Genomic DNA, 56,741 nt, shown 5'->3' on the forward strand with positions numbered 1-56,741 from the left:
TCCACTTCTACAACCACGAGCGCCTCCAGACAAAGACTGGCCTGGCTCCGCTCTCGCTTCGCCAGGCCAGTCTTTGATTCGCTTGTTCTACCCCTTGCAGGCCTCTTTTTTGTACTGTCCGCACAATATGGGGCGGTTCAGCAAGCGGAGGCGTTTTATTTCAGGTTGAAATTCGCTTACAGCAGGGGAATACCCGCCTTGGCGCAGGCTTCGCGGGTGGCCTCGTCCCAGACGCTGGCTTGGACTTCGCCGATGTGGGCGCTGCCCAGCAGCAGCATGCACAGCCGGCTCTGGCCGATGCCGCCGCCGATGGTGTAGGGCAGCTCGCCCGCCAGCAGCGCTTTGTGGAAGGGCAGGCTCCGCCGGTCGTCGCAGCCCGCCAGGGTCAGCTGACGGTCCAGGCTCTCGGGGCTGACCCGGATGCCCATGCTGCTCAGCTCATAGCTGCACTGGAGCGGATCGTTCCAGAACAACAGATCGCCGTTCAGCTCCCAGTCGTCGTAGTCGGGGGCCCGGCCGTCGTGGGGCTTGCCGCTGCGCAGTTTGCCGCCGATCTTCATCAGGAAGGTGGTGCCGTGCTCTTTGACAAAGGCGTTCTCCCGCTCCTTCGGAGTCAGGGCCGGGTAGAGGTCCTCCAGCTCCTGGGTGGTGATAAAGGTCACGTTGGGGGTGTGGAGGGGCAGACGCTCCAGCTGGGGGAACATGGCGTGGAGGTTCATCTCGGTGGCACAGACCGCCGCCACAATGCCCCGCACCACGCTCTTGAGATAGTCCAGGTTCCGGTCTTCCTCCCGGATGATCTTCTCCCAGTCCCACTGGTCCACATAGATGGAGTGGAGGTTGTCCAGCTCTTCGTCCCGGCGGATGGCGTTCATGTCGCAGTACAGGCCCTTGCCCGCCCGGAAGTCGTAGTCCTTGAGGGCCTTGCGCTTCCATTTGGCCAGGGACTGAACCACCTGGGCCTCGGTGCCGGTGTCCCGGATGTCAAAGCTGACCTTCCGTTCCACGCCGTTCAAATCGTCGTTCAGGCCGGTGGATGCCTCCAGAAACAGGGGCGCCGAAACGCGGTAGAGGTTCAGGGTAGCGCACAGCGTATCCGCGAACAACCGCTTGACGGTACCGATGGCGCGCTGGGTGTCATAGAGATTCAGCGCGGGCTTATAGCCTTCGGGCAGATAGATCTTGCTCATAATACTTTCCCCTTTATGCGTGATTGCCTCCCCCGGCGGGCGGCCCAAACCGTCCGCCCCGTCCCGCGGGAAGTCTTGCTGAAATTATGGCACAACCCGGCGGGAATGTAAAGAAAAACCAGAAAACTCGGCCCCAAAAACCGCTTTGGAAGGCCTATTCTGGGCCCTTGCCCTTGCAACACGCCGGGCTTGGCGGTATAATCAAACTATCTATACAGGACTGCGGGACCACCCGCAACCACAATAAGGAGAGATCCTCTATGCAGATTTTTAATACCCTCACCCGACAGAAAGAAGAGTTTATCCCCCAGATCCCCGGGGAGTACCGCATCTACGTCTGCGGCCCCACTGTTTACAACTACATCCACATCGGCAACGCCCGCCCCCTCATTGTCTTTGACACCCTGCGCCGCTACCTGGAGTACCGGGGCAACAAGGTGATCTATGTCTCCAATATCACCGATATCGACGATAAGCTGATCACCAAGGCCAAGGAGGAGGGCACCTCCATGAAAGAGGTGGCCCAGCGATTCGAGGCCGAGTACCTCAAGGATGCCGAGGGCCTGAACTGCCGCAAACCCACTGTCCAGCCCCGGGCCACCGAGCACATCGAGCAGATCCTCTCGATTGTCAAGGACCTGATCGACAGCGGCCACGCCTATGTGGCCAAGAACGGCGACGTCTACTTCCGGGTCAAGAGCGACGACGGCTACGGCAAATTGAGCCACCTGAAGCTGGATGATCTGGAGAGCGGCAACCGGGAGCTCCGCAGCCAGATGGACGACGACCTGAAAGAGGACCCCGCCGATTTCGCCGTCTGGAAGGCCGCCAAGCCCGGCGAGCCCGCCTGGGAGAGCCCCTACGGCATGGGCCGTCCCGGCTGGCACATTGAGTGCAGCGCCATGAGCCGCACCCACCTGGGCAAGACCATCGACCTCCACTGCGGCGGCCAGGACCTGATTTTCCCCCACCATGAGAACGAGATCGCCCAGAGCGAGTGCGCCAACGGCTGCACCTTCGCCCGGTACTGGATGCACAACGGCTTTATCAATGTGGACAACCAGAAGATGTCCAAGAGCCTGCACAACTTCTTCACCGTCCGGGATGTGGCCAACGTCTACGGCTACGAGCCCATCCGCTACTTTATGCTGACGGCGGGCTACCGGATGCCCCTGAATTACACCGTGGACCTGATCGAGAGCTGCAAGAACAGCCTGGAGCGGCTCTACACCTGCCGTGAGAATCTGGACTTCGCCCTGGGCAAAGCCGAGTTCGGCACCGATGAGACCCTGAAAGAGAAGGCCGCCGCCGCCAAGCAGAAGTTCTGCACCGCCATGGACGACGACCTGAACACCCCCGACGCCCTGGCCGCGGTCTTTGACCTGGTGAAGGAGATCAACACCCTGTCGGCTTCTTCCAGCAAGGAGGCGCTGGAGTGCGCCGCCGCGGCCTTCGACGAGATCACCGGGGTGCTGGGCCTGCTCTACAACCGCAAGAAGGACGAAGTGCCCGCTGAGGTCACTGCCCTCGTGGAGAAGCGGGCCGCTGCCAAAAAGGCCAAAGACTGGGCCACTGCCGACGCCATCCGGGCCGAGCTGGCCGGGATGGGCTGGGCTGTGAAGGACACCGCCCAGGGTCCCCAGCTCTCCAAACTGTAATATTTTTCCACCGGGACGGCGGTGCCGGGCGGGAATACTGAGATTGCAGGCTGCGCGCCTGGAACGCTGCCTTAAAATAACCGTCTGACGGGGTTTTTGCCCCGCGCGGTTGAATCACGTTATTGACCCTGCCTGTCTTTTGCGGTAAAATAATACTGGTATGAGCGGCGGGCTCCCATGAGCCTCGGCTGCCCCTGGAATACCGAAAACCCAGACCCTGATTACAGGAGGTAACTATGCAGAGCAAAAGAATTATTTCGCTGGTGCTTGCGGTCGTCCTGGCCTGCACGGCGGCCAGTCCGGCTTTTGCAGCGGCATCGAAAACGGTGACCTTCCCGATCCTTTGGAACCAGCAGCAGCTGGGGGAAGAGAACGTTGTGGCTACCATCAAAATCACCGCAGCAAAGAATGCAGTATACGGCTCGCCCCTTGATCTGACCATCACCGCGGACCCTGCCGACACCCAGTATATTGCCGTCGTGATCGGCACCGGCGGCGAAGCCAAGGGCTTTGTCACCCTGATTCTGCCCGAGAAGGTGCGGATCCTGCTGGAGCTGATCCCTCTGCCGGCCAGTATGTCGGCCAGCGTGGAGCGCGCCGCAAACTTTAACCTTTATCAGTACCTCAAGCAGCTGATTGACGGCAGCGACGCCGACGTTCTGCTGCGGGTGGCAGAAGAGCTGACCTCCGTTATGGATGTGCTCCAGTACTATATGCCGTCCCTGGGCGACTTTGTAACCAGCATGAAGCAGGTACTGAAGCTGATCCGCTGGGTTCTGCCCGACAACATGGCCACCCGGATCTATCTGGACGAGCAGCCCACCGACTCGGGTACCTATATGGCCGGCGCGGTGACCCTGGGCGATGACCAGCTCAATACCGCCGGTCTGGCCAGCATCAAAGTGGCTCGCAAGAGCGAGGGCGTGCGGATGTACTGGACCGAGCAGACCCCCGAGGTTATGACGGTGGAGCAGGCCAAAGCGTTCAATTTCAGCGCGGTGACCGAGGACAACGGCACCATCGTGGAGAACAGCAAGGTCAGCTACGTCTACAAGAACAAACCGGGTACGCCCAAGTACAATTCCAGCGTGCCCCCCACGGAGCCTGGCGAGTACAGCCAGACGGCCGAGCTGGGCGGCAACTACAAGGCGGACAACATCGCCCGCAGCTTTAAGATCGTCGCCTGATCTCACAAAAGAATAAAACACCGGCCCTGCGGGAGCGTTCCCGCAGGGCCGGTGTTTTTTATTGTTAGAAGAAAGGTTACCACCAGAACCGGGGCCCGAAGTAGAACCCGCGCCCGCATCCACTGCCGCAGCAGTTGCACAGCAGGTTGAGCAGGATCATGCTCCAGCACCAGCGCATCAGTCCGCCGGGCTGAGAGTAGGTGGTCTGGGTGCGGTAGGTCTGGCCGGGGTTTTGCAGCCGGCTCAGGTGCATCCGGTATTCGGTGTTGTTAGGGTCCATCTGAACCGCCCGGCGGGCGTCCTGCAAGGCGTCGATGCTCTTGCCCAGACCCTGGTAGGCCAGGGAGGACAGATAATACCACCGGGCGTTCCGGTTCTGGATGCTGTCCAGCACCCGGCGTGCCTCCACATACCGCCGGTTGGCGATGAAGTTGCGGGCGGCCTGCATCTCGGGGGTATCGGTGCCCGAATAGCTGGCGCCGGAGGCCTGTTGATAGCCGCCGAACCCGAACCCAAAGCCAAAGGGATCGAATCCGTCAAAGCCGTCGAAACCGCTCTGCTGGCCGTAGTACTGCTGCTGGCTGTATCCGCCGTAGCTGCCATAACTGCCCTGGGCCTGCTGGGGCCCGGTCTCGCCCTTGGTGATGGCGTCGTAGGCAGCCTGGACTTCTTTAAAATGTTCCTCGGCGGTGGGGTCATTGGGGTTCAAATCGGGGTGCCAGCGTTTGCACTGGGCCCGGTATGCTTTCTTGATTTCTTCGTCGCTGGCACCCCGCTGGATGCCGAGCACTTGGTAGGGGTCTTTCATCTGCTTCCTCACGTCTCTATAAAGTCGGCGCACCGGTGGGTGCGCCTGTGTGCGCGGCCGCATTGCCGCAGGTCCTGTTCCCAGCTATCCAGTGTACCGGATCTGGGCCAAAAAATCAAGACAGACCGCGGTCTTTTTGGTCTGGGGGCGCCATTTTGTCCGGGTCTGGGGGATTTTTGCAGTTGTATTTCAGCCACACGCCGGAATACAGGATGTTGCGCAGAAGATCTGCGTCCTCCACGCAGGGCAGCCGCTCAAACCCCCGGGCACAGGCAGAGAGCAAAAGCTCGAAGATCTCCCGCATCTCTTCCTCGTAGCCGGGGGTCTCGCTCAGGGCTTTCAGGGGGTTGTAAGCGCCCCTGCGCTTATCCCGGGGCAGATCGTCGTAGGCGTCCAGAAGATAGATGTATTTGCCCAGATGATAGCCGATGCTCCGCAGCTCAGGGGCCCAGCGATCCTGCTTGTAGTCAAATAGTTCCGCCATCAGCTGCCCGAAGCAGCCCGACACGGCGTCCAGGTCCTCGCTGCCGGCGGCCTCATATTGGGCCAGCTCATCGAGACAGCTGCGGATGGCCTGGCACTGCCGGGGCCAGCGGGCCTCCACGGTTTTCCGCTTTTGCTCCAAAAGTTTCATATAGCCCAGGCCCGCCGGGTTGTGGTCGTCCACCCATTTGTCCTTGGCGTTGTAGTAGTGGAGGGCCAGCCCGATGTCGGCACAATAATCGGTGGGTCCGCTGTACCGCCAGCTTTGTTTCCGGATGGGGTGGACCGGGCAGTGCCCGCACTCCTGGACACAGTCGGTCTCCCCCTCGTACAGGCTGCACAAAAGCAGGTTCAAAAAGGTCAGGTCATAGCTCAACGTCAGCCGCCCGCCAAAACCGTGGAGCGCGCCGATCCGGCGGCAGAGCCCGCAATAGGCGGTGCGGTAACGGGCCTTGGCCTCGTCACTCAGCAGCTGATGGTCGGGGATAATATAGCCGAACATGCCGCGCCCTCAGCTCTTTTTGATGAACTGGGTACCGCACCGGGGGCAGGTGATCTGGATCCGGCCTCGGCCCTTGGGGACCCGCAGCTGCTGGCGGCACTGGGGGCAGCGGTAATAGCGGTGGGTTTTGCGGTCGGCCCACATCTTCTGGTAGCCCCCCAGCCGGCCGGTGAGACGGTCCTTGAGGGTGTAGAATTTATAGTTTTCCTCGGTGCGCTTGGAGATATTCCGGCTGAAGGTGCGGTAGTTGCACCAGACCAAAAGGCCAAAGGCCACCCAGGTGAACAGACCCAGCCGGGTGACCAGGGAAAAGAGCAGCAGAACGATGGAGGAGATGCTCAAAAACTGGTTCAGGGCATCGGTGCCGTAGCGGCCGGCCATAAAACGGCGGAGTTTTTCTTTCATAGCAGTCATAGTTCCTCTTTATCTCGAAATTTCATAATAGTGCGGGGCAGCATCGCCGCCCCGCAAATACCTTCTATGGAATAGTATGCCAGCTGTCCATAAAGAAATTTTGAACAGACTGCAAAACTATCGTTAAAGGACCAAATTTAATCGTCGCTCCGCAGCCGGACGGTGACCGAGACCTGGGCCTCCAGCGCCCCCTCCATCTGACAGTAGAGGGTGGCCCGCCCGGGCCGGCCGGTGGTGGCCAGATAGGTGCCCGCCATGCCGCCCCGCAGGGGAACAACCTCGGGGCCCAAAATCTGGACCGGACCCTCCACCCGCAGGCGGACGGCCTCGCCGCAATAGGGCAGCAGGTTGCCGTTTTGGTCGATGGCCCGCAGGCTGACGGCAGCACAGTCCCAGGTGGGACCGTCGGTCAGGATGGGGTTGAGCACGGTACATTCCAGCCGGACCCGCTGCACCGGCTCCCGGATGACGTAACGGGCCACCCGTCCCCGCCAGACTGCCTCAAAGCGGTAGGTGGCAGCGGGGCTGCCCAGCACCCCGATGTATTTGTAGTAGAGCCGGATCAAATCGTCCCAGTTCATCTTCAGGGTGAAGAGCAGCTGGGTGATCCGGGCCCGCACCAGGGCCGAGGGCTCCATCTGGTCCCGGCGGAGCTGATTGAGGAAGCCTCCCAGCTGGACTGCGTCGGCGTGGGACAGACCCTCGTATTTTTCCAGCAGGGCGCCCACAAAGTCCTGGATCTCAATGGGCGGATGGGCCAGCGCGGCGAACCGTCCCCGGCGCTCGGGGAAGAACTCCGACACCAGGTCGTCCCCCCGGTAGAGCCGGACGCTGTCGGCGTTGGTGAACACCCAGCAGGCCCCCGGGAACCCCGCCGGATGATCGCCGGGGCTCATGGTGGAGGAGACTACCAGAACCACGTCCGAGGGCACCCGGGGCGTTTTCTGGCTGGCAAAGACGGCGGCGGTGAGCTTCTGATTCCGGAACATATCCATGACGCCGTGATAGCAGACCCGGTCCCCGCTGCCGAATTCCTGGTGGGTGTTGTAATCGGCCATGCACCAGCCGAAGCTGCCCGCCACCCCGGGCTGGGCAGCGGCGTCGTTGAGGACCGCCGCATACCGTAGAGCGTGGGCCAGCCGGTGGGGCTCGTCGTCAAAAGGCTTGGCGGGGAACATATGCCCGCCGTATTCGCTGATGAGATAACCTTTCCGGATGTCGGGGGTCACCGCCGACCGGGGCAGACAGGCCGCGCCGTGCCCCGCGTAGGAAAAGTCGTTGAAGGCGTAGACATCCTCCAGCAGCTGGCTCTTTTTGGAGCAGCGCACCCCGCTGGTGGGGCGGGTGGGGTCCAGCCGGTGGGCGGCCTCGTTGGTCTTTTTGTAAAAGGCCTCATCGTCCCGGCTCTCGTTGATCCGCACCCCCCAAAGGAAGATGCTGGGGTGGTTGCGGTACTGGCGGACCATCTCCCGGCAGTTCTGGAGGGCCTGGGCTTTCCAGGTGGCGTCCCCGATGTGCTGCCAGCCCGGGATCTCGGTAAAGACCAGCAGGCCCAGCTCGTCGCAGGCGTCCAGGAAGGCCGGGCTTTGGGGGTAGTGGCTGGTGCGGACGGCGTTGCAGCCCAGCTCCTTTTTCAGGTGGAGGGCGTCCAGCCGCTGGATGCTGTCGGGCATGGCGTACCCCTGGTAGGGGTAGCTCTGGTGCCGGTTGAGACCCCGCAGGGCGATCCGCTCCCCGTTCAGATAGAAGCCCCCCGCCACAAACTGGAGGCTCCGGAACCCGAACCGCACACTTTTTTCGTCCAGTACCCGGTCGGGCAGGCCGCTGGCCGCGGGCCGGATCAGCCGGAGGGTCAGGGTGTAGAGGGTGGGGTGGTCGGGGCTCCAGGGATGGGCCTCGTTCAACGTGCCGGTGATGGGCAGGGCCAGCTCCCCGGGCCAGACCGCCCGGCGGCCGGCGGGGCTGGTGATCTCAGCCTGCAAGGTGCAGCCCACCGTTTCCCCCTCGGCGGCGGAATAGATCCGGAAACTGCCGTCCGCCTCGGCCTGGATAAAGACGTCCCGGAGATAGGCGTTTTCCTTCACGTCCAGCCAGACAGAACGATAGATGCCCCCGTAGGTCAGATAGTCGATCTGGCCGCCGAAGGGCGGGATGTTCAGGTTTTCCCGGCTGTCGCACCGGACGGTGACCACGTTCTGTTCCCCCAGCCGGAGGGCGTTGGTCAGGTTGGCGGTGAACGCCGTGTAGCCGCAGCTGTGGTGGGCCACCCGAAGCCCGTTGCAGAAAACGGTGGCGTCGTGGGCCACCGCCCCAAAGGTGAGCAGGACGGTCCGGCCCTCCCACTCCCGGGGGGCGAAGAATTCCCGCCGGTAACCGCTGACCATCTGATAGTCGTTCTCGTTGCAATAGTTGAAGGGCAGGGTCTTGACGGTGTGAGGGATGCGAACCGGCGTCAATTCCAGCTCCGGGCAGCTGGGGCGGAGCAGTGCCGGGTCGAAAACCGGCGTAAACTGCCAACCGTTGTTCCAGTTGTAATGTTCCATTGACAAATCCCCCCTGTGCACAGCGTGGCGTAAAGTATATCCTTACTTATGCTACCACAAAGTTATGAACGAAAAAAGCGCCCAGGCAGATTTTTTGTGGGAATTTTCGACAAAAAGCCCCGGCCGGAGCCAGCTCCGCCGAGGCTTTGGGAAAGTTATGGACGATGGTTGTGAATCAGGGCCGCCCGATCACCGGATAAAGCTGGTGACAGGCCGGGCGGGGTTGGCCGGATGCTCGATGCCGGCAGCCCGGCCCGCCTCGATGCAGCGGAGCAGCCAGGCCATGTTCCGGCCCAGCTCCCGCATGACGGCGCAGCCCTCCTGGTCCTGGAGCACCTGGTCGGGGTTCGAGCCGTGGACCATGGGCCAGTAGGAGCCGTTCACCAGGGGCATATGGAAGAACTCGGGGTACTTGGCCAGCTGGTCCAGGGTGGCGGTGGTGCCGGCCCGGCGGGCCGAGCAGCAGATGGCGGCGGGCTTGTAGGCCAGGTACCGGCCGCCTGCAAAGGCCAGCCGGTCCATGAAGCTGGTCATGTTGCCGGAGGCCGAGGCATAGTGGACCGGGCTGCCGAAGACAAAGGCGTCGGCGGTCTTGGCCTTCTCGATGGCCTCGTTGACCACCCCGCCAAAGACACAGCCCTCGCCCTTGGCGCAGCCGCGGCAGCCGATGCAGCCGCCCACCGGCTGGCCGCCCACGTGGAGAATCTCGGTGTCGATCCCGGCGGCGTTCAGCTCGGACGCCACCAGGGACAGGGCGGTATAGGTGCAGCCCTCCTTGTGGGGGCTGCCATTGATCAGCAGAACCTTCATCGCATTTTCTCCTTTTCTCCAAAAACCGCGGCAGACCGCGGCGAAATAAAAATGCAGACACAGTACAGTATAGCACACCGCCGTCCGCCGTGCAACGAACCCGCCCTTGACAAGGGGGCGGATTCCTGCGATAATGAATTGATAAAACGTAAGGAAATGGAGGCTGCAATATGCGAGTCGTTGCGGGAGAAGCCCGGGGCAGACGGCTGGAAGCTCTGCCCGGAACGGACGTTACCCGGCCCACCCTCTCACAGGTGAAGGAGGCGATGTTCAGCATCGTGCAGTTCGACCTGCCGGGGGCCCGGGTGCTGGATCTTTATGCGGGCAGCGGCCAGCTGGGCATCGAGGCGCTGTCCCGGGGGGCAGCCCGGTGCGTCTTTCTGGACGCCAGCCGGGAGGCGGTCCGGATCGTGATGGATAACTGCAAGGCCTGCGGCGTGTTCGACCGCAGCCGGGTCAATCTGGGCGAAGCCGCCCGGTATCTCTCGGCCTGCCGCGAACAGTTCGACCTGGCCCTTTTGGACCCGCCTTTCCGCCAGGGGATGCTGGAGCAGATCCTCCCGGCGGTGGACAAGGTCATGGCGCCGGGCGGCATCGTCCTGTGCGAAAGTGAAGTCGGGCTGGTGCTGCCTGCCCAGGCGGGCGGCCTGACCCTGCAAAAGCAATACAAATACGGCAAAGTCCTGCTGTGGAAGTACCTAAAACCCCGGCAGGAGGAACAAAGGGGAGAAGAAGAATGAACGTCAACGAGCTTTTGGACACCATCGAGGACGCGCTGGAAGAGAGCGCAGGGATGCCTTTGTCCGGCGGCAAGCGGATTGTGGACGTGGATCAGATCCGGGATTACCTGGATGAGATCCGGGCCAACCTCCCCGCGGAGCTGCGCCAGGCCCAGGCCATCGTCAACGACCGGGCCCAGATTGTGGACCTGGCCAACGCTCAGGCCAACGCCATCCTCAAGAAGGCGGAGGAGCGGGCACGGATCCTGGTCAGCGAGTCGGAGATCGTCAAAACGGCCCAGCAGCGGGCGGCTGAAATCGTCTCTCAGGCCCAGTCGGAGGCCCGCACCGTCCGCCAGACGGTGACCGATTATTGCGAGACCATGCTCAAGAATACCGAGGAGGTTATGGCGGCCAATGCGGCCCAGGTCAAGAACGTCCGGGCCAACCTCCGCCAGACCGCCAAGAAGTCCGGTCAGTAATTCAAAAAAGTACGTCTGTACAAAAGGCTCTCATCGCGGCGAAGGCTGCGGCGGGGGCCTTTTGTTTTGTCGGAGCGGGTCGATTTTTTATGTGAAAAGAGGGCCAAAAACTATTGAAATCATATGAACCTTTTGTTACAATAAACACATATCAGTGGGGTAAAGCGGTGTAAAGTGGGGTGTAAACCCACTGCCGCGGCCAAAGGAGGGGGCGCCGGTGTTCTTTGGGCGATACGATTGCACCATCGATGCCAAGGGCCGCCTCAATTTTCCGGCCAAATTCCGGGATGCCATGGGCGAGAGCTTTGTGGTGATGGAGTGGCTGGACCGGTGCCTCTTCGCCCTGCCTATGGCTGAGGTGGAAAAGCTGAGCGAGCGACTGGGAGCGGATGAGCTGATGGACAGCTGGGAGATTACCGGCGATCTGTTCAGCACCGCCTGCGAAGTCACCCCGGACAAGCAGGGGCGGATTCTTCTGCCCGCCGAACTGCGCCGCTACGCCGGGCTGGAAAAGTCGGTGACCATCATCGGCAACCGAAGCCACGCCGAACTCTGGGACACCGCCGTCTGGGAGGCCCGCCGCGCTGCGGTGAGCAACGAAGAGCGGGCCCAGCGCCTGCGGCAGCTCCATATCTGATTGAGACGTTGAAAGAAAGGAGGCGGGGCCCATGGCCGACGAAGAACAAATCTCTGGCTTTGACCCGGCCTCGTTTGAGCACGTTCCGGTGCTCTTGCAGGAATGTCTGGAGGGTCTTGCCATCCGTCCGGACGGGATTTATCTGGACGGCACAGCCGGCGGCGCGGGCCACTCCCGCGAGATTGCCCGCCGTCTGGATGCTGCTGCGGGGGGGCGGCTGATCTCCCTGGATCAGGACCCCGACGCGGTCCAAACCGCCACGGCCCGGCTGGCAGGGCTGCCCGCCACCGTGGTGCAGATCAATTTCCGCTATGCGGACCAGGCCCTGGATGCGCTGGGTATTCCCCAGATCAACGGCGCGCTGCTGGACCTGGGGGTCTCGAGCCACCAGCTGGACGATGCCGAGCGGGGTTTTTCCTACCGGGCGGACGCGCCGCTGGATATGCGGATGAGCCAGAGCGGCGAGAGCGCGGCGGATCTGGTCAACACCCTCCCCCGGGAGGAGCTGGCCCGGATCCTGCGGGATTACGGCGAGGAGCCCTACGCCTGGCAGATCGCCGGCAAGATCACCGAGGCCCGGGAACAAGCCCCCATCCAAACCACCCTGGAACTGGCCGAGATTGTGGCCTCGGCTATGCCGCCCGCGGAGCGGCGAAAAAACAAAAACCCTTCCCGGCGTACCTTTCAGGCGCTGCGCATCGCAGTCAACCACGAACTGGACGCGCTGGAGGAAGGTCTGGACACCCTTTTTGAGCGCCTTGCCCCCGGCGGCCGGCTGTGCGTGATCACCTTCCACTCTTTGGAGGACAGGCTGGTCAAGAACAAGTTCCGCCGCTGGTCCACCGCCTGCACCTGCCCGCCGGAGTTTCCGGTCTGTGTGTGCGGCGGAGTGGCCAAAGCAAGGCTGGTCAACCGCAAGCCCATCGAGGCCGGGCGGGACGAACTGGAGCAGAACCGGCGCAGCCGGTCGGCACATCTGCGTGTGCTGGAAAAACTCTGACGCAGACACCATAAAAAAGGAGAGGAACGAACATGGGCCAGGCAGCATATAACTACAATGAGGTACGTCGGCGCAAACCCCGCCCCCAGCCCGCGCGGAAGGCAAATCTGCGGGTAGAAAAAGGCGGAAAACGTCGGCTGACCCCGCTGCAGGCGGCGATGCAGCACGTGATGCACATCCTTTCGCTCGGGCTTCTGGTGGGCTTCGCAGTAGGCCTGCTTTGGAGCGAGGCCCAGATTGTGGAACTGAGCTCGGAGATCCGTTCGGCAAAGGCGACTTTGCTGTCGGAGCAGAGCCAGAACGACTATTACACCAACACCCTGGACAGCCAGACCAACATCACCAACGTCGAGGAGGCCGCCGGCCGCCTGGGCCTGATGAAGCTGGACGAGAGCCAGGTGACCTACATCCGCCTGAACAGCGAGAGCGTTCTGGTGCGCAAGGAGTCCGCCGTACAGAAATGGACGGATTTCCTCCATGCAGGGGCACTGACCCTGGTGGGCACGCTGAACGGCGCGGACTAACGAAAACGGATCGGAAAGCGTGCGGCAGCGCACGCTTTTTCGGTTTTTGCAGGAGAGTACAATGGATTCCAGATCACCCCACAACACCCCCCGCCGCCCGGGCTATCGCCTGCGGCGGCCTTCTCAGCAGGCCCGTCTGCCCTCGAAAAACCGGCGGCTCGGGTATTTTGTCTCGATTGGGGCTGTGCTGCTGGCCACCGTCATTGTGGTGCGCAGCCTGTATATCATCCAGATCCGGGACGGCGAAATGTACAGCCGGTATGCCAGCAGCCAGCAGCTGCTGGATTTGACCATCGAGGCCAACCGGGGCGAGATCTACGACGCCACCGGCAAAACCCTGGTTTCGACCAACGTGGTGTGGAACATCTGGTGCGACCCCAGTTACAGCACGGCCCTTTATACCAGCCAGACCCTTGAGAGCGTGGACGAGGCTACCGGCGAGATCGTGAGCAGCACCGTCCGCACCCTCAACGAAGCGGCCTGCGCCGAGATCAGCCGGGAGCTGACGCTGCGGCTGCTCTCGGGGGATGGCGTCAGCCTGGACAAGGTGGACACCACCAGCGAGGCCTACCTCAGCCAGTACGAGAGCATCTACAACATGCTCTCCAAGATCGACAGCCAGTACCAGACCCTGGCCGTCAAGGTCAACAACGCCGTCAAGGACTCCATCGTCCAGTTTGCCGAGGAGTACAGCGAGAAAAACCGCCGCCTCTCCCTGGACGCCAGCCGCACCTGGCAGCGCAGTTACCCCTACGGGGCCTTTGCGGCCTCGGTGCTGGGCTTCTGCAACGCCGACGGCGAGGGCTTTTACGGCCTGGAGAAATCCTACGAGTCGGTGCTGGCCGGTGTGGACGGCCGGACGGTGACCATCCGCAACGCCTGGGGCAACGCCATCGCCGACAGCAGTGCTACCACCTTTGAGGCCAAGGACGGCGACAACCTGATCCTCTCCCTGGACGCCACCGTTCAGGAGATCGTAGAACGGTACCTCAACGAGGCCATCGCCGCCAACGACGTGGAAAACCGGGGCTGCGCCATCGTCATGGACGTCAACACCGGCGCCATTCTGGCCATGGCCAGCAAACCGGATTTCGATCCCAATGACCCCAACAGCTACGAGGCCAATCTGGCCTACCTCCAGGAACTGCTGTGCGCCGAGCCGGAGCTGTATGAGCAGTACGGCATCTTCCTCCAGAATGAGGATGGGACTTACGTCCTGGACGAGAACGGCGACCGGGTTCTGGACCCGGAGGCCGACTGTTCGGGCTATTTCCGGGACATTCAGTGGAAGAATAAGAACATCACCGAGCTGTACTACCCCGGAAGCGTCTTCAAAGTGATTACCGCGGCCATGGGGGTGGACTCGGGCAATGCCAACTATAACACCACCCTCAACTGCTCGGGCGCCTACGCGGTTGCCAAGGAGACCTACCGCTGCGCGGGCCGCAAGTCCCACGGGGACCAGAACCTGGCCGAGGCTCTGCGCAACAGCTGCAATATCTACTTCATCCAGCTGGGCCAGCGGCTGGGCAGTTCCTTGTTCTACGATTACTTCAAGTCCTTCGGTTTCACCGAGCGCACCGGCGTAGACCTGCCCAACGAAACCGGCTATATGCAGTACTACACCGACCAGAATATGGGCGAGGTGGAGCTGGCCTCCTCGGCCTTCGGTCAGGCTATGGCCATCACCCCGCTCCAGACCTGTACCGCCATCGCGGCCTGCGTTAACGGCGGATATCTGGTCACCCCCCATGTGGTGGACCGGATCGTAGACAACAACGGCAACGTGGTCCAGGAGATCGGCGCCAACGTCCGCCGCCAGGTCATCAGCGAGAGCGCCAGTGAGACCATGCGCCAGATCATGGAGTATGAGGTGGGCGGCGGCACCATCACCGCCGGCGGCTACCGGGCCTATGTGGCGGGCTACCGCATCGGCGGCAAGTCCGGCACCTCGGAGCTTCTGAACATGGAGCGCCGCGCCGACGGTGACTACAAGAAGGCCGCCTCCTTTGTGGCAGTTCTGCCCGCCGACGACCCCGAGATCCTGGTCTATGTGATGCTGGACGACCCCAACAACGCCCGGACCGACTACTCCTCCATGCTGGCCGCCCCTGTGGTGGGCAACATCATCAGTGAAGTTGCCCCCTATCTGGGCCTGCCCACCGACGGAACGGACCGGAGCCAGACCGAGTATAAAGTGCCCAACCTCATCGGCAAGGAGTGGAGCAACGCCCAGGTGGATCTGAACATCCTGGGCCTCAAGCACCGGCTGATGGAGAGCACCACCGACAACACCGGCGCCCTGGTGACCTACCAGTACCCGACGGCGGGCACCAAGGTACTGGGCGGCACCTCGATTTACCTCTACACCGAGGGCACGTCGGGCAGCCTGACCCAGGTGCCGGATCTGACCGGCAAGAGCGCCGACTTTGCCCGGCAGATGCTGACCGCGGCGGACCTGAACTGTGTGGTTCAGGGAACGGGCCTGGTCCAGAGCCAGAGCGTCGAGCCGGGGTCCAGCGTCCAGCGGGGCACCATTGTCACCCTGATCTGCGGCGATACAGCCGCCGCAGAACCTCAGCCCGCCGGCTGAGCCGAACAACGACAACCACCCAAAAGAAGATAGAACGAAACAACCGGAGAGGAAAGGAGAACCACGCAATGGAACAGATTTTGGCAAAAACGCTCTTGGCCGGCTTTGAAGCTGCCCCCGCCATCCCGGAGGGGCAGATGATCCGTTTTGTGACCACCGACAGCCGCCAGGTGGGCCCCGACTGCGTGTTCGTGGCCTTCCCGGGGGAGAAATTCGACGGCCATGATTTCGCCGCAGCCGCCTTGGAAGCGGGGGCCGCCTATGTGGTGCTCAACCACCCGGTGGAGGGGGTCCCGGCGGAGAAAACCATCCTCTGCCCGGACAGCTACCAGGCCATGATGCGGATGGGCGCCAACTACCGGGCCCAGTTCTCCCCCAAGGTGATCGGCGTCACCGGCAGCGTGGGCAAGACCACCACCAAGGAGTTCTGCGCCGCGGTGTTCAGCGGCTTCGGCAACACCATCAAGACCGAGGGCAACCAGAACAACGAGCTGGGCCTGCCCCGGACCCTCTTCCAGATCGGCCCCGACACCGAGTACGCCGTGGTGGAGATGGGGATGAGCCACGCCGGCGAGATCGACCGGCTGGCCCGCTGCGCCAAACCCGACGCGGGGATTATCACCTGCATCGGCGTATCCCATATCGAGAACCTGGGCAGCCGGGAAAATATCTGCAAAGCAAAGCTGGAGATCTGCGCCGGTCTGCCCGAGGGCGCGCCCCTGGTGCTCAACTACGACGATGAGTATCTGCGGAAAGCCCAGCTGCCTGCCCACGTCCAGCCGGTCTGGTACAGCCTGACCAGCGGCGAGGCGGATGTCTCCGCCTCCGCCATCCGGCAGGAAGAGGACGGCATGAGCTTTTTGGTGGACGACCAGGACAACGGCTGCTTTATGATCCACATTCCCGCCCTGGGCCGGCACAACGTGGCCAACGCCTTGGCGGCCTACTGCGTGGCCACCCGGCTGGGCCTGCCCGCCCGGCAGGTGATCCAGGAGCTGAAAAACTTCCGGCAGACCGGCATGCGTCAGCGGGTGGTGGACAGCCATGGGGTCAAGGTGATCGAGGACTGCTACAACGCTAACCCGGATAGTATGCGGGCGGCACTGGAAATGTTCCGGGACTTCCCCTGCCAGCGGCGGTTCGCCCTGCTGGGGGATATGCTGGAACTGGGTGAGATCAGCCGGGCCGAGCACGAGGAGCTGGGCCGGCTGGCGGCTGTCAGCAACTTAGAAGCCCTGGTCACCTACGGCGAGCAGGCCCAGCGCACCGCCGTGACCGCGGCGGCCAAGGGGCTGCGCACCGTCTACGCCCATAACTATGAAGAAGCCGCCGAGGCCCTGCTGCGGCAGGTGCACCCGGGGGATGCGGTGCTGGTCAAGGCCAGCCGGGGCATGGCCCTGGAAAAAGTCCTGGAGATCTTCTATATGGAGCGGGACGCCGCTGCCCTGGGCAACTAATACCAAGATTCGGAGAGAGATCCTATGATTCGTTTTGCCTTGGTCGTCGCCTCGACCCTGGGGTTTTTCCTCACGGCGGCGATCGGGAATTTAATGGTCCCCCTGCTCCGGGCGCTGAGCCGCCCCCACCAGGAAGGACAGAAAGAGCCGGTTCAGCCCAGCCCGGGCTGGAGCCCCCAAGAGCACGGCGTGCCCACGTTGGGCGGGCTGTGCTTCATGACCGGGACCTTGGCCGCGGTGGGCATGGGCTGGACGGTGGTCTGCCTGTTGCAGCCCGAGCTTTTGGGCGACGGCAGCCAGATGACCACCCGGCTGCTGCTGATGCTGGGCGGGGCCTTCGCCTTTGGGGCGGTGGGCCTGGCGGACGATCTGGCCCGCCTGCGCCCGCCTCAGATTCTGGGTCTGCGCACCGGGACCCGGTTGGCCCTGGAACTGGCTGCCGCTGTGGGAGTAGTGCTGGCCCTCTACACCAGCGAATGTCTGCCCACCGGCTGGGCTTGGCCGGGGCTGGGCTATCTTGAGCTGGGCGCCGGGGCCGGGCCGGTATGGGCGGCGCTGCTGGTGGCTCTGGCCGAGTCGGCCCGCTGCCTCAACGGCCCCGACGGGGTGTGCAGCGGGGCGGCCTTTGTGGCCATGCTGGGCCTTATGAGCACCATGACCTTGCTGGGGTATTTCCCCCTGGCGGTGCTTCCGGCGGCTCTGGCTGGGGCATTGATGGCTTTCCTGCTCTGGAATTTCCCCCCCGCGCGGCTTCTGCCCGGGATGACCGGGTGTTTGTTCCTGGCCGGCGGGGTGGGCTGTGTTCCCCTGGCCATCGGGCGGCCGGCCCTGATCCTGGCGCTGGGGCTGCCCTTCTTCGCGGCGGGGGCCCTGGAGCTGGCCCAGACCCTCTGGCGCAGGCTGGCCCACAAGGCGCTGTTCCCGGTCTGGCCGCTGGAACGCTGGCTGGAGCGCCGGGGTCTAAGGCCCGAAACGGTATTTTGTCTCTTCTGCGGGCTGGCGGTCTGCGGGCTGGTGCTGGCAATGCAGCTGGCCCGGCTGGGCTGAGCCCCGCGATTCTACCCTGAAAGCGAAAGGCAGGAAAAAGATCCATGGCGGTTGCAAAACGAAAACAACAGGCTCCCGGACCAATCTTTCAGCGGGACCCCGGCCCCTGGAACGGGCTGATCCTCAGCTGGCTGGCCACCCTGGCGTTGATTTTGGTGTTTGGTCTGGTGATGCTCTTCAGCGCCAGCTACACCACCGGTTATCTGCGGATGGGGGATGCCTATCACTATATCAAGTCCCAGGTCTTCTGCGCCTTGATCGGCGTGGGGGCCATGTGGGTGTTTTCCCACCTGAACCTCCGGTTTGTCCGCAGCCTGGTCTGGGTGGGGTATCTGCTCAGTCTGGTGCTGCTGGTGGTGGTGCTCTTCTGCCCGCCCCTCAACGGCTGCCGGCGGTGGATCAACCTCAAGGGTCTGCCCACCTTCCAGGTTTCGGAGATGGTCAAATTTGAGATGATCTTGCTCACGGCCCACATCGCCTGCAACACCCCCCAGCTGGAGCGGCAGGGCCTGGGCAAAACCAGCGGCAATTTCGGCCAGTGGCTCTACCAAAAGGTGGTGCGGGAGCTGATGATTCCGCTGCTGCCCCTGGTCCCGGTGGTCCTGCTGCTGGCTCTCGAGCCCCATATGTCCGGCATTGTGCTGATGTGTGCCATTGTGGGCACCATCCTGCTGCTCAACGGCAGCGGCGGCATCGTCACTTACATCGGCGCAGGCAGCGCCATTCTGCTGCTGGAGACGGTGCTCCAGCACATTGATTCCATCCCTTACCTGCAAACCCGTCTGGACGGCTGGACCCAGGATCTGACCAAGATGACCGACCAGACCCTCCAGAGCCTCTACGCCATCGGCTCGGGGGGCCTCACCGGCCTGGGCCTCGGCAACAGCGTGGAAAAACAGCTCTGGCTGCCCGAGTGCACCAACGACTTTATCTTCAGCGTGGTCTGCGAGGAGCTGGGCTTTATCGGGGCCCTGGCGGTGATCGTCCTGTTTGTGCTCTTTTTGGTGCAGGGGCTGATCATCTCCTTTGAGGCGTCGGACCGGTTCAGCACCCTGGTGGGGGTGGGCATTATGGCCCAGGTGGGCTGGCAGGTGTTCTGCAACGTGGCGGTTGTCACCAACACCCTGCCCAACACCGGCATCAGCCTGCCCTTCTTCTCCTCGGGCGGCACCAGTTTGGTGCTGCTGATGGCGGAGATGGGCCTGATCGTCAACATTGGACGCAACGGGGTGCGGGCGGCCGAAAAACGGGCCCAGGCCCGGGCAGAGTGGGAGGCCAAACACGCCCCCATTGTGCTGGATACCGCCCGCCGCGCCCGCACCGACCCGTAACATCTGCGGGAGGATAGAGGAGGAACCATCATGCGTGTATTGATTGCTGCCGGCGGCACAGCCGGCCACATTAACCCGGCGCTGGCCATTGCCGGCGCCCTCAAAGAGGCCGACCCCACCGCCGAGATCCATTTTGCGGGGCGGCAGGAGGGGATGGAGTACCGTCTGGTGACCCAGGCGGGCTACCCCTTCCACCACATCGAGATCACCGGCTTTCAGCGGCGGCTCTCTTTGGAGAACGTCCGCCGCAACCTCATCACCCTGTGGAACCTGGCCCTCTCGGGGCCCAAGACCCGGGCGATCCTGCGGGAGGTGGAGCCGGACCTGGTGATCGGCTGCGGCGGTTACGTCTCCGGCCCGGTGGTGCGGGGCGCCGCCCGGAAGGGGATCAAGACCGCTATCCACGAACAGAACGCCTTCCCCGGTGTGACCAACAAGCTGCTGGCCAAGGACGTGGACGTGGCGTTCGCGGCGGTGCCTGCGGCGGTGGAGCGGCTGGGCGCGCCGGATAAAACCCTGGTGGTGGGCAACCCCGTCCGCCCCGAGGTCTTTGCATGGGCCGCCCGCCGGGCCGAGGCCCGGGCCAAACTGGGGGCAGGGGACCGGACGGTGATTCTCTCCTTTGGCGGCAGCCTGGGAGCCCGGCGGATCAACGAGGTGGTGGCCGACCTCTGCGCCTGGGAACAGAAAAATAAGAAGAACGTCCTCCACCTCCACGCCACCGGCCAGTACGGCGTGGAGCTGTTCCAGCAGCTGGAAAAAGAAAAAGGCTTCTCCCGTGGGGAAAACCTGAGCGTTCAGGAGTACATCAACAATATGCCCGAGCTGCTGGCGGCGGCAGACCTGGTCATCAGCCGGGCCGGAGCCCTGACCCTGGCCGAGCTGGAGGCCGCAGGCCGGGCGGCGGTGTTGATCCCCAGCCCCAACGTGGCCGAGAACCACCAGTATTACAACGCCCTGGAACTGGAAAAACAGGACGCCGCAGTAGTCATCGAGGAAAAACATCTGACCGGCGAAAAGCTGGTGGAGACCGTCTCGGAGCTGCTGGCCGAGCCCGGCAAGCTGAACCGGATGGGCCAGAATGCCCGCAGCCTCTCGGTGGACGACAGCCTTAAACGGATCACCACCCGGCTGCTGGGCCTGGTGCGTCAGCCGTAAAACCCTTAAATCGACAAAGGAACAGGAGGTGGGAAGATGGCGGAGAGACCCCGCGGAAAACAGCCCATCCGTTTTGACAGCGGCCGGGGCCGCGATGATTCCGTGCGCCGTGCGCCGCCGCCCCGGCCCCCCATCCAATATACCCAGAGCGGCAATATGAAGGGCTACGAGGAGGAGATTATGCCCCCCCGGCCGGTGCATACCCCGGTGGACAACGGCATCGAGTTTCCCACCCAGCCCCGGCAGACCCCGCCCGCTGGCCGGCGCAGGCCGACCCAGCGGAAAGGCCAGCCCCAGAGGAATGGCCGCCCCCGTCGCCCTGCCCGCAAAAACCAGGCGGCCCGCCCCCCGCAGAGCGCCGCCCGGCGGGAGGGCACCAAAAAGCGGAAGATCACCCGGGCCATGCTCCGCCGCCGCCGGCTCTACCGGCGTCTGACGGCGCTATTGCTGCTGGTGGCCGTGGTGGCGGCGGGCATCTACCTGACTATGACCATGCTGTTCAAGATCAGCGCCATCGAGGTGCGCAATGCCGAGGGCGAGTTCTTGCAGCAGGCGGGGGCCTATTCCAGCGAGGAGGTTCTGCAAGTATTGGGCCTCCAGCTGGAAGAAAATATCTTTAGTTTCAGCGCCGAGGAAAAAGAGGCGATCCTCGAGCAGCAGCTGCCCCTTTTGGAGCAGATCGATGTGATCCGCCGCTACCCCGGCACGGTGGAGGTTCGGGTCACCCCGGCGGTGCCCACCTACGCCATCCAGACCTCGGCCGGCTGGCTGACCATCTCGGCCAACCTCAAGGTCATCTCTTCCGGGGCCGAGCAGCCTGACCTGCCGGTCCTCTACGGCGGCGAGCCCGCCTCCACCCAGCCCGGCGTCCAGCTGAGCTACCTCACCCCTGCGGCAGAGGGGGAGGCCGCCTCCGGTTCGGCAGCTGCCTCCCAGACCGAGGGAGAACAGACCGACACCCGGCTGGAAGTGCTCCAAACCATCTTGGGAGTTCTTTCGGAGCGGGGACTGCTGGCCGGGGTGACCCGGATCGAGTTTGAGGACCCCGAACAGATCGCCTTCCTCTATGAGGACCGGATCAGCGTCCTTTTGGGTACCCTCAACGGGCTGGATTACAAGATGGACTACACCCAGTATCTGCTGCTCAACACCGACGGAAAGGGCTGTGCCCCCACCGACACCGGCGCGCTGGATTGCAGCCACCTGAAGACCGACGGTACCTTGCAGGCCATCTTTGCCCAGGGCGAGCCGGAGCTGCCCTCGGGCTATGTGGTGCCGGAGCCCGTGCCCGAACCCGAACCCCCGGTGGAAACCGCCGATCCGGCCGCCCAGCCGGAAACCACAGCGGACCCTGCGGCACCGGAGACTTCCGGTGCCGAGACTACGCCCGAGACCGCCCAGCCGGAGGCTGGGCAGACGCAGCAAACCGAAACAAATCAGTGAGGAGCGTTTTTGAGTATGAAGCTTTCACAGTTGACCGAAGGGGTCGAGTTTACGCTGGTCCAGGGCAGCCTGGATACCGAAATCACCGATATCATCTATGACAGCCGCAAGGCCGGGCCCGGGCTGCTCTTTTTCTGCATTGTAGGCACCCAGCGGGACAGCCACGACTTCGCGGCCGACTGCGCAGCCAAGGGGATCAGCGCCCTGGTGATCCAGCACGACATCGACCTGGCCCCGCTGGCCGGGGTGACGGTGCTGAAGGTGGAGAACAGCCGGTACGCCATGGCGCTGATGAGCGCCAATCTCTTCGGCAACCCCTCCCGCAGTCTGACCATGATCGGCGTCACCGGCACCAAGGGCAAGACCACCACCACCCATATGATCAAGAGCGTGCTGGAAGCCGCCGGGCGGAAAGTGGGCCTCATCGGCACCAACGGCGTCTCCTGCCCGGCCTTCCATCGGGATACTGCCAACACCACCCCCGAGAGCTACGAGCTCCAAAAGATTTTCCGGGAGTTTCTGGACGCGGGATGCGACACCGCTTTGATGGAGGTGTCCAGCCAGGGCCTGATGATGGACCGGGTGGCCGGGATTCACTACAACATCGGCGTCTTTACCAACCTTTCCCCCGACCACATCGGCCCCGGCGAGCACGCCAGCTTTGAGGAGTACCGCAGCTGGAAAGGCCAGCTGTTCAAGCGGTGCGACGTGGGCATCGTGAACATTGATGACCCCAACACCGAGGCCCTGCTGGAGGGTCACACCTGCCGTCTGGTGACCTACGGCCACAGCGAGGGGGCCGACTACCGGGCAGGGGACTATGAGCTGCTCCGCACCCAGGATTTCCTGGGGGTGAAATTCCCCGTCACCGGCAAGGACAAGATGGAGGTCCAGGTCAATATGCCGGGGGCCTTCAGCGTCCACAATGCCCTGGCCGCCCTCTGCGTGGGCAAAGAGCTGGGTCTGCCGGACGAGGCCATCCACGCGGGTCTGGCCTCCTGTGTGGTCAAGGGCCGGGTAGAGCTGGTGCCCATCAGCAAAAAGTTCACCATCCTGCTGGACTACGCCCACAACGAGGTCTCCACCGAGAGCCTGCTCACCACCCTGCGGGCCTACAAGCCCAACCGGCTGGTGGTGGTCTTCGGCTGCGGCGGCAATCGCTCCAAGCTCCGCCGCTACGGAATGGGAGAGATCTGCGCCAAGATGGCTGACTTCTCCATTCTCACCGAAGACAACAACCGCTTCGAGAAGATCGAGGACATTCTGGCCGACATCCGGGAGGGGATGAACCGGGGCAACCCGGACGCCCCCTTTGTGGAGATTCCCGACCGTCTGGATGCGCTCCACTACGCCGTGGACCACGCCCAGCCCGGGGATATCATCGCCGTGATTGGCAAGGGCCACGAGACCTACCGGGATCGGATGGGAGAGAAAACCCCCTTCCTGGAGCGGGAACTGCTGGAAGAATACGCCGCCCAGATCGGCCTGGAATAATAAAACAACAAAAAGCGGGCCTGCCCTCCGATGGAGGGGCAGGCCCGCTTTCTCTATGGGGTTTTAGGGAGGCAAAAGAATGATTAGAGCACCCGCACCCGGATCACTGCCGGGACAGCGGCCAGCCGGTCTTTCAGGCCCTGATCCACCGCACCGGTGACGTCCAGCATGGTGTAGGCCATCTCTTTTTTGCTCTTATTGACCATGTTCTCGATGTTCAGCCCCGCCTCGGTGGTCAGGGTGGTGATCTGGCTGATCATGCCCGGCTCGTTCCGGTGGATGATGCAGATCCGCTTGCCGCCGGCCCGGGGCTGGTTGACCTCCGGCAGGTTGACCGAGTGGGTGATGTTGCCGTTTTTCAGGTAGTCGCTCAGCTCCTGGGCGGCCATGACGGCGCAGTTGTCCTCGGCCTCGGGGGTAGAGGCGCCCAGGTGAGGGGTGCAGAGGACGCCCGGTTTGCCCAGCAGCTCCTCGCAGGGGAAATCGGTCATATAGGCGGCTACCTTGCCGGTTTCCAGGGCTTCCAGAATGGCCTCGTTGTTCACCAGCTCGCCCCGGGCGTAGTTCAGCACCTTGACGCCGTCCTTGCACAGGGCCAGGGTCTGGGCGTTGATGGTGCCCCGGGTGGTGGGCAGGTAGGGAACATGGATGGTCAGGTAATCGCACAGGGGGAGCATATCGTTCAGGTTGACACAGTGGTGAACCTGGCTGCTCAGGTTCCAGGCAGCGTCAATGGAGATGTAGGGATCGTAGCCGTAGACCTCCATCCCCATGGCGATGGCCCGGTTGGCCACCCGGGAGCCGATGGCGCCCAGGCCGATGACGCCCAGGGTCTTGCCCTGAATCTCGTTGCCCACGAACTGCTTTTTGCCCTTCTCCACGCTCTTGGAAAGGGCCGGGTCCCCCGCCAGGGTCTGGGCCCACTGGGCGGCGGCGGGGACGTTCCGGCTGCCGGCGATCAGCATGCCCATCACCAGCTCGGCCACCGCATTGGCGTTGGCGCCGGGGGTGTTAAAGACGACGATGCCCTGCTCGCTGCACCGGTCCAGAGGGATGTTGTTGACGCCGGCCCCGGCCCGGGCGATGGCCAGCAGATTCTCGGGGAAGGTGGTGTTCAACAGATCCGCGCTGCGGACCAGGATGCCGTCCGGGGTGTCGGTGTCGGCGTCCACCTCAAACAGGTTCTTGGGCAGTTTGGCCAGGCCCACCGGGCTGATGGCGTTCATGGTCTTGATGGTAAACATAGCGGTAAATCCCCCTCTGGCTTATGCGTTCTTTTTGCGGAAATCGTCCATGAACTGGACCAGCTTGTCGATGCCCTCCGGCGGCATGGCGTTGTAGATGGAGGCCCGCATGCCGCCCACCAGGCGGTGGCCCTTCAGGTTGACAAAGCCTGCCTCGGCGGCCTCGGCGCAGAACTTTTTGTCCATGTCGGCGTTCGGGCTGGTGAAGGTGACGTTCATGGTGCTGCGGTACTTGTGCTCCACGGGGTTATGGAAGAAGTCCTGGCTGTCCAGGTAATCGTAGAGCACCTTGGCCTTGGCCTCGTTGATGGCCTGCATCTTGGCCAGGCCGCCGATCTCGTTCTCCAGATAGTGGAGCACCAGGCCGGTCATGTAGATGCACCAGCAGGGCGGGGTGTTGTACATGCTGTCCTTTTCCAGCAGGGTGGTGTAGTTCATCATGGTGGGGACGGTGTCGGCGGCGTGGCCCAGCAGGTCCTCCCGTACAATGGCGATGGCCATACCGGCGGGGGCCACGTTCTTCTGAACGCCGAAATAGATGCAGCCGTACTGGCTCACATCCACCGGCCGGGAGAGGATCATGGAGCTCATGTCCGCCACCAGGGGGATACCCTCCACCTGGGGGATCTCCACAAACTGGGTGCCGAAGATGGTGTTGTTCTGGCAGATGTGGATGTAGCTGGCGTCTTTGTCGTAGTCGATGGCCTTCACGTCGGGGATGTAGGTGAAGTTCTTGTCCTTGCTGGAGGCCACGATCTTCGCCTCGCCGAACTTGGCGGCCTCTTTGGCAGCCAGATTCGAGAAATTGCCGGTGACGATGTAGTCGGCCTTGCCGGTGGTCATAAAGTTCAGGGGCACCATGGCGAACTGCTGGGTGGCGCCGCCCTGGAAAAAGCCCACTTTGTAGTTGTCGGGGATGTTCATCAGCCGCCGGAGAGAAGCTTCGGTGTCGGCGATGATCTGCTCGAACCACTTGCTGCGGTGGCTCATCTCCATGACGCTCTGGCCGCTGTTGCCATACTCGAGAAGCTCGGCCTGGGCCTGTTTCAGGACCTTTTCGGGCAGCATGCTGGGGCCTGCGCTGAAATTGTATACTCGTGCCATAATCGAACGCTCCTTTTCTCTATTTCAGGGGCCCGGCGGTTTCCCTCAATAGCGTCGCCGGGCGGTTTCAACGGTGGGTTGTGAGGATAGTATACCGGGTTTGGGATGGACAAAACAAGAGCCCATTTGCACAAAAAATGCAGAGCTTGTCAGCGGTGAAAGCACAGAACATACAAATGTCCTTGATGGAAATACATAAATAAAGACAAATGTAAAAATAACAAGAGCTGCGGGCCGTAATACCCTGAAAAAACTCTTGCTCGCGACAGTAAAATCGTGTAAAATAAAAATATCAAAGACACTTGTAAAAGAAAAAAGAAGGGAGGCGGAGCTGTTGTACGGGATTCCCGACCAACTCAAAGCTCTTTCGTCGTCGGAGGAACAGGTCCTGCTGGCGCTCTGGGCCGCCGGCCCCCGGGCGGCCCGCCGGGAGATCGGGGAGCAGCTGCCGGGCAAACACTGGGCGGATGCTACGATCTTAAACTTCCTTTACCGCTTGGAGGCCAAGGGCTGGGTTAAAAGCGAGAAGGAAGGCAACCGCAATCTCTATACCCCCACCATCACCCGCCGGGCCTACGGGGTCTACTGCATGAAGGAACGGCTGGAGACCTTGTTCGGCGGGGACCTGCCCGCGGCGGTGCGGGCCCTGGTCAGCGAGAGCAGCTGCACCCAGGGCCAGCTGGAACAGGCGGTCCGGGTGCTGGAAGAAAAATACGCCGAAGCCGGGGAATACGACTTCTACGATTAAAGGAGGAAATACCATGGATTGTAAATTGCATGCCAAAGGCTGCGGCGGCTGCCCCCTGCTGGGGGTAGAGTATTCCGCTCAGCTGAAACAGAAGGAAGATAAAATCCGGGCCCTGCTGGGCAAATACGGCCCGGTGCGGCCCATTCGGGGGATGGAACACCCCTGGCACTACCGGAACAAGGTGATCTCCACCTTTGCTCCCGGCCCGGGCGGGCGGCTGGTATCCGGCATCTATGCGGCGGGTACCCATAAGGTTCTGCCGGTGGAGGAGTGCCTCTTGCAGGATGAACAGCTGGACAAGACCATGCAGGCGGTGCGGGCGGCGGCCAACGCCTGCCATTATACCCCCTACCAGGAGGACAAAGGCACCGGCCTTCTCCGCCATTGCCTGCTCCGCCGGGGCTTTGCCACCGGTCAGATCATGGTGGTGCTGGTCACCGGTCAGCCGGTGCTGCCGGGGGCGAAAAACTTTGTCCGGGCTCTGCTGGCCGAGGCAGAGCAGCGGGGAGTTACCGTCAATACGGTGGTCCAGAACTATAACCCCCGCCACACCAGCGCCGTTTTGGGGGACACCGAAAAAGTCCTCTACGGCAAAGGATTCATTTTGGATGAGCTGTGCGGCAAACGATACGCCATCAGCCCCCGGAGCTTCTACCAGGTCAACCCGGTTCAGACCGAGGTTCTGTACAACCTGGCGGTGAAGGCCGCCGGTTTGACCGGGGCCGAAACGGTGTTGGATGCCTACTGCGGCATCGGCACCATCGGTCTGACCGCCAGCGGCCAGGCCCGCCGGGTGGTGGGCGTAGATGTCAACGCCGACGCCATTCGGGATGCCATCGGCAACGCCCGGCACAACCAGGTGCAGAACGCCCGATTCTTTGCGGCGGACGCCACCCGCTGGATCGCCGAAGCCGCCGACGGGGGACAGTGGGCGGATGTGGTTCTAATGGACCCGCCCCGTGAGGGTTCCACCCCGGCTTTTTTGGAGAGCGTGGCCAAGATGGGCCCCCGGCGGGTGGTCTATGTGAGCTGCAACCCTGAGACCATGGCCCGAGATCTGGCCCTTTTGACCCGGCGGGGCTACCGGGCCGAGTATTTCATCCCGGTGGATATGTTCCCCCACACCGAACACATTGAGACGGTGGCCCGGCTGGTCAAGACCGGAGAGGGACAGAAAAGACGGTGATAAACCAAAAATAGAAGCTGTTTAGGAAGAGTTCTTATTTAATATGGCGGGCAGTTATGTTATAATGAGACCAAAGCTCGATGAAATGACCCGTACAAGCGGACAGGAGGCGATATCATGCATGTGCAATGCAATACCCCCGCGGGTCAGGAAGCCGCGGCCCTGACCAGCTTTATGGCCCACAAACATTATTGCGAAAACGATGTCGAAGCGCTGATCGGCCTGATGGACGAGGAAATCGTCTGGCTGGGCACCGGCGAGGAGGAGTATGCCGTCGGCCGGGAAAACGTGATCGAGATTTTCCGCCAGTTTGAGGGGCAGGTCCCCCGCTGTATTATCTGGAACGAGGAATACAACGTACTGGAACTTGCGCCGGAGATCTTTTTGTGCGGCGGCCGGCTGTGGATCAAAACCGATGCAGCCACTGGAATCAGTCTGCGGGTTCACCAGCGGATCACGACGGTGTTCTGCCGTCGGGGCGGGCGGCTTTGCTGCGGTCACATCCATATTTCCAATCCCTAGGAGGATACGGCCCCCGAGGATACGGGGTTCCCCATCAAGATGGCGCTGGAATCCTACCAATACCTTCAGGAACAGGTGGAAGAACAGAAACGGCAGATTGCAACCCAGACGGCCATCCTCGAGCGGATGAGCTACGAGGATACCCTGACCGGGGTGTACAATCGCAACAAATTCAACGAGACACTGGATGCCGTCTTTGAAGAGGACGTCCCCATGGGGGTGGCCTGCTTTGACCTGAACGGCCTGTGAAAGAAGTGAATGACCAATGGGGCCACAGCGCCGGGGACCGGCTGATCTGCCGGGCGGCCGAACAGCTGCGGGCGGTGTTCCCGGGGCGGGTCTACCGCACCGGCGGCGACGAATTCGTGGTGGTGGACCGTCAGTGCGGAGAGGAAGAATTTTATGCGGCCATCCGTGCCCTGGAGCGAGAGCTGACGGCCCATGAGGTCAGCTGTTCAGTGGGGGCGGTATGGAGCTCGGTTTGCCGCAGCGTCAAGGAACAGTACGACGAGGCCGACCACCGGATGTACGAGGAAAAACGCCGCTTTTACAGCCAAGGCCAGCACGACCGCCGGCGCAAAAAGGACTGATTGCCTCGGGCGGCAGGGATAAATCCCGGCTTGTGCCAAACAATACCCTTGTTGTTTGCTGCAAGGAGGTACAAAATTATGTGCACAGCGTTTACGTTCCAGAAAGGCAGCCTGTATTTTGGGCGGAATATGGATCTGGAATGCCATTTCGGGGAGGCGGTGGTCATTACCCCCCGCAATTATCCCCTCTCCACCAAACAGGCTGGGGTTCTGCCCTCCCATTACGCTATGATCGGGATGGCCAACACCACCGGCAACTACCCTCTCTATGCCGAGGCCGCCAACGAGAAGGGCCTGTGTATGGCGGGGCTGAACTTCCCCGGCAACGCCTGGTATCGGCCCGAGGGCCGGCCGGGGCGGCGGGCGCTGGCCCCCTATGAGCTGATCCCTTATCTGCTGGGCAGCTGCGCCACCCTGGCCCAGGCCCGGCAGATGCTGGAAACCGTGGATCTGATCGCTGTTCCCTTCGGGCCCGGGCTGCCCCTGGCCCCGCTGCACTGGATTCTGTCCGATGCCTCGGGCAGCCTGGTGGTGGAGCAGACAGAAGAGGGGATGCAGATCTATGATAACCCCTTCGGAGTGCTGACCAATAACCCGCCTTTTCCCTTCCATCGGGAGAACGTCCGCCAGTATCTGCCCTTGTCGGCCTGTCCGCCCCGGAACAATTTCTGCCCGCCGGTGGAGCTGACCCCCTTCGGGCAGGGGGCCGGGGCCTGGGGCCTGCCGGGAGATTTTTCCTCGGCGTCCCGGTTTATCAAGACCCTGTTCTGCAAGACCCACAGCGTCTGCGGGGAAGACGAGGCTTCCTGCGTGTCCCAGGTGCTCCACGTGCTGGATGCGGTGGCCATGGTGCGGGGGGCGGTGGTGACGCCGGAGGGGGCCCCTGACCAGACCAACTATTCCTGCTGCATCAATGCCACGGAGGGCGTGTACTATTACAAAACCTACGACAACAGCCGGGTGACCCGGATCGCCCTCACCCCCGAGCGGGGCCAGGGGCTGGAGCTGATGGTCTTTCCGCTGCGGAAGGACGCCGATTTTTTGGAAGAGTGACAACAAATCACTGGCAGATCTTGTCTTGATCTGCCGAAAGAATATTGAAAAACAACGGAAGACAGATGAAAATCTACCACAATCCTGGCAAAAATTAACTTTTTGTGAACGTTAGCACTCTATGCTTGACAGTGCTAAAAAACGTGCTATAATAAAGCCGTACCCAGAGGAAAGGCACCGAGGAACAAAACCCCGGGGCCCTGGGTCACAAAAAAGATTATGACCGACGCAATGCCGGGATTGGAGGAAGATTTTATGTTGATGCCTGCACTTTTCCATGAAAATTTGTTCGACGATTTCTTCGATCCGTTCTGGAGCGACCGCAGCCTCGAGCGTGCGATGGACCGTGAAACCCGCAGTGTTTTCGGCAAGCGCGGTGAGAATATGATGAAGACCGACGTCAAGCAGACCGATACCACCTATGAGGTGGCGGTGGATCTGCCCGGCTGCAAGAAGGAAGACGTCCAGATGGAGCTGAACAACGGTTATCTGACCATCCAGGCGGTCCGCAGCCACAACAACGACCAGACCGATGAGAACGGCCGGTATATCCGCCGGGAGTGCTTCACCGGCAGCTGTGCCCGCAGCTTCTATGTGGGCGACGCCGTCCGCAAGGAGGACATCCGCGCCAAGTTCGAGGATGGTATCCTGCACATCACTCTGCCCCGCAACGAGCAGCCCAAGCAGCTGCCCGCCAACCCCAATCTGATCGAGATTGAGTAATCCCCGCCCCCCAGAGGGGCCCAAAAACAGATAAAACCGCCCCCGGAGAGGCTGCCTCTCCGGGGGCGGTTTGTTGTTTGTGTGGGGGAAACGGCGGCTTACAGCTTCTCGCCGGTCAGCAGCTCATAGGCCTCCAGATACTTGTCGATGGTCTTGTCGATGACCTCCTGGGGCAGGTTGTAGTCGCTGTCGGGGTTGGCCTTGAGCCAGTCGCGGACAAACTGCTTGTCGAACGAGGGCTGGCCGTGGCCCGGCTCGTAGCCCTCCAGGGGCCAGAAGCGGGAGGAATCGGGGGTCAGCATCTCGTCGCCCAGGACAACGTTGCCCTCCTCGTCCAGACCGAACTCAAACTTGGTGTCGGCGATGATGATGCCGCGGCTCAGGGCATAGTCGGCGCACTTCTTGTACAGAGCCAGGGTGTAGTCCCGCAGCTTGGTGGCGTATTCCTTGCCCTTGCCGGGGAAGACCTTCTCCAGCACGTCGATGCTCTGCTCGTAGGAGATGTTCTCGTCGTGGTCGCCCAGGTCGGCCTTGGTGCTGGGGGTGTAGATGGGCTCGGGGAGCTTGTCGGACTCGCGCAGGCCCTCGGGCAGGGTGATGCCGCAGACCTTGCCGGTCTTCTGGTAGCTGGCCCAGCCGCTGCCGGTGATGTAGCCCCGGACGATGCACTCGATGGGCAGCATCTTGAGCTTGCGGCAGAGCATGCTGTTGCCGGTGAACTGGGGCTGACGGAAATACTCGGGCATATCGGCGGGGTCCACCGAGATCATGTGGTTGGGCAGCAGGTCGCGGGTGTAGTCGAACCAGAACTTGCTCATCTGGGTCAGAACGGTGCCCTTTTTGGTGATCTTGTTTTTCAGGATGACATCGAACGCGGAGATCCGGTCGGTGGCGACCATAATCAGGCTGTCACCGTTGTCGTAAATTTCGCGGACCTTACCTTCCTTGACGGGCTTGAACTCGGTCATAGCAAAACACTCCATTTCCCTAATATGGTGTTCGGCCCGGGCGCCGGGCCCGAGCGTGAAAGTCTTACAGGATTATAGTATCATATCTGAGAATAATTGAAAAGAAACAGAATGGGAGGAAAAGCCGCCCGAATTTGTCTCTTTCTAGTGAAAACTGCAAAAAATGAGCTGAAAATCCGGGGGTCAGGGCAGCAAAAGTCACACTTTTTCTCCATTTTGGAAGATTGGCGCGAAAAACACTCGGAAACTTTGGTCAAAGAACGAATGGACGCGGCCGGGCGGATTGGGTACTATAAAAGAAAAGAGGGCCGCCCGCCGGGCGACGGCGCCGGCGGCCAAGCACTTTTACAGGAGGCAGAGAGAAAATGAGCAAGTTCCCCAAAGGCTTTTTGTGGGGCGGCGCCACCGCCGCCAACCAGTGTGAGGGCGGCTGGCAGGCCGACGGCAAGGGCATCGGCGTGCCCGACACCATGACCGGCGGCACCGTCAGCACCCCCCGGATGTTCTATAAGGAGATCCGGCCCGACATCTACTACCCCAGCCATGAGTCCATCGACATGTACCACCGCTACCTGGATGACATCAAGCTGTTCGGCGAGATGGGCTTCAAGTGCTACCGTCTGTCCATCAACTGGACCCGTCTGTTCCCCAACGGCGACGAGCTGGAGCCCAACCCCAAGGGCGTGGCCTTCTACCGCTCCATCTTCGAGGCCCTGAAGGCAGAGGGGATCACCCCGCTGGTCACCCTGTCCCACTACGAGTTCCCCTATAACCTGTGCCTGAAGTGGAACGGCTGGGCCGACCGCCGGACCATCGACTGCTTTGTCCGGTACGCCGAGACCTGCTTCAAGGAGTACGGCGACATCGTCAAGCTGTGGCTGACCTTCAACGAGATCAATATGGGCCTGATGGACCACATCGGCCTGTTCTCCACCGGCGTCATGCCGGAGCAGGAGCCCTGTGTAGCCATCAGCTTCGGCGGCGAGGAGAGCCACGCCCACAAGCAGACCCGCTACCGCGCCCTCCACAACCAGTTTGTGGCCAGCGCCAAGGTGGTGCAGCTGGCCCACGCCATGGACCCCGAGTTCAAGATCGGCTGCATGATCGCGGGCAGCTGCGTCTACCCCCTGACCTGCAACCCCGACGACATCCTGGCCGCCCAGCGTGAGATGTACAAGGGCAACTACTACTGCGGCGACGTGATGGTCCGGGGCGCTTACGGCGCTATGGCCAAGCGGATCCTGAAAGAGGAGCAGATCGACCTGGATATCCAGCCCGGCGACGAGGAGATCCTCAAGAAGGGCACCGTGGACTTCTATTCCTTCAGCTACTACTCCTCCAACTGCGCCACCGGTGCACCCCAGGAGGCCGAGGCCACCGGCAACCTGAGCGTCGGCGCCAAGAACCCCTACCTCAAGGCCAGCGACTGGGGCTGGACCATCGACCCCAAGGGTCTGCGGTACTACTGCAACGAGTTGTACAACCGCTACCAGAAGCCCCTTTTCATCGTGGAGAACGGCCTGGGCGCAGCGGATGTGCTGGAAGAGGACAAGTCCGTCCACGACTCCTACCGGATCGACTATATGCGCCAGCATATGGAGCAGATGGCCGAGGCCATCGAGGACGGCGTCGAGCTGATGGGCTACACTTGCTGGGGCTGCATCGACCTGGTCAGCGCCGGCACCGGCGAGATGAAGAAGCGCTACGGTATGATCTATGTAGACAAGAACAACGACGGCTCCGGTACCCTGGACCGTTACCGCAAGGACAGCTTCTATTGGTATAAGAAGGTCATCGCTTCCAACGGCGAGGATCTGGCATAACTGAATCTTTCGAGGCCGCTGCATCGATGCAGCGGCCTTTTTTTGCCCAAAAGCCTTGACAACCCGGATCAAAAAGGGTATATATTTGATAGCGAACTGTTGCACATAGAACAGTTTTGAATTAAAACAAAAACAAGAAGGTGAAGATCCATGACAGATACTTCCGCAGAAGAAAAAAATCACCCCTGCTGCAACCACCCGCAGCAGGGGGAGCTCCCCCAGGTGATCGCGGCTCAAATGCGGCGGGTGAATAACCTGATTGCCCGGCGGATGAATGTATACAGCAAAGCCAACGGGGTGGAGGATATCACCCCCATGCACGCCTGGATCATGTCTTATCTCTACCGCAACCGGGAGAAGGAGATCTACCAGCGGGACATCGAGCGGGATTTCTCCATCACCCGCTCCACCGTCACCAACATCCTCCAGCTGATGGAGCGCAAAGGCTATATCTGCCGCCAGAGCGTGGCCCACGACGCCCGGCTCAAACGGCTGGAGCTGACCGACGCGGGCATCCGGATCCACGAACAGATGATGCTCTCCCTCCACCAGACCGACGAGTATATCAAAAGCCTGCTGACCGAGGAGGAAAACGCCGAGATGCTCCGGCTGCTGAATAAGCTGCGGGAAGCCCTCAAATAGCCCTGAAATATCCCAAAAATTGGAAATGTGAACAAATTTCAAAATTTTTTTAAAACACATTGACAAAAGAATGGTTTCTGCTTATTATGTTTCATACCGAACAAACTATACTGGGAGGAATGACGAATGATTAAAAAACTTGCGTCACATCTGGGCAAGTACAAACGAGCCTCGATCCTGACGCCGACCCTTTCCGCGCTGGAAGCAATCATGGACGTTTTGCTCCCGCTGCTGATGGCGTTCATCATTGACGAAGGCATCTCCAAAAATGATATGGGCGCTATTTTAAAATACGGTCTGCTTACATTCCTGGTGGCGGCGGTGGCGCTGGCCCTGGGCATTTTGGCAGGCCGTTTTGCTGCGGAGGCATCCACCGGTTTTGCGGGCAACCTGCGCGATGCGATGTATGAGAACATCCAGCGGTTCTCCTTCTCCAACATCGACAAGTTCTCCACCGCCGGCCTGGTCACCCGTATGACCACCGACGTGACCAACCTGCAGAACGCATTCCAGATGATCATGCGGATGTGCGTGCGTGCCCCGGTTCATCTGATTTTTGCCCTGATCATGGCCTGCATGATCAATGTACATCTGACCGGTATTTTCATCGTGGCCATCATCTTCCTGGTGGTGCTGCTGGTGGGCATCATGGTCCCCACCTTCAAACTGTTCGACAAGGTGTTCAAGAGCTACGATAACCTGAACGCCTCGGTGCAGGAGAACGTGGCCGCCATCCGTGTGGTCAAGAGCTTTGTCCGCGAGGGCTACGAGAACGAAAAATACTCCAAGGCCTGCGATTATCTGTACAAACAGTTTGTCAAGGCTGAGAGCCGCCTGAGCTTCAACAACCCCGCCATGCTGACCGCCGTCTACGGCTGCAACCTGGCCCTGAGCTGGTTCGGCGCCAACTTCGTGCTGAAGGGCACCATCACCACCGGCCAGCTGAACGCGCTGTTCGGCTACGTCATGAACATCCTCATGTCCCTGATGATGCTGAGCATGGCGTTCGTTATGCTGTCCATGTCGGCTGCTTCCGCCAAGCGTATTGTGGAAGTCCTGGACGAGAAGACCGACCTGGGCGAGCCCGAGAAGCCGGTGTTCGAGATGAAGGACGGCGGCATCGAGTTCGACCACGTGACCTTCAAGTATAAGCACGGTACCGGCAACGCGGTGCTCACCGACATCAACTTCACCATCAAGCCGGGCGAGACCATCGGCATCATCGGCGGCACCGGCAGCGCCAAGTCCAGCCTGGTGCAGCTGATCCCCCGTCTGTACGACGTGGACAGCGGCGCAGTGCGGATCGGCGGCGTAGATGTCCGGGATTACGATATGGATCTGCTGCGCAAGGATGTCTCCATGGTGCTCCAGAAGAACGTTCTGTTCTCCGGCACCATCCTGGATAACCTGCGCTGGGGCGACGAGAACGCCACCGAAGAAGAGTGCATCCAGGCCGCCAAGCTGGCCTGTGCCGATGAGTTCATCGAGCGGTTCCCCGACAAGTACAACACCTGGATTGAGCAGGGCGGCTCCAACGTGTCCGGCGGCCAGAAACAGCGCCTGACCATTGCCCGCGCTCTGCTGCGTAAACCCAAGGTCCTGATCCTGGATGACTCCACCAGCGCCGTGGATACCGCCACCGACGCCAAGATCCGCCGGGCCTTCCGGGAGCAGATCCCCAATACCACCAAGATCATCATTGCACAGCGTATCTCCTCGGTGCAGGATGCGGACCGCATCCTGGTGCTGGACAACGGCCGGATCGACGGCCTGGGCACCCACGAGGAACTGCTGGCAACCAACAAGATTTATCAGGAAGTCTACAACAGCCAGATGCAGGGCGGCGGAGACTTCGACAAGCAGGGAGGTGAGCTGTAATGGCGCAGGCAAAAGTGATCAGCGGCCCGGCAGGCCGCGGCGGCATGGGACGGCCCCGCCCCAAGGTCGCCAACCCCGGCAAACTGCTGAAACGGATTATGGGCGAAGTGTTCAAAAACTATCTGCCCCATTGCATCATTGTTCTGATCTGTATTTTCCTCAGCGCATTTGCGAACGTCCGGGCCAGCCTCTTCCTCAAGACTCTGGTGGACGACTATATTGTGCCCATGACCAGCCAGGAGGTGCCGGACTTCGCCCCGCTGGCCGGTGCGCTGGTTAAGGTGGGCTGCATCTACCTGGTGGGCATCCTGGCCGCCTGGTGCAACGCCCGCATTATGGTCAACGTGACCCAGGGTACCATGCGGAACATCCGTATTGAGCTGTTCAGCCACATGGAGACCCTACCCATCCGGTACTTTGACACCCATCCCCACGGCGATATCATGTCGGTGTACACCAACGACGTGGATACCCTCCGCCAGATGATCAGCCAGAGTATTCCCCAGCTGATCTCCAGCGTTATCACCATCGTGTCGGTCTTCGTCAGCATGTGCCTGATGAGCATTCCCCTGACGGTGCTGACCATGTGCATGGTGGCCCTGATGCTCTTCTGCTCCAAGAAGCTGGCCTCCATGAGCGGCAAGTACTTCATCAAGCAGCAGACCGACCTGGGCGTCGTCAATGGCTACATCGAAGAGATGCTGGACGGCCAGAAGGTGGTCAAGGTCTTTACCCACGAGGAGAAGGCCCTGGAGGGCTTCCGGGAGCGGAACGCCCAGCTGACCGAGAGCGCCAAGCTGGCCAACGGTTACTCCAACATGATGATGCCTGCCAACGCCCAGCTGGGCAACGTCAGCTACGCGCTCTGCGCTCTGGTGGGCGCTCTGCTGGCTGCCGGCGGCATCGGCGGCGTCACCCTGGGCACTGTCATGGCCTTCCTGGCCCTGAACAAGAGCTTCAATATGCCCATCACCCAGGTCTCCATGCAGGCCAACAGCATCGTCATGGCTCTGGCTGGCGCCGAGCGTATCTATAAGATGATGGATGAGCCCAGCGAGACCGACGACGGCTATGTCACCCTGGTGAACGCCAAGTACGACCGGGAAGGCAACCTCACCGAGACCGAGGAGCGGACCGGCATCTGGGCCTGGAAGCACCCCCACCACGACGGCACCCTGACCTACACCAAGCTGGAGGGCGATATCCGGTTCAACAGCGTGGACTTCGGCTATGTGCCCGAAAAGACCGTTCTGCACGAGATCAACCTCTACGGCCTGCCGGGCCAGAAGATCGCCTTCGTCGGTTCCACCGGCGCCGGCAAGACCACCATCACCAACCTGATCAACCGGTTCTACGACATCCAGGACGGCAAGATCCGCTACGATGGCATCAACATCAACAAGATCAAGAAGTCGGATCTGCGAGCCAGCCTGGGCATCGTGCTCCAGGATACCCACCTGTTCACCGGCACCGTCATGGACAACATCCGCTACGGCCGGCTGGATGCCTCCGATGAAGAGTGCATCGCGGCGGCCCGCCTGGCCAACGCCGACGGCTTCATCAAGCGTCTGCCCGACGGCTACAACACCATGCTGACCGGCGACGGCGCCAACCTGTCTCAGGGCCAGCGCCAGCTGCTGGCCATCGCCCGGGCGGCGGTTGCCGATCCCCCGGTGCTGATCCTGGACGAGGCGACCTCCTCCATCGATACCCGCACCGAGGCCCTGGTTCAGGCTGGTATGGACGGCCTGATGTATGGCCGCACCACCTTCGTCATCGCTCACCGTCTGTCCACCGTTCGGAACTCCGACTGCATCATTGTTCTGGAGCAGGGCCGGATTATCGAGCGGGGCAACCACGACGAGCTGATCGCCAAGAAGGGCAAGTATTACCAGCTCTACACCGGCAACCTGGAGGACTAAACGCTCTGGGAAAACGGTTCCTGCAAACAAGAAAAGAGCCCCTGTCTCTCCGCATTCGGGCGGAAGGGCGGGGGCCCTTTTTTGTGAAAATGGGAGGGATTTTCAGGAAAAGGAGTTTTTTCATCTTTAAACCCTGCCCGTTTTATTGTAAAATGGTAAGAAAAGCATTGGAATCGGCGGCCGGGCTGCCCGCACCGCCTGTATGGGAGGAACATAAACTATGGCTACATCGAATATCCGGGTGCTGGCGCTGGATCTGGACGGCACCTTGACCAACGACCAAAAGGAGATCACGCCCCGCACCCGCGCCGCTCTGGAGCGGGCCATGGACCAGGGGGTGACGGTGGTTCTGGCCTCGGGCCGGCCCACCGCCGGGGTGCGCCCGGTGGCTCAGGAGCTGGGGCTGGACCAGCGGGGCGGCTGTATCCTGTCCTATAACGGCGGCGCCATTGTGGACTGTAAGACCGGGGAGATCCGTTACCAGAAAATCCTGCCCGCCGAGCTGGTGCCCGAGCTGTGCGCCTTTGCCGCCCAGGAAGATGTGGCCATTGTTACTTACAACGATGCGGGCATCGTCACCGAGCGCCCCGAGGACCCCTGGGCCGCCAAGGAGAGTTTTACCAACAAGCTGCCCATGATCCGGGTGGAAGATCTGGCCGTCCATGTGGATTACCCCGTGAACAAGATGCTGATTACCCTGGACCCGGCCCGGATGGACGACGTCTGCCGCGCCGCCCGGGAGAAGTTCGCGGGCCGGATCGACCTCTACCCCTCCTGCGCCTTCTTCCTGGAGGCGGTGCCCCTGGGGGTGGCCAAGGACGCCAGCCTGGCGGCGTTGCTTTCCTCCATGGGTTTGACCCGGGAGAACCTGATGGCCTGCGGCGACGGCCTGAACGACTGCTCCATGATCCAGTTTGCCGGGGTGGGGGTGGCCATGGCCAACGCCGCACCGGAGGTTAAAGAGGTGGCCGACTATGTCACCCAGGCCGACAACAACCACGACGGTGTGGCCGAGGCGGTTGAAAAATTTATTCTGAATGTTTGAGAAAGAACGTGAGAAAGGAAACGGAGAAACAACAAGAACATGTCACAGCGCAATCTGGTTTTATTTGATTTGGAATGGAATATCGGTTACCAGCCCCATACTTTTAACTACCACGGGGTGGAACAGACCCTGCGGGGAGAGATCATCGAGATCGGGGCGGTGAAGATCGACGAGGACGGCCGGGTGCTGGATACCTTTTCCATCCACCTGCGGCCCCGGATCTTCCGCAAATTGCAGCACCACATCGCCAAGGTCACCGGCTTAAAACAGGCGGACCTGGACCGGGGCGAACCCATTGTTCAAGGGCTGCGCCGGTTTATGCAGTGGTGCGGCCCGGACGCCGAGTTTGCCGAGTGGGGGATGGACGATGTGCCCGTCCTCAAGCAGAATTTGTTCCTCTGCAACCTGGACGAGTCCCGGCCCACCGTCTGGTACGATTTGCAGCAGATCTTCCTGCGGGAGCACCCCCGCAAGGAAGGGGAGGGGATGACCCTGGAGAGCGTGGTCACCCGGCTGGGCCTGCCCATGGAGCGGCCCTTCCACGATGCGCTGTCGGATGCCCTCTACACGGCGGACGTCTGCCGCTGCCTGGACCTGCGCCGGGGGCTGGCGGAGTACCCCACCGAAGAAGAGTCCCTCCGCCAGAGCCTCTGCCCGGCTCCCGGGGATTACCGGGATTTCCGGGTGTACACCGGTTATGTGGAGCAGTATGCCTGGCGGACCGATCCCCAGCTGCTCTGCCCGCCCTGCCCGGTCTGCGGCACAGCTCTTGAGCCGGACGATGTCTGGCTCAAAAAGGGGAACAATAGTTGGTACACCCTGTCCCAGTGCCCCCACTGCAAAGGCGGCGAAACCGAGGCCGCCCAGGGCGTCTTTGTGCGGTACAAGCTGGCCCGGCGGGACGGCCTGCACTGGAGCTACGCCCGCTGTGTCCAGATCCCGGACCGTGAACTTTTGACCCGGTGGGAAAAGCAGCGCCGCCAGCAGCTGGAACGGCTGCGGGCCCGGGAGGAAAAACCCCAGCAGGGGGAATGATCCTGTGAAAAATCCGCTTTCTCCATGCAGGAAAAAGGCCGCCTGATTCGTGTTAAAGAGGGAAAGAAAATCGGCGCAGTCTGACAAAAAACGGAAAAGCTTGATGATTTGTTCATCGGTTTGTAACAGGAAGTGGATATAATAAGCTCCAATGAGATTGGCGCAGTTTAACAGGAGGGAAGTTAAAGGACAGATGGCGATGGCAATTACGCGGTGGCTGGAACCTCTTTTTACCCTGGAGTTCTGGGAGGAGCTGCTGGACAGCTTCCAGGGGCTGGGGCCCCTGGCTCCCATTCTGCTGGCCATGGTGGAGTCGTTCATTCCGGCCCTGCCGCTGGTGGCGATTGTGGCCCTGAACGTGGCGGCCCATGGGGCGCTGCTGGGCTTTTTGTACAGCTGGGCCGGGGTGGCTGTGGGCGGTTCGCTGATGTTTTTGTTCTGGCGGCGGGTGGTCAAACAGTTCTTCTGGCGGTTTGCCTGCCGGTTTGAAAAATTGCAGAAGGCCCAGCAGTGGGTCAGCAACTGCGATACCCGGGCCCTTTTTGTGCTGGCGCTGCTGCCCTTTACCCCCACGGCATTTTTGCACCTGGCTTTTGGCGTCTCGGACTTTGACGAGCGCCGGTATATCGTGACCCTGATCTCCGGCAAGGGGGTTATGGTGGCCATGATGGCCCTGTTTGGCCAGTCGCTGGTCAGCGCGCTGGAACAGCCCCTCTATCTGATCCTGGCGGCGGTCCTGCTGGGCGGGCTGTACTGGATCTCCAAGGTGATCTGCAAAAAACACCATCTGGACGAAAAGTAACCGGGGGTTCGCGATGAAGGAGAAATTCTTCTATCTGCCCGAAGCGGAGAATAATCTGCCCGGGGAGATTCAGCCCGACCCCCAGCCCCCTAAGCCGGAGGGAAAATATCCCTGCCCCTGCTGCAGCTGTATTACCTTCCCGGTGCCCCGGGAGGAGGCCGTCGCCTTTATCTGCCCGGTCTGCTTCTGGGAGAACGACCTCTTTCTTTCCCGGGAGGACGAGCCCAGCGACGAAAACCACGGGCTGACCCTGGCCCAGGCCCGGGAGAATTACAAGACCCTGGGGGTCTGCCGGCGGGAACTTTTGCCCTATGTCCGAGCGCCCCGCCCTGGGGAACTGCCCCGCTGAGAAATAGATCCCTCACCAAAAAGTCTGCCGCCGTTTCAAAACGGCGGCCTTTTTGCTGCCCTCTGCCCATACAATTATAAAACCGCACCGGAGGCTTTTGGCTTTCGGTGCGGTTTTGGTTTACAAAATGTCGAAAAACGATTTAAAATTACAAAATGTACCCGTTCGTCCGGGCCCAGAAGAGCCAGCCGGTGAGGGTCAGAGCGCTGAGAACGGTGGTGACCACGCAGACGCTGCCGGTCAGGGTGCCGTCGTGGCCCATCTGGCGGGCCATTACATAGCTGGAAGGGGTGGTGATGCTGCCCAGCATCACCAGCAGGGCCACCAGCTTTTCGTCGGCGAAGCCCAGCCGCACCGCCAGGGGCAGAAAGAGAGCCGGCAGAATCACCAGTTTGGTGGCAGCGGCAATGGCGGTCAGCCGCAGCTGGCCCAGGGCGGCCCGGCCCTTGAACCCCGCCCCGATGGCCAAGAGAGCCAAGGGGCTGGTGAGGGCCGACAGGCTGGAGAGGGTCTTTTCGGCCATGGCGGGGATGGGCAGCCGGACCAGAGCCGCCGCCAGCCCTGCCAGAATCCCCAAAAGGATGGGGTTTGTGACGATCCCTTTCAGGCTTTTCTTGAGCTTGGCGGCGGTGTCCTTCTGGCCCTCGGCGGCGGGGCTTTCCAGGGTGAGGATCAGCACCGCGAAGATGTTGTAGAGGGGCACGCTGCCCAGGATCATCAGCCCCGACATCCCCGAACTGCCGTAGATATTCTGGATGAAGGCCGCCCCCAGGATGGCTGCCGAGGAGCGGTAGCAGGCCTGGACGAATTCGCCCACCAGGCTTTTGTCCCGGAGCAGGAGCCGCGCCAGAACCCAGATTACCAGGATGGAGGCGGTGGTCACCCCCGCGCAGAAGAGGATATACCGGCCGTCGAAGCTGGCCCGCAGGTCGGTGCCCGCCAGGTCCAGAAAGAGCATCACCGGAAGAGTGACATGAAAGACAAACTTGTTGGCTGTGGCGATAAAATTGTTATCCAAAAAGTTGATTCTCTTCAAAATATAACCGAACAGAATCAAAAAGAACATGGGCATGGTGCTGTTCAGGCTGAAAAGCAGGTTTTCCCCCATTTTAAAGCCCCCCGTTCCGCCCTTCCTCGGCGGCCAGCTCCCGCTGGAGGGCGGCTTTCCGGCTGTCCAGCAGCAGGTCTTTGTTGTAGCGGAAGTACCGCTCGCAGCCGTTCTCGGCAATGAATGCGTGGGCCCCGGGGGAGAGGGTCAGCTCGGTGACAAAGACCACCATCTCCTGGCTTTCGGCAAACGCCTGTTCCATAAAGTCGAAGGCGGCTTCCAGGGCGGCGGAGGCGGTCTGCTGGGCCTGGTCCCGCTGTTCGGCCAGAGTCTCAAACTCGGCCCGCAGCAGCCCGAAGGCGGCCTCGGCGTCGGCGGGGCGGGCCTTGTTCAGTGCGGCGGCCCAGCGGTTCAGGGCGGCCAGCACTTCCAGCCGGGTGGTGAGGGCGGCTTTGTCCAGAAGCCCGGCGGCCCGCAGCCGCTGGGTCTCGGCGTTGTAGTCGGCCATCTGGGTCCCCAGCAGGGCCGCGGCGTCCTCAGCCTTGGCCTCCGGCAGGGCATTTAGATCCCCCTTCAGCTGCCGCAGCAGGGCATAGCAGCCGTCGGCGGCGCCGTCTGCCCGGCGGGAGGCGGCGAACCGGGTTTCGAGCCCCGCCAGCAGCAGCCCCACCAGGGAGAGCCGCTCGTCGAAGGGGGCCCGGAGCAGCCGGGCAAAGGCGTTGGGTTTGGCCTGTCCGGCCAGAATCTCCTCCACTCCGTAGTCGTCCCGGTACTTATAATAGAGGTCCAGATAGGCCGCAAAGTCCCCGGCGATCTGTTTATGCTGGAGGAACTGGTGGATCAATTCTTCGTCGGCGGTAAGGCCCAGACGCTCGTAGCTGTCCAGCAGGTTGGAGAGGTCCTCCCAGCCCCGGGCGGTGACAAACTGGGTGCCGTCCACATCGGCATTCACCTGGTAGAAGTTCTGGGGGTGCAGTTCCAGATAGCTCAGGATGGCGCTGTGGAGCCCGGCGGCCCGGGCGTATTCCTTCCAGACCGTCAGGTCGGGTTCCAGGTCCATCCGGCGGACCCGGTCCAGGGTGACCAGGTCAAAATCCCGGACCGATTTGTTGTACTCGGGCGGGTTGCCTGCGGCCACGATCACCCACCCGGCGGGGACAGCCTGGTTGCCGAAGGTCTTGCACTGCAAGAATTGCAGCATGGTGGGGGCCAGGGTCTCGGAGACACAGTTGATCTCGTCGATGAAGAGGATGCCCTCTTTCAGGCCGGTGGCCTCCATCTTCTCATAGATGCTGGCGATGATCTCACTCATGGTGTATTCGGTCACCGACACGTCCCGGTCGCCGTAGTGCCGCTGACGGATGAAGGGCAGGCCCACCGCGCTCTGGCGGGTGTGGTGGGTGATGGTGTAGGCCACCAGACCCACCTGGCATTCCCGGGCGATCTGCTCCATAATCTGGGTTTTGCCGATGCCCGGGGGGCCCATCAGCAGGATGGGCCGCTGCCGGATGGCCGGGATGGCGTATTCCCCCAGGGCGTCTTTGGCCAGATAGGCGGTGACGGTGCGTTTGATTTCTTTTTTGGCGCGTTTGATGTTCATGGAAAAAGCCCTCCTTTAAACAGGGCGGTCAGAGATTGTTCAAATCCCGGTAGAGGTCGGTTTCCTCCTCGGGGGCGTTGGGCTGGCGGGGCCGGGCGGCCGGGCCGGAGAATTCTTCTTCATCCAGCACCAGCTTCATGGCCCAGGGCGGGACGGCGGCGGCATCGAACCGGTCCCCCAAAAAGAGAAAGGCCGTTTCATAGGGCGGCCGCCGGGCCGGGTAGATGCCCATGCCGTCGGTGAAATAGAGCAGCCCCCGCAGGTTCTGGAACTTCTTTTCCTCGCACAGCCGGTTGACGTAGGCAAAGGCGGGGCGGAAATCGGTGCCGCCGCCCCCTTTCAGCTCGAAGTGCTCCATCACCCGGATCAGATCCTCCTCACTGGTCACAAGCTCGTCGCTCTGGACCTTGTCGTCGGCCTGGAGGATGTGGAGGTTCATCCGGTGGAAGAAGTTTTCCCGCTGCTTGAGCAGGGCGTAGGTCTCGGCCAGAAATGCCCGGACCAGTTCCCCCGAAGTAGAATAGCTGGTGTCCACCACCAGGGCGATCTCCTCGATTTTTTTACTCTCCCGGGTTTCGTTGGGTTCCAACAGGGGCAGGTTGCCGTAGAGGGAGAGGCCGTAGGTGTAGAAGTTCAGATCAAAGGTGTCGGGATCCAGATGGACTTCCTCCCGCAGGACGCAGAACCGGCGGAGAAAATCCCGGTAGCTGCGGCGGCTGCGGTTGGCGGCTTTGACCTGCTGGGCCAGGGCCCCCGCCCCCTGGCCGGCTTCTTTATCCCGCATTTCCAGCTCGGTCTGCATCCGCTCGCTGATCTTCTGCCAGCTTTTCTGGGGCAGGGGAATGGGGGCGTTGGGCTGGTCGGTGCGGGGCTTGGGCCAGAGCCGGTGGTCGTCGGCGTAGAATTCCCGGGCCAGCTGTTTCTGGACGCCGGAGGTCTGGGTGACCAGCCAGCGGTAGGCGGGGGCGGCGGCCACCACCCGTCCTTCGGCTGCAATGCTCTCGTAGGCCCGGCGGCGCAGGTAGGTCAGGGGCCGCTCCACGCTTTTCCGGTGGAGGTTGTCCAGCACATTTTCCACCGCAATGTCACAGGCGACATGCCAGAGCACCGGGTCCCGCTTGCCCTGCATCCAGAGATGGCGGAACAGGCAATGAAAGACGCTGTGGAGATACAGCCGGTTGAGATAGCGGGGGTTTTCCCGGTAGAGCCGCAGCAGGGCGCTGGGCTGGTAGCAGAGAATCTGGCCGTCGGTGGCCAGGGTCCGGCACCGCTCGTCGGCGGTGGGTTCCAGGGCGGCCAGGGCCTGGTCCAGAAAGCGGAAGTCGAGATACAGGCCGCTCCGGGTCACGGCCAGCACTTCGGCGCCCATCCGGGCCTGCCATTCCTCGTGGGTTTCGGGCCGGCGGGACTGGAAGGGCGCGTCCGGGTCAAGGGGAGCTTTATGGGGCAAGGGGATCACCTCCGGGATTAAAAATCAAAGTCGTACCGCTTGTGCCGGGGGCTCGGCTGTGCCGCCCGCAGCCGGTGTTCGGCATCGGCCAGCAGAGCCGCGGCGGCGGCGTTGTCGGCCCGGGCAGCCAGGGCGGCCCCCTCGGCAAAGGCGGCGGCATCCATGACCCCCAGGCTGGCCAGGGCCTGGATGCCTTCCAGGTCCTCAGACTTCAGCAGCCGGGCCAGCACCCGGCCGGTCTGCTCGGCCAGGAAAGCCCGGTAAGCCCCGGCGGCGGTTTCGCTCAGCTGGTAGGGGTACCGCAGCCGGTCCAGGCAGAGCAGGGCCATGATGGTGGGGTCGTCGGCATCGTGCCCCTGGGGGAAGATGGCGTCGTACTCCGCCGTCAGCAGTTTTCCGTTCAGAAAACACTGGCGGTAGTGGTAGCCCTGGCCCGAGAAGCTATGGAGCAGGATATGGGCGGGGCTCTCCTCGATGTCCTCCCAGTATTCAGGGTACCAGAGGGCGGCCCGGGGCTGGGTGGCCCCTTCCGGCCAGAAGAGGGCCCGCAGGTTCCCGGTCATATTATTGACCAGGGCGAAGAGCCCAGTAGACTGTTCGGGCTCGGCCCGCAGGCGGAGTTCTTCCAGGGCAAAGCAGTTCAGAAAGACATCGCTGCCCAGGGTCAGGGGTCCGGCCCCCGCCGAGAGCCGCCGGAGGGCCCGGCAGTTGTAGAAGGCACAGCTGCCGATCACCCGCAGAGAGTCGGGCAGAGCGATTTCTTCCAAAAACCGTCCGGCGATGGGGTGGAGTTCCGCCCCTGGGTCAAGGGGCAGGGGGTGAACCGAGCCTGTTTCGTCTACCCCGCAGCGGAGCAGCCCCTCCCCCGGCGGGGTGCGCAGTGCCTCCGAAAAGGCGTAGCTCCCCAGCTCGGTGATGGGCAGCGCGCTGCCATCCGGCCCGGGCAGGGCGGCGGGCAGGGCCAGACAGGGAGCGTCGCCGTACACCCGGACGAGCCGCGCGGCGCCCCCCGGCAGGGGCAGATAATCCAGCACAAGGCCGGCAGAGGGTGTGGTCATAGGAAAAAACCTCCCGGTTCCCAACAAAAAGACCGGGGCCGCGACCCGCGGACCCCGGTCCAAAATGACAGATACAGGATGATTGCAGATTAGCCTGCGGCCTGTGCCAGGCAGGCGTCCATGGCGGCCAGAACGGCATCGCTGGTCATGGTGCTGCCCGAGATGGCGTCCACGCCGGCGGTGGAGCCGGAAGCCTTGAGGGTTTCGGCCAGCTGCTCGGCAGCAGCGCCGCCCAGAGCCGGGGTCTCGCCGGAAGCGTCGATGGTGACGTCAGAGACAGCGCCGCCGGAGACGGTAACGGTGACGGTGACCTCGCTCAGGCAGCCCTGCTCGCTGGCAGTGTAGGTGCCGTCGGTGAGGCCGCCGGCAGCAGCGCCGCCGCCTGCCTGAGCCAGGCAGGCATCCATGGCGGCCAGGACGGCCTCGCTGGTGAAGGTGCTGCCCGAGACAGCGTCCACGCCGTTGGTGGAACCGGCAGCCTTCAGGCTCTCGGCCAGCTGCTCAGCAGCAGCGCCGCCCAGGGCGGGGGTCTCGCCAGAAGCGTCGATGGCCACATCGGAGACCTTGCCGCCGGAGATGGTGACGGTGACGCTCACCTCGCTCAGGTAGCCCTGCTCGGTGGCGGTGTAGGTGCCGTCGGCGTAGCCGCCGGCAGCCTCGCCCATGGACAGGGGGCTGGTGTTGCGGATGTAGAGCAGCAGCAGGATCGCCATGATGACAGTGGCAACGGCCATGAACAGGGCGTTGCGGATAACACGCTTGGACATTGGAAGAATGCTCCTTTCAAATTTCAGGGTTGATTTTTACATTTATTATTTTGCGGGCTTGAAGCTGTCCCGCAGAGTGACAACGCGGTTGTAGACGCCGGGGTGGCGGCTGTCCGGGGTGAAGAAGCCGTTCCGGACGAACTGGAACTTCTCACCGGGCTGAGCGCCTTCCAGGCTCTGTTCCAGCTTGCAGCCGGTGCAGACCACCACGCTCTCGGGGTTCAGGTAGTCCTTGTAGTCGCTGCCGTCGGGGATGGCGTTCATGTTGGCCTCGGTGAAGAGCTTGTCGTACAGCCGGACCTCGGCTTCCACACAGTGGCTGGTGCTCACCCAGTGGATGGTGCCCTTGACCTTGCGGCCGTCGGCGGGGTTGCCGCAGCCGGTCTCCAGGTCCGCGGTGCAGTGGATGGCGGCGATGCTGCCGTCGGGGTTCTTGTCCACGCCGGTGCAGCGGACGATATAGGCGCCCATCAGCCGGACCTCGCCCCCCAGGGTCAGCCGCTTGAACTTCGGGGGCGGAACCTCGGCGAAGTCGTCGGCCTCGATCCACAGCTCCCGGCTGAAGGTCACGGGCCGGGTGGAGCTGTCGTTGGCTTCCCGGTTGGGGTTGTTGGCGATCTCAAAGGTCTCGGTCTTGTCGGCGGGGTAGTTGTCGACGATCAGCTTGACCGGCTTGAGGACGGCGATCCGCCGCTGGGCGGTCAGGTCCAGCTCGCTGCGGATGCAGGCCTCCAGCTGGCGCATGTCGATCAGGTTGTCGGCCTTGGAGATGCCGGCTTCCCGCACAAAGGTGAAGATGGAGCTGGCGGTGTAGCCCCGGCGGCGCAGGCCGCAGAGGGTGGGCATCCGGGGGTCATCCCAGCCGTCCACAATCCCCATCTCTACCAGCTCCCGCAGATAGCGCTTGCTCATGACGGTGTTGGTCATGTTCAGCCGGGCGAACTCCCGCTGCTTGGGGAACTCGGTGCCGAACAGGTTGGAGATCACCCAGTCGTACAGGGGGCGATGGTTCTCGAACTCCAGGCTGCACATACTATGGGTGATCCCCTCAATGGCGTCCTGGATGGGGTGGGCGAAGTCGTACATGGGGTAGATGCACCACTTGTTGCCCTGGCGGTGATGCTCGGCGTATTTGATCCGATAGATGGCCGGGTCACGCAGGTTCATGTTGGGGCTGGCCAGGTCGATCTTGGCCCGCAGGGTTTTCTCCCCCTCCTTGAACTCGCCCGCCCGCATCCGGCGGAACAGGTCCAGGTTCTCCTCGGGGGTGCGGTCCCGCCAGGGCGACGGGCGGGAGGGCTTGCCCGCGTCGGCGCCCCGGTACTCCCGCATTTCCTCCCGGGTCAAATCGTCCACATAGGCCTTGCCTTCCCGGATCAGCTTCTCGGCATACTCGTAGCACTGATCGAAGTAGTCGCTGCCGTAGAACACGCCGCCGTTGGGGTCGGCGCCCAGCCAGTGCAGGTCCTCCAAGATGCTGTTGACGTACTCCACATCCTCGCGGGTGGGGTTGGTGTCGTCCAGCCGCAGGTTGAACTTGCCGCCATAGGCATTGGCGATGGACCAGTTGATGTAGATCGCCTTGGCGCTGCCGATGTGCAGATAGCCGTTGGGCTCGGGCGGGAAACGGGTATGGATCTCGCGGACCTTGCCCTCGGCCAGATCCGCGTCGATGATGTCGGTCAAAAAGTTTTTGTCTGCCATGATATCCTTCCCCCTGTCTGGGGCCGCAGGCCCCGGAACACGTATGGTATTCTAATACAATACTATATAATACAACATTTTTGGCCTCGCTTCAAGGCAAAAAACAAACTTCCGCCCCGGAGTGCCAGGTTTTGGCCTGCGTCTTGACACCCCACCCAAGGTGGAGTATATTTTTTTGTGGTATCCATGGAAAACTCTTTCGGAAACTAAGGATGTGTAGGGATGAATGGTTTAAAACAAGCGCTTTCCAGAGAAAATCTGGCCGCGAATTTGAAGTTCTTTGTCAAACTGAATGCCGGGCTGATCCTGACGGCCATCGGCATCGTGCTCTTTAAAACCCCCAACCACTTCGCCTTTGGCGGCACCTCGGGCCTGTCGATCCTGCTGGCGTCGCTGTTCCCCCAGTTCAATGTGGGCGGCTTCATGTGGGTGATCAACGTGCTGCTGGTGGTGCTGGGGTATATCTTCCTGGGCATCGGCTGCATGGGGTGGACGGTCTATTCCTCCTTTGCCTTGTCCTTCTTTGTGTCGGTGTGCGAGGTGATCTGGCCCCTGACGGCGCCCTTGACCTCGGATACGCTGCTGGAGCTGGTTTTCGCCGTGCTTTTGCCTGCGGTGGGTAGCGCCATCGTGTTCGACATCGGCGCTTCTACCGGCGGTACCGATATTGTGGCCCTGATTCTGGCAAAGCATACCTCCCTGGAGATCGGCAAGGCGCTCATGGTCAGCGATATTTTGATTGTGGCGGGCGCCGGGGTCAAGTTCGGCATTGCCACCGGGATGTACTGTGTCCTGGGCCTGATCGGCAAGGCGTTTATCGTGGACGGCGTCATTGAGAGCATCAACCTGCGCAAGGTGTGCACGGTGGTCACCGCCCAGCCCGACAAGGTGCAGCAGTTTATTTTAAAGGAACTGAACCGCTCGGCCACCGTGGAGCAGGCCTACGGCGCCTACACCCACCGGGAGCTGTCGGTTCTGATGACGGTGCTCACCCGGCGGGAGGCGGCCCGGCTGCGGGACTTCCTCCGGGCCAACGACCAGAAAGCGTTTATCACCATCGTCAACTCCAGCGAGATCATCGGAAAAGGGTTCCGCTCGGTGTAAAAACAGCATAATAAACAAAGGACTGGTGCGCTGCGAGGCGTGCCGGTCCTTTTTCTTGTCTAAATTTTACAAAACGCAAGGTTGCTTTACATTGGGCGGCAGTGTGACACCGGAGTTTTACCAAAGCTTTGCGGAGGCATGGTTTCGCCCCCGGCGGCGGGAAGATATAATAAGGCTGTTCCCAAGGAAAAGAATGAACGGGCTCCTGCGCGGGCCTTGTATGAGAAAGGAAATCCTGTTATGAAAGACAGCAATAAAATCAGCCGCCGCGGCTTTTTGAAGGCGGGCGCCGCCGCTTCTGTTGCCGGCCTGATGGCCAGCATCCCCACCGCCGTTGCCAGTGCCGCCGAGCCTGAGCAGGTGGCAGAGGAGAACTGCCTGTTCTGGAGCAAAAAGCCCAAGTACATCTTCCTCTTCATCGGCGACGGCATGGGCCTGCCTCAGATCCAGTCCGCCTCCTTCTACCAGGGTACCACCCAGAACAACGGCGCTGTAATTCCCGCTGAGCTGAGCTTCATGAAGTTCCCCGTGGTGGGCAGCGTCACCACCTATGACAGCACTTCCTTCTGCCCCGACTCTGCTTCCACTGCTACCTCCATTGCTTCCGGCGAGAAGACCGAGAGCGGTGTCATCAATATGAAGCCCTGGACCCGGGATGTGCCCTTTGAGACCATCGCCGAGAAGCTCCACAGCCAGAAGGGCTATAAGGTGGGTGTGGTTTCCACCGTCAACATCGACCACGCTACCCCCGCTGCCTTCTACGCACACCAGGCCAGCCGCAAGAACTACTACGAGATCGGCGTCGAGCTGGCAAACAGCGGCTTCGAGTACTTCGCCGGCGGCGAGTTCCAGAAGGTGAACGGCAACGGCAGTGTGCCCAATAACCACGAGGTGGCGGCTCAGGCTGGCTACAACGTGGTCACCACCCAGGCCGGTGCTGCTGCCCTGCAGGCCGGCGCGGGCAAGACCCTGATCATCGCCGAGAAGCTGGCCGACGGCAACTCCATGAACTACGCCATGGACGCTGCCGCAGGGGAGTGGAAGCTGACCGACTACGTCAAGAAGGGCATCGAGCTGCTGAACAACAACAAGGGATTCTTCCTCATGGCCGAGAGCGGCAAGATCGACTGGGCCTGCCATGCCAACGACGCCGCCGCCAGCATCCACGACACGCTGGAGATGAGCAACGCAGTTCAGGCTGCGGTGGAGTTCTACAACCAGCACCCCAACGACACCCTGATCCTGGTCACCGCCGACCACGAGACCGGCGGTCTGGGCATCGGCTACAAGACCACCAACTACGACACCTTCCTGACCAACCTGACCAAGCAGACCGTGTCTTACGCCAAGTTCGACACCGACTATGTGACCCGCTACCGCGCCGAGAAGACCCCCTTCGAGAGCGTGCTGGCCGACGTCAAGAACTGCTTCGGCCTGATGACCGCTTCCGATCCCGATGCCGCTGCCAACAGCACCCTGGTCCTGACCGACTACGAGCTGGACCAGATCCGCACCGCCTACGAGCGCACCCTGAATGTGGGCGCTGCCGGCCAGGGCGATATGAGCCAGCAGGATTACGAGCTCTACGGCACCTATCAGCCCTTCTCCATGGCGCTGTGCCATGTGCTGAACCACAAGTCCGGCCTGGATCACACCACCTATGCCCACACCGGCGCACCGGTCAACATCTACGCCATGGGCGTCGGCGCGGAGGAGTTCCAGGGCGCCTTCGACAACACCGAGATCTTCCACAAGCTGGCTGAGCTGACCAACGTCAAGTAACTCCGTACATCATAACCCATCGACAAACCCTCTCTAAAGGAGAAAACCCCCGTCTGAACTGCGAGCGACCGCAGACAGGCGGGGGTTTTTGTTTAGGATTCTGTTTCCAGCTCCGAGGTACAGTGGGGGCAGCGGGTGGCTTTGATAGGGATCTCGGTCTGGCAGTAGGGGCAGATCTTGGTGGTGGGGGCCTTGGGGGGCTCGGGCTTCTTTTTATAAAGGGCCGAGGCGGCGTTGGTGGCCTTGACCACCACAAACAGGGAGAAGGCCACGATCACAAAGTTGATGACCGCGTTGAGAAAAGACCCGATCCCGATGTCCACCCCCCGCACCGTCAGCACCACCGCGCTGAAGTCGGTGGCGAAAAACAGACCGATCACCGGGGAGATGATGTCGTTGACCAGCGAGTCCACAATGGCCTTGAAGGCCGCGCCGACCACCACGCCGATGGCCATATCCAGCACGTTGCCCCGCATGGCAAAGGTCTTGAATTCCTGGAAAAATTTCTTCATGATACTATGTCCCCTTGTCTCCTGCCGCCGGGCAGGGGTTTTTACAGCACCCCATCATACCAGAGGGCGGGCGGTTTGGCAAGAGAAAACCAGAACCATCCTCAGATCTGGTGAGCCTCGATCCAGTCGGCCACCGGCTGGGCGATGGCCTTGACGCTGCCCGCCTCAAAGGGGGTGCGCAGCCCGGCGGTCTGGCACAGCTCGGTGTAGCTGGCGAGGCCGCCCCGCTTGACCAGCCGCAGATACCGCGCCCAGGCGTCTTTCGGGTCCTTGAGGGTCAGAAGGAAGAACTGGAGGGCCGCCATGGTGGACAGGCAGTAGTCGATATAATAGAAGGGGCACTCATAGATGTGCAGCTGCCGCTGCCAGCCCGCGCCCCGGCCGTAGAAGGGCAGACCGTCGAAGTCGATCCAGGGGCGATACTTGTGCTCCAGCTCCAGCCAGACGGCGTTCCGCTCGTCGGGGGTCAGGTCGGGCTTCTGGTACATGATATGCTGGAACTCATCCACCTCGCACCCATAGGCCAGGAAGATGAAGCTGTCCTCGGCGTGGAGGAGGGAATACTTGTCGGTGTCCTTGCCGAAGAGCAGATGATGCCAGGGGGCGGTGAGGAACTCCATGGCCATGGAGTGGATCTCGGCGCTCTCCATGCCGGGGCACTCCAGGTCGGCGGGGATCTTTTCGTCCCGGGCGGCCAGATAGCCCTCAAAGGCGTGGCCCGCTTCGTGGGTCAGCACGTCCACGTCCGCCGAGGTGCCGTTCCAGTTGGCAAAGATAAAGGGGGCCTTGTAGCTGGGCAGGCTGGTCATATACCCGCCGCTGGCCTTGCCGGGGCGGCTGAGCACGTCGAAGAGCTCATTGTCCTGCATAAAGTCGATGAACTCGGCGGTCTCGGGGCTGAGCTCGTGGTACATGGTCCGGGCGGCAGCCATCCGCTCGCCGTAGCCCTGGATGGGGTTGGGGTTGCCGTCGGGGAAGGCCACCCCCAGATCGGTGAAGGTCAGGTGGTCGATGCCCACCCGCTTGGCCCGGCGCTGGATGATGGTGTTCAGCAGGGGCACCACGTCCCGGGCCACCTGATCCCGGAAGGCGCGGATCTCCTCGGGGCCGTAGCCGATCCGGTTCATCCGCACATAGGACAGCTCGCTGTAATCCTTGTACCCCAGGATCCGGGCCTGCTCGTTGAGGTTTTTCACCGTCCGGCTGTACAGGTCGTCGAACTCGGCCCGGTGGGCGTCAAAGTAGCCCGCCTCGGCCTCGTAGGCGGCCCGGCGGACCGCCGGATCCAGGCTCTGGCGGTAGGGGCCCAGCTGGGGGATGGTCAGCTGCTTACCGTCCAGCTCCACCAGTGCGCCGCCGTAGAGTTTCTGGTAGGCGCTGGAGAGGGCGTTGGCCTCCTGCTGGAGAGCCAGCACCCGGTCGTCCATGGCCAGCACGGCGTTTTTCATGCCGGGCACGCAGGTACTGCCCAGGGCCTCGGTCAGGGCGTCCAGGTGAGGATTGGCCAGAATGGCGCGGTAGATCTCCACGGTGGCGTTGGTGACGGCGGGGCCGTTCGAGTCAAAGAAGTTCTGTTCTCCCTCCCAGTAGGGGTCCCGGGTGTCGCAGGTGTAGTGGATGTTGGCCAGATTGGCGGCGGTGGTGTAGTCGGCCAGGGCGGCGCTCTGGTCGTAGTAGAGCTGCACCAGCTCCTCGCCGCTGGCGGCCTGGGCGGCCCGCTGAGCAAACTGCCGGCACTGGGCCAGAATGGCGTCAATGTCGGGGCGGGTGTAGGTCATTTCGCTGAATTTCATAAGACGAAGGTCCTTCCTTTCTTTTTAATTCCGGCTCCATCTTACCACGCCGGCGGCCAAAAGAAAAGAGCCGGGCCGTCGGTGGAGGAAAATGTCGGACTGCCTAAAAAATAGCACCCTCTTTTGGCGAAAATATTGCTTTGCACGATTGAAAGCCGGCACAAAAGGGAGTATACTATCTTTAAGGTGATGATTGCACCCGGTCCGGGCCCTTATGCAGAGGGTGGTTCGGGTGCAGGCAACCCATCAACAGAGTAAGGCTATGCGCGTTAAGTGCCGCATCAACGGGGAGTTGTGCTGCGGACGAAGGGCGGTTTGCCCGCGGTGCATGGCCTGCATCCCGCTGCTGCATGGACTTGGGTGCAGGCGGGGCCATGTTCCGGCCCGGCCTGGAAGTGAAACTTGTTGAGTTCGCTGCCCTCCTTTATGCGGTTCCGCATGAGGAGGGCATTTCTTTGTCCCTCCTCCCACGCCTGATTTGTAAAAAGGAGGGCATTTGTATGAAGAACCAGAATTTCACCCGTTCGTCCCGGTGGGAGCTCCGCCGGGTGACCACCTGCGCGGTGCTGATTGCCATGAGCATCGTATTCAGCCGGGCCCTGAGCATCAGCACCGATTTTCTCCGGTTCAACCTGGGCAGCCTGCCGGTGGTGCTGGCGGCGGTCCTGTTTGGGCCGGGGGCCGGTTTTGCGGTGGGGGCCGTGGCGGATATCATCGGCGGCATCCTGGCTGGGTACGCCATCAACCCCCTGATTACCCTGGGGGCCGCCTGCATCGGCTTTTTCGCCGGGCTGGTGTGGCAGTACCTGCCCGCCCGCAGCGAGAGTCTCCGGCTGGGCCTCGGCATCCTGCTGGGCCATGTGATCGGCTCCATCATCATTAATTCTTTGGCCCTGCGGCTCTTTTACCACTACGACTGGAGCGTCCTGGCGGCCCGAATCCCCAACGCGCTGGCCCTCAGCGCGGCGGAGTTTGTGCTGATGCGGGCGCTGCTGGCCAACCACGCCCTGACCGACGCGATCCGGGGCGGCTTTACAGGAAGGAAGGCATCCTAAACCATGAGCTATGAATCCGCGCTGGAATACATCCACGCCGTCCGCTGGCAGGGCCACCGGCCCGGCCTGAGCCGGACCCGCACCCTGCTGGCCGCTTTGGGCAACCCCCACAAAGAACTCCGGTTTGTCCATGTGGCGGGCACCAACGGCAAGGGCAGCACCGCCGCCATGCTGGACAGCTGTCTGCGGGCGGCGGGGTACCACACCGGGCTGTTTACCTCCCCCTTCATCAACCGCTTCAACGAGCGGATTCAGGTGGACGGCCAGCCCATCGGAGACGAGGAACTGGAACAGCTGGTGGAGCGGATTCGCCCCGCGGCCGATGCCATGGCGGAGGTCCCCACCGAGTTCGAGGTGATCACCGCCCTGGGGATGCTCTATTTTGCCCAGAAGCATTGCGACATTGTGGTGCTGGAAGTGGGTCTCGGGGGTGAGCTGGACTCCACCAATGTGATTGACCCGCCCGAATGTGCGGTGATCACCGCCCTGGGGATGGATCACGTCAAGGAGCTGGGCCCCACCCTGGCCGACATCGCCCGGGCCAAGGCGGGGATCATCAAACCCGGCAGCCCGGTGGTCAGCTACGGCGGCGCCCCAGAGGCGGATACGGTGATTGCCGCCGCGACCGAGGCTCAGGGGGCCCCCCTGACGGTGGTGGATTTTGACCGCCTCCGGGTGGGCGAGGGCAGCCTGGAAGCCCTTCATTTCGACTTCGACGGACTGGAGAACTTGACCCTGCCCCTGGTGGGCAGCTACCAGCCCCGGAACGCAGCGGTGGCCATCACTGCCCTGCGGGTACTCCGGGGCAGGGGCTGGCGGATCCCGGATGAGGCCATCCGCCAGGGGCTGGCGAATGTGCGCTGGCCCGGCCGGTTCGAGGTGCTGCGGGAAAACCCCGTCTTTCTCTTGGACGGCAGCCACAACGCCCACGGGATGCGGGCCACGGTGGAGAGCTTGAAAGCCCGGCTGCCCGGGCAGAAGTTTGTCTTCCTGCTCAGCATCATGGCGGACAAGGACGTGGACGAGATGCTCGATCTGCTGCTGCCCCTGGCAGACCAGTTCGTCACTGTGACGGCCCACACTCCCCGGGCCCTGCCGGCGGAAGAACTGGCTGGAAGGATTGCCCGGCGGAATGGCCGGGCGGAGGCGGCCGGGAGTATCCCGGAGGGGGTCCGCCGGGTCATTGCCCTGGCAGGGGAGGGGCCGGTCTGCGCCCTGGGTACCCTCTATTTCTCCGGCGAGGTGCGCCAGGCTTTCAAGGAAGTCAACCGCTCGGAATAATTCGAGAAAATATTACAAAAATGGCCCCGGTGCAAAGGGTGCATCGGAGCCATAAAAAGCAAAGCGGCGGCCCTGTGCAGGTTGGGCCGCCGCTTTGCTTGCCCTGGACGGGCAGGCAGGGTAAATGATAAGAAGGTAAATGAAGGAGATGACAAAGAAAAAGGCGGCGCCCCCGCCGCGGCGAAAAGCAGCTGTGCGGCCGCGGGCGGCCAGCACCCCGCAGGGGTAAAGCGGGTGCGGCCAGATGGCAAGGGGAGGGGACGCCGGGGCAAAAAACGTATGTTGTATCCAACGCGTTTTGTTGGATACAACATACCACGTTTCGGGACGGAATGCAAGCCTTTTTTTGCGAAAAATCCGCCTGAAACCGTTCAAAAACGCATTTTTGTAGGAAAGCACAAATCCCGGCCGAAAATCTCTCAGGCGGGGGCCAAATTTGCGTAAAATTGTCTGGGTTCACCGGATAAGATTCC

At 61.9% G+C, this 56,741-nt stretch carries 52 protein-coding genes and 1 riboswitch; of the genes, 34 read left to right on the top strand and 18 right to left on the bottom strand.

Going from position 1 to position 56,741, the window contains the following annotated elements:
• Window positions 1-176 precede the first annotated feature (176 nt).
• Window positions 177-1,190 (bottom strand): aspartate--ammonia ligase, encoded by a 1,014-nt coding sequence (asnA, locus tag JCM17207_RS02390; RefSeq protein ID WP_238316072.1) that lies wholly within the window; start codon window positions 1,188-1,190, stop codon window positions 177-179.
• 260 nt (window positions 1,191-1,450) lie between these two features.
• Here asnA and cysS point away from each other — a divergent pair, with 260 nt between their 5' ends.
• Together cysS and JCM17207_RS02400 are read left to right on the top strand one after the other, a co-directional pair.
• The gene (gene cysS / locus JCM17207_RS02395) at window positions 1,451-2,848 is read left to right on the top strand and encodes a cysteine--tRNA ligase (RefSeq protein WP_238316074.1); all 1,398 of its coding nucleotides are present in this window, start codon (window positions 1,451-1,453) and stop codon (window positions 2,846-2,848) included.
• Window positions 2,849-3,084: 236 nt separating this feature from the next.
• Window positions 3,085-4,035 (top strand): hypothetical protein, encoded by a 951-nt coding sequence (locus tag JCM17207_RS02400; protein WP_238316075.1) that lies wholly within the window; start codon window positions 3,085-3,087, stop codon window positions 4,033-4,035.
• Between the two features lie 76 nt (window positions 4,036-4,111).
• On the opposite strand, the gene JCM17207_RS02405 is transcribed toward JCM17207_RS02400, so the two are convergent.
• The 5 genes from JCM17207_RS02405 to JCM17207_RS02425 form a co-directional block, all read right to left on the bottom strand.
• A complete protein-coding gene (locus JCM17207_RS02405) occupies window positions 4,112-4,843 on the bottom strand; it encodes a J domain-containing protein (RefSeq protein ID WP_238316076.1) in 732 nt (243 codons plus the stop codon).
• 115 nt (window positions 4,844-4,958) lie between these two features.
• The gene (locus JCM17207_RS02410) at window positions 4,959-5,828 is read right to left on the bottom strand and encodes a DUF5685 family protein (RefSeq protein ID WP_238316077.1); all 870 of its coding nucleotides are present in this window, start codon (window positions 5,826-5,828) and stop codon (window positions 4,959-4,961) included.
• Between the two features lie 9 nt (window positions 5,829-5,837).
• Window positions 5,838-6,233, bottom strand: a complete 396-nt coding sequence (locus tag JCM17207_RS02415; RefSeq protein ID WP_238316078.1) for a hypothetical protein — start codon at window positions 6,231-6,233, stop codon at window positions 5,838-5,840.
• A 146-nt stretch (window positions 6,234-6,379) separates the two neighbouring features.
• Window positions 6,380-8,785 (bottom strand): glycoside hydrolase family 2 protein, encoded by a 2,406-nt coding sequence (locus JCM17207_RS02420; protein ID WP_238316079.1) that lies wholly within the window; start codon window positions 8,783-8,785, stop codon window positions 6,380-6,382.
• Window positions 8,786-8,974: 189 nt separating this feature from the next.
• Window positions 8,975-9,595: a flavodoxin family protein gene (locus JCM17207_RS02425; protein WP_238316080.1), complete on the bottom strand. Its 621-nt coding sequence runs from the start codon at window positions 9,593-9,595 to the stop codon at window positions 8,975-8,977.
• Window positions 9,596-9,765: 170 nt separating this feature from the next.
• On the opposite strand from JCM17207_RS02425, the gene rsmD reads away from it, so the two are divergent.
• From rsmD to JCM17207_RS02485, 12 genes are all read left to right on the top strand, one after another.
• Window positions 9,766-10,335, top strand: a complete 570-nt coding sequence (gene rsmD, locus JCM17207_RS02430) for a 16S rRNA (guanine(966)-N(2))-methyltransferase RsmD (RefSeq protein ID WP_238316081.1) — start codon at window positions 9,766-9,768, stop codon at window positions 10,333-10,335.
• On the top strand, window positions 10,332-10,796 hold the full coding sequence (locus JCM17207_RS02435; RefSeq protein ID WP_238316082.1) for an ATPase: 465 nt from the start codon (window positions 10,332-10,334) through the stop codon (window positions 10,794-10,796). The genes rsmD and JCM17207_RS02435 overlap by 4 nt, the downstream gene beginning before the upstream one ends.
• 217 nt (window positions 10,797-11,013) lie before the next feature.
• Window positions 11,014-11,433, top strand: a complete 420-nt coding sequence (gene mraZ, locus JCM17207_RS02440; protein ID WP_238316083.1) for a division/cell wall cluster transcriptional repressor MraZ — start codon at window positions 11,014-11,016, stop codon at window positions 11,431-11,433.
• Window positions 11,434-11,464: 31 nt separating this feature from the next.
• A complete protein-coding gene (rsmH, locus tag JCM17207_RS02445; RefSeq protein ID WP_238316084.1) occupies window positions 11,465-12,433 on the top strand; it encodes a 16S rRNA (cytosine(1402)-N(4))-methyltransferase RsmH in 969 nt (322 codons plus the stop codon).
• Between the two features lie 32 nt (window positions 12,434-12,465).
• Window positions 12,466-12,957, top strand: a complete 492-nt coding sequence (locus tag JCM17207_RS02450; protein ID WP_238316085.1) for a cell division protein FtsL — start codon at window positions 12,466-12,468, stop codon at window positions 12,955-12,957.
• 61 nt (window positions 12,958-13,018) lie between these two features.
• Window positions 13,019-15,550, top strand: a complete 2,532-nt coding sequence (locus JCM17207_RS02455) for a peptidoglycan D,D-transpeptidase FtsI family protein (RefSeq protein WP_238316086.1) — start codon at window positions 13,019-13,021, stop codon at window positions 15,548-15,550.
• A gap of 68 nt (window positions 15,551-15,618) precedes the next feature.
• Entirely contained in the window at window positions 15,619-17,007 is a 1,389-nt protein-coding gene (locus JCM17207_RS02460; protein ID WP_238316087.1) for a UDP-N-acetylmuramoyl-tripeptide--D-alanyl-D-alanine ligase, read from the top strand.
• Window positions 17,008-17,031: 24 nt separating this feature from the next.
• Complete coding sequence (locus JCM17207_RS02465; protein WP_238316088.1) at window positions 17,032-18,054, top strand: MraY family glycosyltransferase; 1,023 nt, start codon at window positions 17,032-17,034, stop codon at window positions 18,052-18,054.
• A 44-nt stretch (window positions 18,055-18,098) separates the two neighbouring features.
• Window positions 18,099-19,385: an FtsW/RodA/SpoVE family cell cycle protein gene (locus JCM17207_RS02470; protein ID WP_238316089.1), complete on the top strand. Its 1,287-nt coding sequence runs from the start codon at window positions 18,099-18,101 to the stop codon at window positions 19,383-19,385.
• A gap of 30 nt (window positions 19,386-19,415) precedes the next feature.
• Window positions 19,416-20,543 carry an undecaprenyldiphospho-muramoylpentapeptide beta-N-acetylglucosaminyltransferase gene (gene murG / locus JCM17207_RS02475; RefSeq protein ID WP_238316090.1) on the top strand — a complete coding sequence of 376 codons (1,128 nt, stop codon included), beginning with the start codon at window positions 19,416-19,418 and terminating at the stop codon, window positions 20,541-20,543.
• A gap of 36 nt (window positions 20,544-20,579) precedes the next feature.
• Window positions 20,580-21,986, top strand: coding sequence for a cell division protein FtsQ/DivIB (locus JCM17207_RS02480; protein ID WP_238316091.1), 1,407 nt, complete (start codon window positions 20,580-20,582; stop codon window positions 21,984-21,986).
• 15 nt (window positions 21,987-22,001) lie between these two features.
• Window positions 22,002-23,480 carry a UDP-N-acetylmuramoyl-L-alanyl-D-glutamate--2,6-diaminopimelate ligase gene (locus tag JCM17207_RS02485; RefSeq protein ID WP_238316092.1) on the top strand — a complete coding sequence of 493 codons (1,479 nt, stop codon included), beginning with the start codon at window positions 22,002-22,004 and terminating at the stop codon, window positions 23,478-23,480.
• An 83-nt stretch (window positions 23,481-23,563) separates the two neighbouring features.
• Here JCM17207_RS02485 and JCM17207_RS02490 read toward each other — a convergent pair whose 3' ends face one another.
• Both JCM17207_RS02490 and serC read right to left on the bottom strand, forming a co-directional pair.
• Complete coding sequence (locus JCM17207_RS02490) at window positions 23,564-24,724, bottom strand: phosphoglycerate dehydrogenase (RefSeq protein WP_238316093.1); 1,161 nt, start codon at window positions 24,722-24,724, stop codon at window positions 23,564-23,566.
• Window positions 24,725-24,745: 21 nt separating this feature from the next.
• Window positions 24,746-25,828 carry a 3-phosphoserine/phosphohydroxythreonine transaminase gene (serC, locus tag JCM17207_RS02495; protein ID WP_238316094.1) on the bottom strand — a complete coding sequence of 361 codons (1,083 nt, stop codon included), beginning with the start codon at window positions 25,826-25,828 and terminating at the stop codon, window positions 24,746-24,748.
• A gap of 334 nt (window positions 25,829-26,162) precedes the next feature.
• Between serC and JCM17207_RS02500 the strand changes: the two genes are divergently transcribed.
• From JCM17207_RS02500 to JCM17207_RS02530, 7 genes are all read left to right on the top strand, one after another.
• Window positions 26,163-26,576 carry a BlaI/MecI/CopY family transcriptional regulator gene (locus JCM17207_RS02500; RefSeq protein ID WP_238316095.1) on the top strand — a complete coding sequence of 138 codons (414 nt, stop codon included), beginning with the start codon at window positions 26,163-26,165 and terminating at the stop codon, window positions 26,574-26,576.
• Between the two features lie 13 nt (window positions 26,577-26,589).
• Window positions 26,590-27,762 (top strand): 23S rRNA (uracil(1939)-C(5))-methyltransferase RlmD, encoded by a 1,173-nt coding sequence (gene rlmD, locus JCM17207_RS02505; protein WP_238316096.1) that lies wholly within the window; start codon window positions 26,590-26,592, stop codon window positions 27,760-27,762.
• Window positions 27,763-27,879: 117 nt separating this feature from the next.
• Window positions 27,880-28,284, top strand: coding sequence for a nuclear transport factor 2 family protein (locus tag JCM17207_RS02510; RefSeq protein WP_238316097.1), 405 nt, complete (start codon window positions 27,880-27,882; stop codon window positions 28,282-28,284).
• A 39-nt stretch (window positions 28,285-28,323) separates the two neighbouring features.
• Window positions 28,324-28,533, top strand: coding sequence for a GGDEF domain-containing protein (locus JCM17207_RS02515; protein ID WP_238316098.1), 210 nt, complete (start codon window positions 28,324-28,326; stop codon window positions 28,531-28,533).
• The gene (locus JCM17207_RS02520; RefSeq protein ID WP_238316099.1) at window positions 28,530-28,874 is read left to right on the top strand and encodes a GGDEF domain-containing protein; all 345 of its coding nucleotides are present in this window, start codon (window positions 28,530-28,532) and stop codon (window positions 28,872-28,874) included. Before JCM17207_RS02515 ends, JCM17207_RS02520 begins: the two co-directional genes overlap by 4 nt.
• A gap of 78 nt (window positions 28,875-28,952) precedes the next feature.
• Complete coding sequence (gene bsh / locus JCM17207_RS02525; RefSeq protein WP_238316100.1) at window positions 28,953-29,927, top strand: choloylglycine hydrolase; 975 nt, start codon at window positions 28,953-28,955, stop codon at window positions 29,925-29,927.
• A gap of 255 nt (window positions 29,928-30,182) precedes the next feature.
• Entirely contained in the window at window positions 30,183-30,650 is a 468-nt protein-coding gene (locus JCM17207_RS02530; RefSeq protein ID WP_238316101.1) for an Hsp20/alpha crystallin family protein, read from the top strand.
• Window positions 30,651-30,748: 98 nt separating this feature from the next.
• On the opposite strand, the gene JCM17207_RS02535 is transcribed toward JCM17207_RS02530, so the two are convergent.
• On the bottom strand, window positions 30,749-31,618 hold the full coding sequence (locus JCM17207_RS02535) for a phosphoribosylaminoimidazolesuccinocarboxamide synthase (RefSeq protein ID WP_238316102.1): 870 nt from the start codon (window positions 31,616-31,618) through the stop codon (window positions 30,749-30,751).
• A gap of 147 nt (window positions 31,619-31,765) precedes the next feature.
• Between JCM17207_RS02535 and JCM17207_RS02540 the strand changes: the two genes are divergently transcribed.
• From JCM17207_RS02540 to JCM17207_RS02580, 9 genes are all read left to right on the top strand, one after another.
• A complete protein-coding gene (locus JCM17207_RS02540) occupies window positions 31,766-31,987 on the top strand; it encodes a hypothetical protein (RefSeq protein WP_238316103.1) in 222 nt (73 codons plus the stop codon).
• Window positions 31,984-33,441 (top strand): glycoside hydrolase family 1 protein, encoded by a 1,458-nt coding sequence (locus JCM17207_RS02545; protein WP_238316104.1) that lies wholly within the window; start codon window positions 31,984-31,986, stop codon window positions 33,439-33,441. The genes JCM17207_RS02540 and JCM17207_RS02545 overlap by 4 nt, the downstream gene beginning before the upstream one ends.
• A gap of 150 nt (window positions 33,442-33,591) precedes the next feature.
• Window positions 33,592-34,083 (top strand): MarR family winged helix-turn-helix transcriptional regulator, encoded by a 492-nt coding sequence (locus JCM17207_RS02550; protein ID WP_238316105.1) that lies wholly within the window; start codon window positions 33,592-33,594, stop codon window positions 34,081-34,083.
• Window positions 34,084-34,209: 126 nt separating this feature from the next.
• Window positions 34,210-35,961, top strand: a complete 1,752-nt coding sequence (locus JCM17207_RS02555) for an ABC transporter ATP-binding protein (RefSeq protein WP_238316106.1) — start codon at window positions 34,210-34,212, stop codon at window positions 35,959-35,961.
• Window positions 35,961-37,883, top strand: coding sequence for an ABC transporter ATP-binding protein (locus JCM17207_RS02560; RefSeq protein WP_238316107.1), 1,923 nt, complete (start codon window positions 35,961-35,963; stop codon window positions 37,881-37,883). Before JCM17207_RS02555 ends, JCM17207_RS02560 begins: the two co-directional genes overlap by 1 nt.
• Window positions 37,884-38,103: 220 nt before the next feature.
• Entirely contained in the window at window positions 38,104-38,928 is an 825-nt protein-coding gene (locus JCM17207_RS02565) for a Cof-type HAD-IIB family hydrolase (protein ID WP_238316108.1), read from the top strand.
• A gap of 39 nt (window positions 38,929-38,967) precedes the next feature.
• Complete coding sequence (locus tag JCM17207_RS02570) at window positions 38,968-39,963, top strand: 3'-5' exonuclease (protein ID WP_238316109.1); 996 nt, start codon at window positions 38,968-38,970, stop codon at window positions 39,961-39,963.
• Between the two features lie 193 nt (window positions 39,964-40,156).
• On the top strand, window positions 40,157-40,765 hold the full coding sequence (locus JCM17207_RS02575; RefSeq protein WP_238316110.1) for a TVP38/TMEM64 family protein: 609 nt from the start codon (window positions 40,157-40,159) through the stop codon (window positions 40,763-40,765).
• 13 nt (window positions 40,766-40,778) lie between these two features.
• On the top strand, window positions 40,779-41,114 hold the full coding sequence (locus JCM17207_RS02580; RefSeq protein WP_238316111.1) for a CPCC family cysteine-rich protein: 336 nt from the start codon (window positions 40,779-40,781) through the stop codon (window positions 41,112-41,114).
• A gap of 148 nt (window positions 41,115-41,262) precedes the next feature.
• On the opposite strand, the gene JCM17207_RS02585 is transcribed toward JCM17207_RS02580, so the two are convergent.
• The 6 genes from JCM17207_RS02585 to JCM17207_RS02610 form a co-directional block, all read right to left on the bottom strand.
• Window positions 41,263-42,222 (bottom strand): AEC family transporter, encoded by a 960-nt coding sequence (locus JCM17207_RS02585; RefSeq protein WP_238316112.1) that lies wholly within the window; start codon window positions 42,220-42,222, stop codon window positions 41,263-41,265.
• 1 nt (window position 42,223) lies between these two features.
• Entirely contained in the window at window positions 42,224-43,762 is a 1,539-nt protein-coding gene (locus JCM17207_RS02590; RefSeq protein WP_238316113.1) for an ATP-binding protein, read from the bottom strand.
• Between the two features lie 28 nt (window positions 43,763-43,790).
• Window positions 43,791-45,212: a vWA domain-containing protein gene (locus JCM17207_RS02595; protein ID WP_238316114.1), complete on the bottom strand. Its 1,422-nt coding sequence runs from the start codon at window positions 45,210-45,212 to the stop codon at window positions 43,791-43,793.
• Window positions 45,213-45,229: 17 nt separating this feature from the next.
• On the bottom strand, window positions 45,230-46,270 hold the full coding sequence (locus JCM17207_RS02600; protein ID WP_238316115.1) for a leucine-rich repeat protein: 1,041 nt from the start codon (window positions 46,268-46,270) through the stop codon (window positions 45,230-45,232).
• 89 nt (window positions 46,271-46,359) lie between these two features.
• Window positions 46,360-47,037, bottom strand: a complete 678-nt coding sequence (locus JCM17207_RS02605; protein ID WP_238316116.1) for an FMN-binding protein — start codon at window positions 47,035-47,037, stop codon at window positions 46,360-46,362.
• 45 nt (window positions 47,038-47,082) lie between these two features.
• Complete coding sequence (locus JCM17207_RS02610) at window positions 47,083-48,741, bottom strand: glutamine--tRNA ligase/YqeY domain fusion protein (RefSeq protein WP_238316117.1); 1,659 nt, start codon at window positions 48,739-48,741, stop codon at window positions 47,083-47,085.
• 222 nt (window positions 48,742-48,963) lie between these two features.
• On the opposite strand from JCM17207_RS02610, the gene JCM17207_RS02615 reads away from it, so the two are divergent.
• Both JCM17207_RS02615 and JCM17207_RS02620 read left to right on the top strand, forming a co-directional pair.
• A complete protein-coding gene (locus tag JCM17207_RS02615) occupies window positions 48,964-49,845 on the top strand; it encodes a YitT family protein (protein ID WP_238316118.1) in 882 nt (293 codons plus the stop codon).
• A 240-nt stretch (window positions 49,846-50,085) separates the two neighbouring features.
• Complete coding sequence (locus JCM17207_RS02620; protein ID WP_238316119.1) at window positions 50,086-51,627, top strand: alkaline phosphatase; 1,542 nt, start codon at window positions 50,086-50,088, stop codon at window positions 51,625-51,627.
• Between the two features lie 92 nt (window positions 51,628-51,719).
• Here JCM17207_RS02620 and mscL read toward each other — a convergent pair whose 3' ends face one another.
• Together mscL and JCM17207_RS02630 are read right to left on the bottom strand one after the other, a co-directional pair.
• Entirely contained in the window at window positions 51,720-52,139 is a 420-nt protein-coding gene (gene mscL / locus JCM17207_RS02625; protein WP_238316120.1) for a large conductance mechanosensitive channel protein MscL, read from the bottom strand.
• A gap of 101 nt (window positions 52,140-52,240) precedes the next feature.
• Window positions 52,241-53,932: a M3 family oligoendopeptidase gene (locus JCM17207_RS02630; RefSeq protein WP_238316121.1), complete on the bottom strand. Its 1,692-nt coding sequence runs from the start codon at window positions 53,930-53,932 to the stop codon at window positions 52,241-52,243.
• Between the two features lie 248 nt (window positions 53,933-54,180).
• Window positions 54,181-54,280: riboswitch (THF riboswitch) on the top strand.
• A gap of 152 nt (window positions 54,281-54,432) precedes the next feature.
• On the opposite strand from JCM17207_RS02630, the gene JCM17207_RS02635 reads away from it, so the two are divergent.
• A complete protein-coding gene (locus JCM17207_RS02635; protein ID WP_238316122.1) occupies window positions 54,433-54,987 on the top strand; it encodes a folate family ECF transporter S component in 555 nt (184 codons plus the stop codon).
• Between the two features lie 3 nt (window positions 54,988-54,990).
• Entirely contained in the window at window positions 54,991-56,268 is a 1,278-nt protein-coding gene (locus JCM17207_RS02640; protein WP_238316123.1) for a bifunctional folylpolyglutamate synthase/dihydrofolate synthase, read from the top strand.
• Window positions 56,269-56,280: 12 nt separating this feature from the next.
• Here the strand turns inward: JCM17207_RS02640 and JCM17207_RS02645 are convergent, their stop codons facing one another.
• Window positions 56,281-56,667: a hypothetical protein gene (locus JCM17207_RS02645; RefSeq protein ID WP_238316124.1), complete on the bottom strand. Its 387-nt coding sequence runs from the start codon at window positions 56,665-56,667 to the stop codon at window positions 56,281-56,283.
• Window positions 56,668-56,741 lie beyond the last annotated feature (74 nt).

Source organism: Faecalibacterium gallinarum (assembly GCF_022180365.1).
Classification (GTDB): domain Bacteria; phylum Bacillota; class Clostridia; order Oscillospirales; family Ruminococcaceae; genus Faecalibacterium; species Faecalibacterium gallinarum.

Bases quoted from the DNA above. Each gene is read 5' to 3' on its own strand.
- JCM17207_RS02490 (WP_238316093.1), bottom strand. From the start codon at position 24,724: ATGTTTACCATCAAGACCATGAACGCCATCAGCCCGGTGGGCCTGGCC.
- JCM17207_RS02560 (WP_238316107.1), top strand. From the start codon at position 35,961: ATGGCGCAGGCAAAAGTGATCAGCGGCCCGGCAGGCCGCGGCGGCATG.
- JCM17207_RS02450 (WP_238316085.1), top strand. From the start codon at position 12,466: ATGGGCCAGGCAGCATATAACTACAATGAGGTACGTCGGCGCAAACCC.
- JCM17207_RS02640 (WP_238316123.1), top strand. From the start codon at position 54,991: ATGAGCTATGAATCCGCGCTGGAATACATCCACGCCGTCCGCTGGCAG.
- murG (WP_238316090.1), top strand. From the start codon at position 19,416: ATGCGTGTATTGATTGCTGCCGGCGGCACAGCCGGCCACATTAACCCG.
- rsmD (WP_238316081.1), top strand. From the start codon at position 9,766: ATGCGAGTCGTTGCGGGAGAAGCCCGGGGCAGACGGCTGGAAGCTCTG.
- JCM17207_RS02405 (WP_238316076.1), bottom strand. From the start codon at position 4,843: ATGAAAGACCCCTACCAAGTGCTCGGCATCCAGCGGGGTGCCAGCGAC.
- JCM17207_RS02410 (WP_238316077.1), bottom strand. From the start codon at position 5,828: ATGTTCGGCTATATTATCCCCGACCATCAGCTGCTGAGTGACGAGGCC.
- JCM17207_RS02600 (WP_238316115.1), bottom strand. From the start codon at position 46,270: ATGACCACACCCTCTGCCGGCCTTGTGCTGGATTATCTGCCCCTGCCG.
- JCM17207_RS02545 (WP_238316104.1), top strand. From the start codon at position 31,984: ATGAGCAAGTTCCCCAAAGGCTTTTTGTGGGGCGGCGCCACCGCCGCC.
- JCM17207_RS02415 (WP_238316078.1), bottom strand. From the start codon at position 6,233: ATGAAAGAAAAACTCCGCCGTTTTATGGCCGGCCGCTACGGCACCGAT.
- serC (WP_238316094.1), bottom strand. From the start codon at position 25,828: ATGGCACGAGTATACAATTTCAGCGCAGGCCCCAGCATGCTGCCCGAA.
- JCM17207_RS02570 (WP_238316109.1), top strand. From the start codon at position 38,968: ATGTCACAGCGCAATCTGGTTTTATTTGATTTGGAATGGAATATCGGT.
- JCM17207_RS02590 (WP_238316113.1), bottom strand. From the start codon at position 43,762: ATGAACATCAAACGCGCCAAAAAAGAAATCAAACGCACCGTCACCGCC.
- JCM17207_RS02510 (WP_238316097.1), top strand. From the start codon at position 27,880: ATGCATGTGCAATGCAATACCCCCGCGGGTCAGGAAGCCGCGGCCCTG.
- JCM17207_RS02420 (WP_238316079.1), bottom strand. From the start codon at position 8,785: ATGGAACATTACAACTGGAACAACGGTTGGCAGTTTACGCCGGTTTTC.
- JCM17207_RS02585 (WP_238316112.1), bottom strand. From the start codon at position 42,222: ATGGGGGAAAACCTGCTTTTCAGCCTGAACAGCACCATGCCCATGTTC.
- rlmD (WP_238316096.1), top strand. From the start codon at position 26,590: ATGGATTGTAAATTGCATGCCAAAGGCTGCGGCGGCTGCCCCCTGCTG.
- JCM17207_RS02435 (WP_238316082.1), top strand. From the start codon at position 10,332: ATGAACGTCAACGAGCTTTTGGACACCATCGAGGACGCGCTGGAAGAG.
- JCM17207_RS02630 (WP_238316121.1), bottom strand. From the start codon at position 53,932: ATGAAATTCAGCGAAATGACCTACACCCGCCCCGACATTGACGCCATT.
- JCM17207_RS02485 (WP_238316092.1), top strand. From the start codon at position 22,002: ATGAAGCTTTCACAGTTGACCGAAGGGGTCGAGTTTACGCTGGTCCAG.
- JCM17207_RS02480 (WP_238316091.1), top strand. From the start codon at position 20,580: ATGGCGGAGAGACCCCGCGGAAAACAGCCCATCCGTTTTGACAGCGGC.
- cysS (WP_238316074.1), top strand. From the start codon at position 1,451: ATGCAGATTTTTAATACCCTCACCCGACAGAAAGAAGAGTTTATCCCC.
- JCM17207_RS02425 (WP_238316080.1), bottom strand. From the start codon at position 9,595: ATGAAGGTTCTGCTGATCAATGGCAGCCCCCACAAGGAGGGCTGCACC.
- JCM17207_RS02575 (WP_238316110.1), top strand. From the start codon at position 40,157: ATGGCGATGGCAATTACGCGGTGGCTGGAACCTCTTTTTACCCTGGAG.
- bsh (WP_238316100.1), top strand. From the start codon at position 28,953: ATGTGCACAGCGTTTACGTTCCAGAAAGGCAGCCTGTATTTTGGGCGG.
- JCM17207_RS02620 (WP_238316119.1), top strand. From the start codon at position 50,086: ATGAAAGACAGCAATAAAATCAGCCGCCGCGGCTTTTTGAAGGCGGGC.
- JCM17207_RS02470 (WP_238316089.1), top strand. From the start codon at position 18,099: ATGGCGGTTGCAAAACGAAAACAACAGGCTCCCGGACCAATCTTTCAG.
- JCM17207_RS02515 (WP_238316098.1), top strand. From the start codon at position 28,324: ATGGCGCTGGAATCCTACCAATACCTTCAGGAACAGGTGGAAGAACAG.
- JCM17207_RS02455 (WP_238316086.1), top strand. From the start codon at position 13,019: ATGGATTCCAGATCACCCCACAACACCCCCCGCCGCCCGGGCTATCGC.
- rsmH (WP_238316084.1), top strand. From the start codon at position 11,465: ATGGCCGACGAAGAACAAATCTCTGGCTTTGACCCGGCCTCGTTTGAG.
- JCM17207_RS02530 (WP_238316101.1), top strand. From the start codon at position 30,183: ATGTTGATGCCTGCACTTTTCCATGAAAATTTGTTCGACGATTTCTTC.
- JCM17207_RS02550 (WP_238316105.1), top strand. From the start codon at position 33,592: ATGACAGATACTTCCGCAGAAGAAAAAAATCACCCCTGCTGCAACCAC.
- JCM17207_RS02610 (WP_238316117.1), bottom strand. From the start codon at position 48,741: ATGGCAGACAAAAACTTTTTGACCGACATCATCGACGCGGATCTGGCC.
- mscL (WP_238316120.1), bottom strand. From the start codon at position 52,139: ATGAAGAAATTTTTCCAGGAATTCAAGACCTTTGCCATGCGGGGCAAC.
- asnA (WP_238316072.1), bottom strand. From the start codon at position 1,190: ATGAGCAAGATCTATCTGCCCGAAGGCTATAAGCCCGCGCTGAATCTC.
- JCM17207_RS02465 (WP_238316088.1), top strand. From the start codon at position 17,032: ATGATTCGTTTTGCCTTGGTCGTCGCCTCGACCCTGGGGTTTTTCCTC.
- JCM17207_RS02580 (WP_238316111.1), top strand. From the start codon at position 40,779: ATGAAGGAGAAATTCTTCTATCTGCCCGAAGCGGAGAATAATCTGCCC.
- JCM17207_RS02605 (WP_238316116.1), bottom strand. From the start codon at position 47,037: ATGTCCAAGCGTGTTATCCGCAACGCCCTGTTCATGGCCGTTGCCACT.
- JCM17207_RS02400 (WP_238316075.1), top strand. From the start codon at position 3,085: ATGCAGAGCAAAAGAATTATTTCGCTGGTGCTTGCGGTCGTCCTGGCC.
- JCM17207_RS02635 (WP_238316122.1), top strand. From the start codon at position 54,433: ATGAAGAACCAGAATTTCACCCGTTCGTCCCGGTGGGAGCTCCGCCGG.
- JCM17207_RS02565 (WP_238316108.1), top strand. From the start codon at position 38,104: ATGGCTACATCGAATATCCGGGTGCTGGCGCTGGATCTGGACGGCACC.
- JCM17207_RS02615 (WP_238316118.1), top strand. From the start codon at position 48,964: ATGAATGGTTTAAAACAAGCGCTTTCCAGAGAAAATCTGGCCGCGAAT.
- JCM17207_RS02555 (WP_238316106.1), top strand. From the start codon at position 34,210: ATGATTAAAAAACTTGCGTCACATCTGGGCAAGTACAAACGAGCCTCG.
- JCM17207_RS02535 (WP_238316102.1), bottom strand. From the start codon at position 31,618: ATGACCGAGTTCAAGCCCGTCAAGGAAGGTAAGGTCCGCGAAATTTAC.
- JCM17207_RS02460 (WP_238316087.1), top strand. From the start codon at position 15,619: ATGGAACAGATTTTGGCAAAAACGCTCTTGGCCGGCTTTGAAGCTGCC.